General features: G+C 70.7%; 57 protein-coding genes, 1 pseudogene and 1 riboswitch (2 of these 59 only partly in view). Of the genes and pseudogenes, 24 read left to right on the forward strand and 34 right to left on the reverse strand.

The genetic code is table 11. The features are described from left to right. The 10 genes in view from LWP59_RS31705 to LWP59_RS31750 are tightly spaced (at most 43 nt apart) and all read right to left on the reverse strand, a layout consistent with a single transcriptional unit that may run on beyond the window. On the reverse strand, positions 1-117 hold the 5' portion of the coding sequence (locus LWP59_RS31705) for a methylaspartate mutase (RefSeq protein WP_186383162.1). 1170 nt of this gene lie to the left of the window's left edge; only the first 117 of its 1287 coding nucleotides appear in the window; it begins with the start codon at positions 115-117; its stop codon lies off the left edge, out of view. Next, the gene (locus tag LWP59_RS31710; RefSeq protein ID WP_144636516.1) at positions 114-578 is read right to left on the reverse strand and encodes a cobalamin B12-binding domain-containing protein; all 465 of its coding nucleotides are present in this window, start codon (positions 576-578) and stop codon (positions 114-116) included. The genes LWP59_RS31705 and LWP59_RS31710 overlap by 4 nt, the downstream gene beginning before the upstream one ends. A gap of 7 nt (positions 579-585) precedes the next feature. After that, positions 586-1827: a type III PLP-dependent enzyme domain-containing protein gene (locus LWP59_RS31715; protein WP_144636518.1), complete on the reverse strand. Its 1242-nt coding sequence runs from the start codon at positions 1825-1827 to the stop codon at positions 586-588. Further along, positions 1824-3350, reverse strand: coding sequence for an AMP-binding protein (locus tag LWP59_RS31720; RefSeq protein WP_325062720.1), 1527 nt, complete (start codon positions 3348-3350; stop codon positions 1824-1826). Before LWP59_RS31720 ends, LWP59_RS31715 begins: the two co-directional genes overlap by 4 nt. Next, a complete protein-coding gene (locus tag LWP59_RS31725) occupies positions 3347-4918 on the reverse strand; it encodes an amino acid adenylation domain-containing protein (RefSeq protein ID WP_144636671.1) in 1572 nt (523 codons plus the stop codon). Before LWP59_RS31725 ends, LWP59_RS31720 begins: the two co-directional genes overlap by 4 nt. After that, the gene (locus LWP59_RS31730; protein WP_144636522.1) at positions 4918-5823 is read right to left on the reverse strand and encodes a hypothetical protein; all 906 of its coding nucleotides are present in this window, start codon (positions 5821-5823) and stop codon (positions 4918-4920) included. Before LWP59_RS31730 ends, LWP59_RS31725 begins: the two co-directional genes overlap by 1 nt. Beyond that, positions 5820-6851, reverse strand: a complete 1032-nt coding sequence (locus LWP59_RS31735) for an acyl-CoA dehydrogenase family protein (RefSeq protein ID WP_144636524.1) — start codon at positions 6849-6851, stop codon at positions 5820-5822. Before LWP59_RS31735 ends, LWP59_RS31730 begins: the two co-directional genes overlap by 4 nt. A gap of 43 nt (positions 6852-6894) precedes the next feature. Next, a complete protein-coding gene (locus tag LWP59_RS31740; protein WP_229857783.1) occupies positions 6895-8049 on the reverse strand; it encodes an acyl-CoA dehydrogenase family protein in 1155 nt (384 codons plus the stop codon). A gap of 26 nt (positions 8050-8075) precedes the next feature. Next, positions 8076-8336 (reverse strand): phosphopantetheine-binding protein, encoded by a 261-nt coding sequence (locus LWP59_RS31745; RefSeq protein ID WP_144636526.1) that lies wholly within the window; start codon positions 8334-8336, stop codon positions 8076-8078. A 14-nt stretch (positions 8337-8350) separates the two neighbouring features. After that, positions 8351-9463 (reverse strand): acyl carrier protein, encoded by a 1113-nt coding sequence (locus LWP59_RS31750; protein WP_144636528.1) that lies wholly within the window; start codon positions 9461-9463, stop codon positions 8351-8353. 232 nt (positions 9464-9695) lie between these two features. On the opposite strand from LWP59_RS31750, the gene LWP59_RS31755 reads away from it, so the two are divergent. Both LWP59_RS31755 and LWP59_RS31760 read left to right on the forward strand, forming a co-directional pair. Beyond that, positions 9696-11090 carry a Dyp-type peroxidase gene (locus tag LWP59_RS31755; RefSeq protein WP_144636675.1) on the forward strand — a complete coding sequence of 465 codons (1395 nt, stop codon included), beginning with the start codon at positions 9696-9698 and terminating at the stop codon, positions 11088-11090. Positions 11091-11178: 88 nt separating this feature from the next. Next, the gene (locus tag LWP59_RS31760) at positions 11179-11964 is read left to right on the forward strand and encodes a DeoR/GlpR family DNA-binding transcription regulator (RefSeq protein WP_144636530.1); all 786 of its coding nucleotides are present in this window, start codon (positions 11179-11181) and stop codon (positions 11962-11964) included. A gap of 18 nt (positions 11965-11982) precedes the next feature. Here LWP59_RS31760 and LWP59_RS31765 read toward each other — a convergent pair whose 3' ends face one another. Next, positions 11983-13464, reverse strand: coding sequence for a cobyric acid synthase (locus tag LWP59_RS31765; protein ID WP_144636532.1), 1482 nt, complete (start codon positions 13462-13464; stop codon positions 11983-11985). Then, on the reverse strand, positions 13461-14354 hold the full coding sequence (locus tag LWP59_RS31770; protein WP_373299654.1) for a cobalamin biosynthesis protein: 894 nt from the start codon (positions 14352-14354) through the stop codon (positions 13461-13463). The genes LWP59_RS31765 and LWP59_RS31770 overlap by 4 nt, the downstream gene beginning before the upstream one ends. Positions 14355-14423: 69 nt before the next feature. Between LWP59_RS31770 and cobU the strand changes: the two genes are divergently transcribed. The 3 genes from cobU (at position 14424) to LWP59_RS31785 (ending at position 16924) form a co-directional block, all read left to right on the forward strand. Continuing rightward, positions 14424-15044 carry a bifunctional adenosylcobinamide kinase/adenosylcobinamide-phosphate guanylyltransferase gene (gene cobU, locus LWP59_RS31775; protein ID WP_144636536.1) on the forward strand — a complete coding sequence of 207 codons (621 nt, stop codon included), beginning with the start codon at positions 14424-14426 and terminating at the stop codon, positions 15042-15044. Further along, complete coding sequence (gene cobT, locus LWP59_RS31780) at positions 15041-16054, forward strand: nicotinate-nucleotide--dimethylbenzimidazole phosphoribosyltransferase (protein WP_144636538.1); 1014 nt, start codon at positions 15041-15043, stop codon at positions 16052-16054. Before cobU ends, cobT begins: the two co-directional genes overlap by 4 nt. A 138-nt stretch (positions 16055-16192) precedes the next feature. Beyond that, the gene (locus LWP59_RS31785; RefSeq protein WP_229857781.1) at positions 16193-16924 is read left to right on the forward strand and encodes an adenosylcobinamide-GDP ribazoletransferase; all 732 of its coding nucleotides are present in this window, start codon (positions 16193-16195) and stop codon (positions 16922-16924) included. Here the strand turns inward: LWP59_RS31785 and LWP59_RS31790 are convergent. Continuing rightward, positions 16916-17641 (reverse strand): FadR/GntR family transcriptional regulator, encoded by a 726-nt coding sequence (locus tag LWP59_RS31790; protein WP_144636540.1) that lies wholly within the window; start codon positions 17639-17641, stop codon positions 16916-16918. The genes LWP59_RS31785 and LWP59_RS31790 overlap by 9 nt on opposite strands. Before the next feature lie 64 nt (positions 17642-17705). On the opposite strand from LWP59_RS31790, the gene LWP59_RS31795 reads away from it, so the two are divergent. Next, positions 17706-18593: a proline iminopeptidase-family hydrolase gene (locus LWP59_RS31795; RefSeq protein ID WP_144636542.1), complete on the forward strand. Its 888-nt coding sequence runs from the start codon at positions 17706-17708 to the stop codon at positions 18591-18593. Further along, the gene (locus tag LWP59_RS31800) at positions 18590-19984 is read left to right on the forward strand and encodes an APC family permease (protein ID WP_144636544.1); all 1395 of its coding nucleotides are present in this window, start codon (positions 18590-18592) and stop codon (positions 19982-19984) included. The genes LWP59_RS31795 and LWP59_RS31800 overlap by 4 nt, the downstream gene beginning before the upstream one ends. Here LWP59_RS31800 and cobC read toward each other — a convergent pair. The 4 genes from cobC to LWP59_RS31820 are packed head-to-tail and all read right to left on the reverse strand — an operon-like array spanning position 19935 to position 24832. Continuing rightward, on the reverse strand, positions 19935-20954 hold the full coding sequence (gene cobC, locus LWP59_RS31805) for an Rv2231c family pyridoxal phosphate-dependent protein CobC (protein ID WP_144636546.1): 1020 nt from the start codon (positions 20952-20954) through the stop codon (positions 19935-19937). The two genes, LWP59_RS31800 and cobC, sit on opposite strands and share 50 nt — an antisense overlap. After that, positions 20947-22275: a cobyrinate a,c-diamide synthase gene (locus tag LWP59_RS31810; RefSeq protein WP_144636548.1), complete on the reverse strand. Its 1329-nt coding sequence runs from the start codon at positions 22273-22275 to the stop codon at positions 20947-20949. Before LWP59_RS31810 ends, cobC begins: the two co-directional genes overlap by 8 nt. Beyond that, entirely contained in the window at positions 22269-22883 is a 615-nt protein-coding gene (gene cobO, locus LWP59_RS31815; protein ID WP_144636550.1) for a cob(I)yrinic acid a,c-diamide adenosyltransferase, read from the reverse strand. Before cobO ends, LWP59_RS31810 begins: the two co-directional genes overlap by 7 nt. Then, positions 22883-24832 carry a putative cobaltochelatase gene (locus tag LWP59_RS31820; protein WP_144636552.1) on the reverse strand — a complete coding sequence of 650 codons (1950 nt, stop codon included), beginning with the start codon at positions 24830-24832 and terminating at the stop codon, positions 22883-22885. Before LWP59_RS31820 ends, cobO begins: the two co-directional genes overlap by 1 nt. Positions 24833-24916: 84 nt before the next feature. Next, a riboswitch (cobalamin riboswitch) is annotated at positions 24917-24982 on the reverse strand. A gap of 42 nt (positions 24983-25024) precedes the next feature. Between LWP59_RS31820 and cbiE the strand changes: the two genes are divergently transcribed. Genes cbiE through LWP59_RS31840 form a run of 4 tightly spaced genes read left to right on the forward strand, consistent with a single transcriptional unit; the run spans position 25025 to position 27648 of the window. Further along, positions 25025-26194 carry a precorrin-6y C5,15-methyltransferase (decarboxylating) subunit CbiE gene (gene cbiE, locus LWP59_RS31825; RefSeq protein WP_229857780.1) on the forward strand — a complete coding sequence of 390 codons (1170 nt, stop codon included), beginning with the start codon at positions 25025-25027 and terminating at the stop codon, positions 26192-26194. Further along, on the forward strand, positions 26191-26937 hold the full coding sequence (gene cobM, locus LWP59_RS31830) for a precorrin-4 C(11)-methyltransferase (RefSeq protein WP_144636679.1): 747 nt from the start codon (positions 26191-26193) through the stop codon (positions 26935-26937). The genes cbiE and cobM overlap by 4 nt, the downstream gene beginning before the upstream one ends. Positions 26938-26969: 32 nt before the next feature. After that, positions 26970-27251, forward strand: coding sequence for a type II toxin-antitoxin system Phd/YefM family antitoxin (locus tag LWP59_RS31835; RefSeq protein ID WP_144636554.1), 282 nt, complete (start codon positions 26970-26972; stop codon positions 27249-27251). Further along, complete coding sequence (locus LWP59_RS31840; protein WP_144636557.1) at positions 27244-27648, forward strand: type II toxin-antitoxin system VapC family toxin; 405 nt, start codon at positions 27244-27246, stop codon at positions 27646-27648. Before LWP59_RS31835 ends, LWP59_RS31840 begins: the two co-directional genes overlap by 8 nt. Here LWP59_RS31840 and LWP59_RS31845 read toward each other — a convergent pair. After that, positions 27645-28685, reverse strand: coding sequence for a cobalt-precorrin-5B (C(1))-methyltransferase (locus LWP59_RS31845; RefSeq protein WP_144636558.1), 1041 nt, complete (start codon positions 28683-28685; stop codon positions 27645-27647). The two genes, LWP59_RS31840 and LWP59_RS31845, sit on opposite strands and share 4 nt — an antisense overlap. A gap of 11 nt (positions 28686-28696) precedes the next feature. Between LWP59_RS31845 and LWP59_RS31850 the strand changes: the two genes are divergently transcribed. From LWP59_RS31850 to LWP59_RS31865, 4 genes are all read left to right on the forward strand, one after another. Next, positions 28697-29446, forward strand: coding sequence for a cobalt-precorrin-6A reductase (locus LWP59_RS31850; protein WP_144636560.1), 750 nt, complete (start codon positions 28697-28699; stop codon positions 29444-29446). Beyond that, a complete protein-coding gene (bluB, locus tag LWP59_RS31855; RefSeq protein WP_144636562.1) occupies positions 29443-30123 on the forward strand; it encodes a 5,6-dimethylbenzimidazole synthase in 681 nt (226 codons plus the stop codon). The genes LWP59_RS31850 and bluB overlap by 4 nt, the downstream gene beginning before the upstream one ends. 18 nt (positions 30124-30141) lie before the next feature. Next, positions 30142-33360, forward strand: coding sequence for an arabinosyltransferase domain-containing protein (locus tag LWP59_RS31860; RefSeq protein WP_373299629.1), 3219 nt, complete (start codon positions 30142-30144; stop codon positions 33358-33360). A gap of 97 nt (positions 33361-33457) precedes the next feature. After that, positions 33458-34831 carry an alkaline phosphatase PhoX gene (locus LWP59_RS31865; RefSeq protein ID WP_144636564.1) on the forward strand — a complete coding sequence of 458 codons (1374 nt, stop codon included), beginning with the start codon at positions 33458-33460 and terminating at the stop codon, positions 34829-34831. 284 nt (positions 34832-35115) lie between these two features. Here LWP59_RS31865 and LWP59_RS31870 read toward each other — a convergent pair whose 3' ends face one another. From LWP59_RS31870 to LWP59_RS31880, 3 genes are read right to left on the reverse strand one after another with little or no spacing between them, the layout of a single operon-like run. Then, positions 35116-36606: a precorrin-2 C(20)-methyltransferase gene (locus LWP59_RS31870; protein ID WP_144636566.1), complete on the reverse strand. Its 1491-nt coding sequence runs from the start codon at positions 36604-36606 to the stop codon at positions 35116-35118. After that, positions 36603-37226 carry a precorrin-8X methylmutase gene (locus tag LWP59_RS31875; protein ID WP_144636568.1) on the reverse strand — a complete coding sequence of 208 codons (624 nt, stop codon included), beginning with the start codon at positions 37224-37226 and terminating at the stop codon, positions 36603-36605. The genes LWP59_RS31870 and LWP59_RS31875 overlap by 4 nt, the downstream gene beginning before the upstream one ends. Beyond that, entirely contained in the window at positions 37223-38284 is a 1062-nt protein-coding gene (locus LWP59_RS31880) for a precorrin-3B synthase (RefSeq protein WP_144636570.1), read from the reverse strand. The genes LWP59_RS31875 and LWP59_RS31880 overlap by 4 nt, the downstream gene beginning before the upstream one ends. A 197-nt stretch (positions 38285-38481) precedes the next feature. Here LWP59_RS31880 and LWP59_RS31885 point away from each other — a divergent pair, with 197 nt between their 5' ends. Genes LWP59_RS31885 through cobN form a run of 4 tightly spaced genes read left to right on the forward strand, consistent with a single transcriptional unit; the run spans position 38482 to position 44081 of the window. Then, positions 38482-39405, forward strand: coding sequence for an ABC transporter ATP-binding protein (locus tag LWP59_RS31885; protein WP_229857805.1), 924 nt, complete (start codon positions 38482-38484; stop codon positions 39403-39405). Continuing rightward, entirely contained in the window at positions 39402-40253 is an 852-nt protein-coding gene (locus tag LWP59_RS31890) for an ABC transporter permease (RefSeq protein WP_144636574.1), read from the forward strand. Before LWP59_RS31885 ends, LWP59_RS31890 begins: the two co-directional genes overlap by 4 nt. Further along, positions 40250-40486 carry a helix-turn-helix transcriptional regulator gene (locus LWP59_RS31895; protein WP_144636576.1) on the forward strand — a complete coding sequence of 79 codons (237 nt, stop codon included), beginning with the start codon at positions 40250-40252 and terminating at the stop codon, positions 40484-40486. Before LWP59_RS31890 ends, LWP59_RS31895 begins: the two co-directional genes overlap by 4 nt. A gap of 52 nt (positions 40487-40538) precedes the next feature. Next, positions 40539-44081, forward strand: coding sequence for a cobaltochelatase subunit CobN (gene cobN / locus LWP59_RS31900; RefSeq protein ID WP_144636578.1), 3543 nt, complete (start codon positions 40539-40541; stop codon positions 44079-44081). An 18-nt stretch (positions 44082-44099) separates the two neighbouring features. Here the strand turns inward: cobN and LWP59_RS31905 are convergent, their stop codons facing one another. From LWP59_RS31905 to LWP59_RS31925, 5 genes and pseudogenes are all read right to left on the reverse strand, one after another. Beyond that, positions 44100-44474 carry a VOC family protein gene (locus LWP59_RS31905; protein WP_144636580.1) on the reverse strand — a complete coding sequence of 125 codons (375 nt, stop codon included), beginning with the start codon at positions 44472-44474 and terminating at the stop codon, positions 44100-44102. Between the two features lie 39 nt (positions 44475-44513). Further along, positions 44514-44853: pseudogene (locus LWP59_RS31910) on the reverse strand (sensor histidine kinase); the annotation flags it as partial. Between the two features lie 207 nt (positions 44854-45060). Continuing rightward, positions 45061-45741 (reverse strand): response regulator transcription factor, encoded by a 681-nt coding sequence (locus LWP59_RS31915; protein WP_144636582.1) that lies wholly within the window; start codon positions 45739-45741, stop codon positions 45061-45063. A gap of 14 nt (positions 45742-45755) precedes the next feature. After that, entirely contained in the window at positions 45756-45917 is a 162-nt protein-coding gene (locus tag LWP59_RS31920) for a hypothetical protein (RefSeq protein ID WP_186383165.1), read from the reverse strand. Between the two features lie 17 nt (positions 45918-45934). Next, on the reverse strand, positions 45935-46339 hold the full coding sequence (locus tag LWP59_RS31925) for a hypothetical protein (RefSeq protein WP_144636584.1): 405 nt from the start codon (positions 46337-46339) through the stop codon (positions 45935-45937). Positions 46340-46444: 105 nt separating this feature from the next. On the opposite strand from LWP59_RS31925, the gene LWP59_RS31930 reads away from it, so the two are divergent. After that, entirely contained in the window at positions 46445-47212 is a 768-nt protein-coding gene (locus LWP59_RS31930) for a LamB/YcsF family protein (RefSeq protein ID WP_186383164.1), read from the forward strand. Here the strand turns inward: LWP59_RS31930 and LWP59_RS31935 are convergent. Further along, entirely contained in the window at positions 47187-48422 is a 1236-nt protein-coding gene (locus LWP59_RS31935; RefSeq protein ID WP_144636588.1) for a cytochrome P450, read from the reverse strand. The two genes, LWP59_RS31930 and LWP59_RS31935, sit on opposite strands and share 26 nt — an antisense overlap. After that, positions 48422-49183: an alpha/beta fold hydrolase gene (locus LWP59_RS31940; RefSeq protein ID WP_144636590.1), complete on the reverse strand. Its 762-nt coding sequence runs from the start codon at positions 49181-49183 to the stop codon at positions 48422-48424. Before LWP59_RS31940 ends, LWP59_RS31935 begins: the two co-directional genes overlap by 1 nt. Before the next feature lie 77 nt (positions 49184-49260). On the opposite strand from LWP59_RS31940, the gene LWP59_RS31945 reads away from it, so the two are divergent. After that, positions 49261-49758: a pyridoxamine 5'-phosphate oxidase family protein gene (locus tag LWP59_RS31945; protein WP_144636592.1), complete on the forward strand. Its 498-nt coding sequence runs from the start codon at positions 49261-49263 to the stop codon at positions 49756-49758. A gap of 17 nt (positions 49759-49775) precedes the next feature. On the opposite strand, the gene LWP59_RS31950 is transcribed toward LWP59_RS31945, so the two are convergent. Genes LWP59_RS31950 through LWP59_RS31965 form a run of 4 tightly spaced genes read right to left on the reverse strand, consistent with a single transcriptional unit; the run spans position 49776 to position 52246 of the window. Continuing rightward, positions 49776-50009 carry a hypothetical protein gene (locus LWP59_RS31950; RefSeq protein ID WP_144636594.1) on the reverse strand — a complete coding sequence of 78 codons (234 nt, stop codon included), beginning with the start codon at positions 50007-50009 and terminating at the stop codon, positions 49776-49778. After that, a complete protein-coding gene (locus tag LWP59_RS31955) occupies positions 50006-50233 on the reverse strand; it encodes a non-oxidative hydroxyarylic acid decarboxylases subunit D (protein ID WP_144636596.1) in 228 nt (75 codons plus the stop codon). The genes LWP59_RS31950 and LWP59_RS31955 overlap by 4 nt, the downstream gene beginning before the upstream one ends. Positions 50234-50246: 13 nt before the next feature. Then, a complete protein-coding gene (locus tag LWP59_RS31960) occupies positions 50247-51671 on the reverse strand; it encodes a non-oxidative hydroxyarylic acid decarboxylases subunit C (RefSeq protein ID WP_144636598.1) in 1425 nt (474 codons plus the stop codon). An 8-nt stretch (positions 51672-51679) separates the two neighbouring features. Further along, entirely contained in the window at positions 51680-52246 is a 567-nt protein-coding gene (locus tag LWP59_RS31965) for a non-oxidative hydroxyarylic acid decarboxylases subunit B (protein ID WP_144636600.1), read from the reverse strand. A 59-nt stretch (positions 52247-52305) separates the two neighbouring features. Here LWP59_RS31965 and LWP59_RS31970 point away from each other — a divergent pair, with 59 nt between their 5' ends. Then, positions 52306-52710, forward strand: a complete 405-nt coding sequence (locus LWP59_RS31970) for a MarR family winged helix-turn-helix transcriptional regulator (protein ID WP_144636602.1) — start codon at positions 52306-52308, stop codon at positions 52708-52710. Positions 52711-52757: 47 nt separating this feature from the next. Here the strand turns inward: LWP59_RS31970 and LWP59_RS31975 are convergent, their stop codons facing one another. Next, positions 52758-53399, reverse strand: coding sequence for an FMN-dependent NADH-azoreductase (locus LWP59_RS31975; RefSeq protein WP_144636604.1), 642 nt, complete (start codon positions 53397-53399; stop codon positions 52758-52760). 82 nt (positions 53400-53481) lie between these two features. On the opposite strand from LWP59_RS31975, the gene LWP59_RS31980 reads away from it, so the two are divergent. Further along, positions 53482-53952, forward strand: a complete 471-nt coding sequence (locus LWP59_RS31980) for a MarR family winged helix-turn-helix transcriptional regulator (RefSeq protein WP_144636606.1) — start codon at positions 53482-53484, stop codon at positions 53950-53952. A gap of 4 nt (positions 53953-53956) precedes the next feature. Here LWP59_RS31980 and LWP59_RS31985 read toward each other — a convergent pair whose 3' ends face one another. After that, positions 53957-54205 (reverse strand): hypothetical protein, encoded by a 249-nt coding sequence (locus tag LWP59_RS31985; protein WP_373299628.1) that lies wholly within the window; start codon positions 54203-54205, stop codon positions 53957-53959. A 159-nt stretch (positions 54206-54364) separates the two neighbouring features. Here LWP59_RS31985 and LWP59_RS31990 point away from each other — a divergent pair, with 159 nt between their 5' ends. Then, positions 54365-54870: the start of a Tex family protein gene (locus tag LWP59_RS31990; RefSeq protein WP_229857778.1), read on the forward strand. It continues 1852 nt past the right edge of the window; only the first 506 of its 2358 coding nucleotides appear in the window; its start codon is at positions 54365-54367; its stop codon lies off the right edge, out of view.

Consider the following 54870-nt stretch of genomic DNA (forward strand, 5'->3'; position numbering starts at 1 on the left):
CCCGGCGCGCATCGCGGCAGGTTCGGCGAAGCCCATCCGGGGCTGGACGACCAGGTTGCCACGGTTCGCCTGCCGCCGTACGTACCGGCCGAAATCAGACTGGTCCGTGGTCATCATGGCCGTGCGCAGGGCACTGTGGTCGACGTGCGGGACATCCGGCCGGCTACCTCCTCGGCCATCCCCGCCAACAGTTCACGAAACACGGCCAAAGAGCGTTCGTCGTCCGCGAAGATCTCGTCGAAGCCCGCCGCCAGGAGCCGCACCGATCGTCCTTCCGCACCGGCCTGGTTCACACTGAGCTTTCCCCCAGCCACCACCCGCATCGGCTCATGCCGGGCATGTCGCCGCAGTCGTCCGATGAGGTTCAGGCAGTCCTGGTAGCCGTGACCGTTCACGCTGCTGATGACCACCAGCACGGGGCGATGCAGGCAACACTGCGACACCAGGAGATCCTCCGGTACGCACGGCCCCAGATTGACGACGTGGAACCCGTACTCCTCAATCAGCAGTTGCAGGAACACGAGATTCCATGTGTGTGCATCCGAAGGGGTGGAGCTCACGATCACCACACCCGGCATCTCCCTGTCACCCCTTTCCGATGGCGTTCTCGTAGACACGACGGTGTTCGAGTCGTGACACGGATACGACGGCACCGTCTCGTACGACGACTTCGGCCGGCGCGGGGCGGCTCAGAAACGCCAGCAGGCTCGCAGTCGGCCCGTAGGCACCAGCGTTCGGTATGGCGATGACGTCGCCGACCGACAGGTCCGGCACCTCCGCGCCTCTCGCCAAGATGTCACCCGGAGTGCATAGCGGACCTGCCAGACTGACCCTCTGCACTACCCGGTCCGCTTCAACGGCGACCTCGGCCGGCAGTAGCCTGCCGACCCCGGACAGCCCACCGAAAGTGTTGACCCCGCCGTCGAGCAGTACGAAACGACGCCCCCTGCTGGTCTTGACGCTTCGCACGCCGAGCAAGAGCGTTCCGCACTCGCCCACCAGATAGCGGCCCGACTCCACCGCAATCCGGACGCCGCCCGACCGCCATCGCGGAAGATGCCTGTCCAAAGTGTCTTCCAGTGCGGCGCGCAACCCCGGATACCGATGACGTGTACCGGCCCGCCCGTAGGGGCAGGCGAACCCACCGCCGATGTCGACCATGCGCACTGGCCGGCCTAGCTCCTTTTCGAGCCTGGCCGCCGCCGCGACGGCGTGGTCGAACTCGGCGACCAGGGCTTCCTCGCTCTCGGCGTTGCTCTGGGAAAAGAAGTGGAACCCGACGACATTGGTTCCGGGAACCCCCTCCAGCGTGGGTACGGCGCCCCGGAAACTCTCACTGTCCATCCCGAACTGGCTGGGCCTGCCTGTCATTCGGGCGCCCGAGACCCCGGGAACCACCGGCTCATTGATCCGCACCAGGCAGTCCGCGACGACTCCTGCCTCCCGCGCCGACGATCCGATGCACCTCAGGTCGGTGACCGACTCCGCGGAGAAGAGCCTGACCCCGGAACTCAACGCGAAGCGCAGTTCGTCCTCGGTCTTCGCGGGACCCGTGTAGAGAACGTCTGCCGGGTCGTGGCCGCCTTGCGACGAGGCGGCGAGCTCACCGGCCGAACTGACCTCGGCTCGGCATCTACGCTCACCCTCGACGAGGGAGCGGATGAGTTCCGGGTGCGGATTCGCCTTCACCGCATAAAAAGCTTCGACTCCGCTCGGGAGACTCTCGAACAGGTCCTCTCGCGCCGCGAGGACCTTGTCCAGGTCGTAGACATACAGGGGTGTCCGATACCGCCTGACCAACTCGCTGCGCTGGGTGGCCGTCGTCATCCGTTGCTCCGCTTCAACAGCATTGCCATTTCGTCGCGGGCATGCTTCCCGTTCGGGGTACGGGGAAGCTCGTCCACCACATGGCAGCTGGCCGGCACCTTCGCTGGTTCGAGACGATCCGCCAGCTCCTTGAGTACTCGGCTCGCAGAAAGCGCTGTCTCCGCGAAAATCGCCAGGTCGTGGTGTTCAGCCGGAGGCACGACCGCCGCCGCCTCGACGCCTGCGACGTCCATCGCCGCCTGCTCGATCTCGGTAGTGCTCATGCGGACGCCCTTGCGCTTGAAGACCTCGTCGCGCCGCCCTTCGAAGTACAGGTAGCCGTCCTCGTCGAGAGAGCCGTAGTCACCGGTGTGCAACTGGACTCGTCCAGTCCTGCCGTCTCGGCGAAACACTGTTCGGGTGGCTTCCGGGTTGCGCCAGTAACCGGCCATCACATGTGGTCCGGACACGACGATTTCGCCAACCCTTCCGGCCGGGAGCGGATTGCCGGCGGCGTCGCTGATCCACACCTCGGTGCCCGGGAGGGCGCGGCCGACCGAACCGAGGCGCTCGTTGTGTTCGTCCGGCGGCATGACGGTGATCCTCTTCGCCTCCGTCTGACCGTATTGCCGAACCACTCGCGCTCCGCGAAACCGCTCGGACAACTCCTGGATCATCGCCGGCGAGAGCGCGGCCCCCGTGTTGCTGAACATTCGGATTCGGGGAAGTCGTCCGGCCTCGCGTTTCGCGAGACGAAGAATCATGGCTGCGAAGGACGGCACGATCGGCACCACGGTGGTACCGGTTTCGCTCATCCGGCTGAGCAGAGTGAGGTCGGTCCCGCCACCGGCGAGCACGATCTCGCACCGGGCACAGCACGTCATGATCAGTTTGTACAACCCGTAGTCCCAGGAAAGCGGGAACCTGCAGAAGACGACATCCGCAGACCGATAGCCCAGCACCGAAGTCAGTGCGCAACAGCTGAAAACGATCTGCCGGTGCGGACAGACTACCGCTTTGGGGGTCCCGGTGCTGCCCGACGTATAAATGAGTACCGCCGGATCCGACGGGCAGTTCTCGTACTGCTCGACCTCCGGATCGGACGAGCAGAGGTCTTCGACTTCTGCCCATACATGGTCGACCTCGTGCACCAGCACCGAAGCGATCGACCGCAGTATCGAGGCCCACGGTACAGCGGTGATCACGATGGCCGGCTCGGCGTCGGCGACGATCATGCGAAGCTGAAAGGCCTTGGTCATCGGATCGAGCGGAACGAGCACGGCGCCGGCGCGCGACACGCCGAAGACCATGGCCGCGAACTCGCGGCAGGCAGGTAGCTGGATGAGCACGCGATCGCCAGGTCGTAGGCCTTGACGTCGTAACCAGGCTGCAAAAGCCACGCTATGTCTTGCCAGTTGCCGATAACTCCAACGGCCTGCCGAATCTCGCACCGCCGGCGATTCGGGCGCATCCTTCACCGCACCGTCCAACATGTGGTGCACGAGAGCACCCGTGGGTGAGTCCTGCCGCGCGGTGTGCATCATTCCCGACCCCCCGGGGAACTCGAAACCTCACGCCGGGAACCCGGATTGATTTTGGCCAGCAACGAACGACGATCGACCTTGCCGCTCGCGCTGAGCGGAAATTCCCGGAAGACGGTCACCGAGGAGGGCGCCATGTACTCCGGCAGGCGCTCGCGCAGCCTGCTGGTCAGCGCCACCGCGTCGAGGTCCCGCCCGGTACACGCCGCCACGACCTCGTCGTTGCCGGCAATGGAAACCACGAAGGCAACGGCATCCACCACACCGGCCTCGGACCGCAGTACCGACTCCACGTCCCCCAGTTCGACCCGGTAGCCGCGTATCTTCACCTGCTGGTCGGTCCGTCCCAAGTGCACAAGCCCGACGTCCGACAGGCGCACCCGGTCCCCGGTGCGGTACCACAGCCGATCGGACGGCTGAATCGGCTCCGAAACAACCCGCGGGGTTCCGCCCTCCCATTCGACGAAACGCCCGGCATTGTCGGCCGGGTCGAGGTAACCGGGAAAGCGCTGAACCCCCCGGACGCACAACTCGCCCTCCGTGTCCGGGAAACCTTGCTCGTTGAGCACCAGCCGCTCCAGGCCCGGATACAACTGACCGATCGGCAGGACCTCGCCGCCGGATCGCCCTTCCCGCAACGAGTGCGGGGACACCCGGTATTGGCTGCAGCTCAACGTCAGCTCGGTCGGTCCGTAGAGATTCTCGATGACGCTCGCCGGCGCGGCGGCCTGCCACGCACGCGCATGAGCCACCGTCAGTGGTTCGCCACAGAACAAGCTCCAGCGCAGCGCCGGCATCGAACTCGCGGACAGGGCGCGTAACCGCATCGCGAAGGACACCACCGACGGCACGGAGAACCAGTGTGTGAGCCCACGCGCGGCCACGAACCGCGCAGGAGCCAGCAGCTCCGCTCGGCTGGGCACGACGAGCGTCGCGCCCGCCCCCCAGGTCGCGAACAGGTCGAAGACCGACAGGTCGAAGGTGAGATCGAAGGTCTGCGACACCCGATCGCCCGGCATCAGGCCATAACGGTCTATGACGTAGGTGAGGAAGGCGGCGAGGTTCTGGTGGCGAATCGGCACTCCTTTCGGCCTGCCGGTCGACCCCGAGGTGAACAGGATGTAGCAGAGCCGATCCGGCTCGGACGAGCGCGCTCGTGGTCGCACCTGGCCGCGCAAGGAGTTGGGCGACGCCGGCAACGTAAGTGCTCTCGCAGACAGCTTCCGGACCGAGCAGTCCTCCTGGGCCAGGACGAAGTCCAGGCCGGCAGCGCCGGCGATCGCCGCGTTCCGCTCTTCTGGGAACCCGGGGTTCAGCGGTACCACGGCCGCCCCCAGCGAGGCGATCGCGAGGTACCCGGTGTACGCCAGCACCGATCGGCCGGCGAGCAGACCGATCCTCCGCGGCACAGCGCCGTTGTTGGCCTCCACGACGCGATCCGCCAACCGCTCGGCCCGAATGCGCAGCTGCTCATAGGTCAATACCTCGCCGGCCACTTCCAGAGCGGGTTCGGAGGCATACGCCCGCGCTGAGGTGGAAAACCACTCGTGCATCGTCGAACCGGTACCCATCACGTTCCCCCAGGATCGGGCGCGGCGAGGATGCGTCCGAGAGCCTGCTCCAGGAGACCTGGGCGAGGACGCCCGCGCCGGGCACTTTCGGTTGTCGTCCGGACGGCTCTCGGGAGGGCGCCCCACGCGCCGGCCGCTTCCGACGCGCCGTTCCCCGACATCGCCAGTCGATACCGTTGGTGGCGGCTCGCCGACCAGAGGTCCGGTGCCTGCCGCACCAGTAGACCGGGGTCGGTGCAGAACCGCCGGGACAGCACATCCAGGACAGTCGCAGGCTCCCGGCTCCACTCGGGATCGTCATTGCTCGTCGCCGGGACGGGCCCGGCCCGCTCGAGCCACCTGTAATGGGTGTGATCGGGCATGGTCGTCGCGTTACCCAAGGCGTGCCGCTCCCGGTGCAGCTGTTCGGTCGTCGGCCTCGTCAATGGGCTGATGGAAGCACGAAAGGCATCGTCTGTGAGCCAGCCGTCGTGGGGCGACTGTTCACCCCGCGCCGTCATCGCCGCGAAGTGGTCTGACACGTGCCAGTGCCCGCGCTCGTGCCGGTGCACCAGGAACCAGTGTGGCGCCTCGTCCCTGCCGGAGGAGGGCGACCACGGTAGGTGCCAGGTGTTACCGACAACGAGGACCCGGCCACGGCACTCGAGCTCCGCGTCGATGCCGGCCCGGGCGTTGTGCCAGTCCCTCGCGCCGCGATACGCCAGCACCGAGCCATCGCGACACGTATCGATTCGGTTGTAGTGGGAGAAGATCAGGACGTCCGACTTGGGGTCGGCCCCCACCCACAAGTGCACCGCGGACGCTAGTCGGCCGGCGACGTCCGGGTCCTCCACCTCGAGGTACGCGACCAGGTTGGCGGAATAGCAGGTCAGCAGATCGGTGCTGGTGAAGCCGGGTGCGTTCACGATTCGAGTTCTTTCAACAGGGCGGGAAGATGGTCCGCCACCACATCGAGCATGAGCTCCGTCGCGCCGCCGCCGATGCCGAACACGGCGGCCTCTGCCCGCATCTGTTGCACACCTCCGGACCGGAAACCATCGGCACCGTGGAACTGCGAGCACGCTGTCATCACCTGGTCGACCGTCGCGGCTGACGCCGCCTTGAGGAGGGCTCCCGCGACGGCGTCATGCTCAACCGCGATGCGCTCCCGCAACCGTTCCCAGAGCGCGTTCAGCCCGTGCAACTGCACGAGACATCCGGCAAGCCGCTGGCGAACCGCCGGATTCCGCGAGAGTGGAAGATCGTCGACCTGCCGGTCGTCGAGTCGCCGCACCGTCCGGGAGATGACCGTGTGACACAGGTGGATCGCCCAGGTAGCGGAGGCCAGCCGCTCGACCGTGATGTGTCGGGAGAACATGGCAAGACCGCGGCCGAAGCCCCCGAGGACCCATTCGGGTGCGATTTCGACTCCGTCGAAGGTCAGGTGCCCGAGGCCTGCACCTTCGAACAGTGTCGTGTCCACCGGGCTGACCGAAACGCCGGCGGCGGCCAGGGGTACGAGAAACCAGGTGAAGTTCGTGAAGTGCCGCCCAGGTCGATGTTTGGCCAGTACGAGTGCGTGGCGGGCGAAGAGCGCGGATGTCACCCAGCGCTTACGACCGCGGAGCACCAGTTTTTCCGTCCCCTCGAGTGCGACGGCGCTTTTCGCACCCACGAGATCCGATCCGGCTGTTTCATCGGTGGCCGCCACGGCCACAACTTCTTCACCAGCGAGACAAGCGTCCAGCACCTCTCTCGCGCACGGCGTGACGGCCGATTCGGCCAAGAGCGGAAGCGCCGTGGCAAGCTGAACAGAGAGGGCGAGGACGGGCCCCAGCCGGCCGTCCTGGCAGGCTCGCCCGATCAGACGTCTCAGTACGAGTGGGTCCAGATTGCCTCGGGGCGTCTCGCCATAAAGCTGACGGACCGCACCGGAGCTACTCAGCTCGGCCATCGTCCTGTCCATGTCCGGTGGGAGCCGGTCTCGCACGAACGAATCAGACAAAACCCACCTCCGGATCGAGCAAGGCGAGTCTCCCGTCGGCGAGGTGCAGCCGGTCATTGCTGAAGTTGAGCGCCGCCGAGCGGAGGTCGCGCAGTGAGCGCTCGAGGCCGGTGGGCGAGTCCTTCAGGTATCCGTGCTTCAACCCCACGACGTCGATCAGGTCTTCGATCACCCGGTAGCACTCCTCGGAAGCGGTGATCTTGAGTGAGTTGATCAACAGTTGGTACCGCGGACGCGAAAGGTCAGCGCCACCGTCCATTGCCCCCGAGACCGCTGCCGCCGTGTGGCGGGTCAGCGCATGGACGGTCTCCAGTCGCTGCCGCGCCCGTGACAATCTCGCCAGGAGCAGCTCCGATTCGAGGTTGAGTCGTCCACGCTCGGCAGGGGCGCGCAGCAAGCTGACGACTCGCGACATCGCCCCAGCCGCGGCACCCAACCAGGCGGCCGCCCAGCCCAGGTGTGCCAAGGGCGCGAAGCAGGTGACCGCGATCCTCCTGAACCCACCGTGTGCGCCGATGACCTGGCCGGCCGGGATGCGACCGGTCAACTGGAGCGCGACACTGTGGCTCGCGCGCATGCCGAGCGGGTTCCAGGCACCCGAAACCACAATGTCCAGTTGATCGCGATGGGCATAGACGAGCGAGACTTCGTGCTCGGACTGCGCCCGCGGACTCCGCACGCTCACCAGGAAACCGTCAGCGTGCGCGCCGCCTGTCACGATGGGTGCGAAGCGATCGAGAACCACGCTGTCGCCGTCATCGCCCAACTGTGACTCGGCGCTCAGCAGATGGCCGCCCTTGCCCGCTTCGGTAGTCACCGAAGCCAGGTACAACCCCTCGTCACCCAGCTGCGCCAGGAGATCGTCGCCGAAGGGCTGGGCGGCATGAGCGACGATGGCCGCGACCTGCTGACTGTGCATGGCAAAGATCATCGCCACGGAGAGGTCGACGCGGCCCAGCGCGACCGTCACCTCCAGCATGTCGTCCAGCGTTCCGCCAAGGCCACCGTGGTGCCTGGGCGCGAGCAGTCCGAGTAGTCCCTGCCTGCGAAGCTCCGTGAGCGCCGCCGTGGGGAACTCAGCTGCCGCGTCCATCTCCGCGGCGTGCTTCTGAACCACCTCGCAGACGTTGCCCACGCGGTCGTTCAAGCCGACTGCGGCAGGTGATGACACGATCACGTCCTGCCTGCCGCGGTAGATCCGTCACCGATGGCGGCAGACGTGGCCCGCCAAAGGCGGCCGGCGGTACTGAAGGTCTCCTCGGTCAGTACGTCTTCCGGCAACCGAATCGAGAAGGTGTCCTCCAGCGCGAACAGCAGCTCGATCGATTGCATCGAATCGAGCCCCAGTTCTCGAAGCGGGGCCTCCGCGGTCATCTCCTGCTCTCCCAGGAGCGGCAGGAAACGACGTAAAACGTCGACGAAGACGGCATCCATCCCTCTTCCTCTCGTCACACGGCCTGCCGGCGCGCGTCCCGCACCAGCTCGCACAGATCATCGACACGAACAAGCTTCTCGGGCAGCAGGCTTCCTGGCGGGAACTCGACGGCGAACACACGCTCCAACCGTTCGACGATTTCGATCATGCGCAGGGAGCTGAAGGCTGGGAGATTCGTCAGTTCACCCTGTTCCACGAGCTGTTCCGGGAGACCCAGGACCGTCGCGACGGTTGCCCGGACGCCCGCGTGAACGTCCGTGCCGTCGCTCACGGGCGACTCGGGCACGAAGACGCTGCCGTCCTCACCCAGCAGATTCCCCACTGCGGTGAACAACCCAGGCGGCTCCGGCCTGCCCTGGGCCACTCGCCGATACGCCAAGTACACCCTCGCGACCATTTTGCTCCATTCCTGGAGGTGCGTCCGCACCGCCGGAGAGACGTCTCCGCGAAATTCGCAGCGATAGCGGGTATGCAGGCGGCGAGATCGGTGCAGCAACCAGATCTCAAGGCTGAACCGATCTAAGGCCGTTTCCCGGTCCGGGTGCTCGGCATACGTCGACAAATACGAGCGCAGACTCTGCCGCGACATCTCGAACGACAACGGCGGCGGCGCCGGCAACGGTCGCGGTTCGAACCAGATCGCACTCAGATCGGGCAGCGTCCGGATCAGATCGACCACGGCGGATCGATCACGTTTGAACCGACACGGCTCAGCGGGTCCCCATATCGTTTCGTTTCGATAGCCATCGATGATCCAGACGCCGTCACCAGCCGGTTCCAGCAGGAAGCTGTGCTCGACGTGCTTCTGCCGGTAATAGGGCAACCACGGCAGGTACGCCGCGTCGGTGATCAGGTAAACGGGGACGTCGGAACCGAGGGCTTCGTGAGCGGACGCCGTATCGACGCGCTGAATCGAGGCGAGACCAAGCCTTTCGTCCGCCGCTTCCAGCTGCTGGCCCAGAGAAGGTTCGACAGTGGGCAACGAGTTCTGCCGTGAGCGCGGGTTGAAATGTAATTCCGCACCGAGCCGGTAAGGCGTGGCAGCGCCATGATAGTGACTCGCCAGGACCGCGAGATTGATCTGAAGACAATCGAAGAGCCCGGCATCGACCGACGATACGTCCATTTAGCTCCTTCCGGTCCGCCGGATGGATTCTTTGGAGATGTCAGGCAACCCCAGTGCTTCGTGGCACAGGTTGCACGAGCCCCGGCGGCTCAGCCAGGAGGCGCACTCAACCTTTTTGACAGGTGAGGCGGCCAAATTACGCCATTCGAGTGAACCTCCAGCACGAACGCATCTGCGGGGGCGCGCTTCGCCACTTAGAGGCGCAAGCAGGTTCATCGAGGAGGGGGCTCTCATGGCCGTTGACCTGTCCACCCCGCTGTCGTGGCGGGCCGCCACCGGCGACGCCGCCACGATGCTGGACGAGTTGCAGCCGAACATCGTGAAGGCACACGTGCGCGATCACCTGTCCGTGTTGTTCCTGGGCTTCGGCGACGCAGCCGAGGCGAAGGCGTTCCTCAAGGCGCTCGCCGGGCTGATGAAGTCGGCGAAGACCCACCTCCAAGAGATCGAGGCGTTCAAGGCGAGCACCGGTGGCGGGACGACGTACGTGGGCCTGGGGCTGACCGCGACGGGGTACGGGAAGCTGGGGATCGCTGCCACGCCTGGGGATCCGTCCTTCCAGGGCGGTGCGAAGAAGGCCGCCGAGAACCTGGTCGACCCGCCGGTCAGCGGCTGGGAGCCGCCGTACCAGGAGCCGATCGACGCGGTGGTGCTGATCGGCGACGCGAACGCGGCCGCCACGCGGGCGAAGCGGGCCGAGGTGCTGGCGCTACTGCCGCGGTCGGTGACCGTGCTGGGCGAGGAGACCGGGCGCGGGCTCGCGAACGAGAACGGCGACGGCATCGAGCATTTCGGATACGTCGACGGGCGCAGTCAGCCGCTTTTCCTCACCGAGGACGTGGAAACCGAGCGGGACACCACCGACGGAATCAATGAATGGGATCCCTCGACACCGCTGGCGCAGATCCTGGTCCCCGATTCCGCGGCGCCGGACCCGAACGTGCACTTCGGCAGCTACTTCGTTTTCCGGAAACTGGAACAGAATGTGCAGCTGTTCAAGCAGGCGGAACAGGATCTGGCCGAAGAACTGACGCTGAAGGGCGAGGACGCGGAACGCGCGGGCGCGATGCTCGTCGGCCGTTTCGAGGACGGTACCCCGCTCGTCGTGCAGAGCGCGGCCGGTTCGCATCATCCGGTGGAGAACGATTTCAGCTACGACAGCGACAAGCTCGGGCAGAAATGCCCCTTCCAGGCACACATCCGCAAGACGAACCCGCGGGGCTCGGGCGGCGCCGAACCCCCGGAACGCGAGCGGCTGCACCTGATGGCCCGGCGGGGCCAGACCTACGGCCGGCGGCTGGACGATCCCAGCGCCGACCTGCCGCCGGTGGTCCGCCCGACGAAGGACGTCGGACTGCTGTTCATGGCCTTCAACAGCGACCTGGCCAACCAGTTCGAGTTCACCCAGCGTCTGTGGGCGAACAACCCCGGCTTCCCCGTCACCCCGGACGGTTCGCGGCCCGGGCTCGACCCTGTCATCGGACAGGGCCAGCGGCCCGGCTCGAACTATTCGCGGGACTGGGGCCGGAACGGAGCGCAGCCGGTCGACGCGATCCCGCAGGCGGTCACGCTCAAGGGCGGCGAATACTTCTTCATGCCGTCGCTTGCCTTCCTGCGGAGTTTGTGAGTAAACGGCCAACCCGCCGGGCGATCCCCGGCGGGTTTCCCCGATCAGTCGATTTTCGTTCCGCCGGGAAAGCGGGTAGTAGTTAGGCGTGGATCGACACGAACGCCTGAACACGCTGCTGGAAATGGTCGGGCAGCGCACCAGGATTGACGTCGAAGAAACCGCGAGAGAACTTCAGGTCTCTCCCGCGACGATTCGGCGCGACCTCGACCACCTCGCGGGTCGACAATTGCTGACCCGCACTCGGGGCGGCGCCGTCACGAGCAATGTCGCCTACGATCTGCCGTTACGGCACAAAACGGCCAGCCACGCTCAGGAAAAGCAGCGGATAGGCGCGGCGGCGGCGCGGCTCGTGCAGCGCGGGATGATCGTCGGGGTCAGTGGCGGCACCACCGCGACGGAGGTCAGCCGCGCGCTGGCCACCCGCCCGGAGTTCAACGAGGGCGACGGCACGCCGGCGCTGACGGTGGTCACGAACGCACTCAACATCGCGCACGAGCTGGCGGTCCGGCAAAGCATCAAGATCGTGACCACCGGTGGCGTGGCGCGGACGCGGTCATTCGAGCTGACCGGGCCACTCGCGGCGCTGGTGCTGCAGGAGATCAGCCTCGACCTCGCGTTCATCGGGGTGGACGCGATCGACGTGGTGCGCGGCCTCTACGCCCACCACGAGGCGGAGGCGAGCGTCAACCGGCTGTTCGGATCCCGGGCGCAGGAGGTCGTGGCGGTCGCGGACAGCTCGAAGCTCGGCGGGTTCGCGTTCGCCCGGATCTGCGGGCCGCTGGACATCCACGTGCTGGTCACCGACAGCGGCGCCGACCCGGACCACGTGGCGGCGTTCGAGCGCAACGGGGTGCGCGTCGTGGTGGCGTGACCCCGGGGCGGTGGCACTTCAGCGGTCGGGGTGGGCCGGCTCCCCATTGGCCCGTGTCACCCCGGACTCGATGAGCCGCATGAGCGCCCGCGTGTCCAGATGCTCCTCGACGGCGTCCGCCAGGCGGTCCAGCATCGACTCCCGCAGGGCCGCGAAGCCGGGCGCACCTGGGCTCGGCGACCACGCCACCCCCGCCTGGGCCGCCGCTTCCGCCAGCCACGCGCGGCGGAACCCGTCGTTGTCGAGCGTCCCGTGCCAGGTCGTGCCCCAGACCGGGCCGGCACGCCACCCGTCGAGGAACGGTTCGGCCTCCCCCTGGGCGACGGCGCTGCCGTGATGGATCTCGTACGCCTCGACCTCGTGCCCCCGCCACGCCCCGACCGGCCGTCCGAGCACCTTCTCCGGTGAGAACGAAACGGTCGTCGGCAGCAGGCCGAGACCACGCACCGCTCCCGCACCGGACTCGACGTCGTCCCGGATCTCGCGCGCCAGCATCTGGTACCCACCACAGATCCCGAGCACCGGACGGCCCTCGCCGACGCGCCGTGAAAGCGCTTCCGCCAAGCCGCGGGACCGCAGCCAGCCCAGGTCGTCCACCGTCGCCCGGCTTCCCGGCAGGACGACGATGTCACTGGTGCGCACCACATCCGGTTCGGCCGTCAACTGCACCGTGACACCGGGTTCGGCCGCGAGAGCGTCCACATCGGTCGCATTCGACGCCCGCGGAAACCGGACCACGGCGACCTTCAGCGTTCCGCCGCGCTGTTCGCGGGTCCACCCGGCCGCGGCGAGCGCGTCCTCGGAGTCGATCCACACGCCGTCGAGCCACGGCAACACGCCCAGCACGGGCCGCCCGGTCAGCTCCTCGATGCGGTCGAGGCCCGGGCGCAGCAGACCCACGTCGCCGCGGAACTTGTTGACGATCCAGCCCGCGATCAGCGCCTGGTCTTCCTTGTCCAGCAACGCTTGCGTGCCGTACATCGCGGCCAGCACCCCGCCGCGATCGATGTCCCCGACGACGAGCACGGGCAGGTCGAACCGCCGCGCCAGCCCCATGTTCACGTAGTCGCCCGCGCGCAGGTTGATCTCCGCCGGGCTGCCCGCCCCTTCGCAGACGACCACGTCGAACCGCGTCCGCAGCTCGGCGAACGTGTCGAACGCGATCCGCGCGAGGCCCGCGCGACCGGTCGCGTACTCGCCCGCCTCGAGCGTCCCGAACGGCTTGCCCAGCGCGATCACGTGACTGCGGTGATCGCTGCCCGGCTTGAGCAGCACCGGGTTCATCGCGGCTTCCGGCTCGACACCGGCCGCGCGCGCCTGAAGCCATTGTGCACGCCCGATTTCGGCCCCGTCGGCACACACCATCGAGTTGTTGGACATGTTCTGCGCCTTGAACGGCGCGACCCGCACGCCCTGGCGGGCGAGCCACCGGCACACCCCCGCGGTCACCAGGCTCTTGCCCGCGTCGGAGGTCGTCCCGGCGATGAGCAGCCCGTTCATCGCGCCACCGCCGCGGCGAGCGCAGCCAGGCCGACGGCCTGGGACAACCTCACCGAGCGCCGCAGGTCGCCCGCCCCCGGCGCGGGCCCGTCGCCGAGCGTGCCGCGGTCCTCGGCGCGGCCGCCGTAGCTGTTCACGCCGCCGAGCCGGACGTCGAGTGCGCCCGCGAAAGCCGACTCGACCTGGCCGGCGTTGGGGCTGGGATGACGCGAACCGTCACGCCGCCACACCCGCCACGCCCGGCCCGGGCGGCCGCCGGCCAGCGGCGCGCAGCAAATCGCGGCGAGCGCGCCGAGCCGTGCGGGGAGCAGGTTGGCCAGGTCGTCGGCGCGGGCGGAGGCCCAGCCGAAACGTTCGTAGCGGGGCGAGTGGTGGCCGACCATCGCGTCGAGCGTGTTGAGCGCGCGGTAGCCCAGCAGGCCCGGGAGACCCGCGACCGCGCCCCAGAACAGTGGCGCGACGACGGCGTCGGAGGTGTTCTCGGCGATGGATTCGGTGGCGGCGCGGGCGAGCTCCTTGCTGTCGAGGTTCGTCGCGTCACGGCCGCACAGGTGCGACAGCCGTCGACGGGCGGCGGGCACGTCGTCCGCGTCGAGCAGCTCCGCCATCGCCGTCCCCTCACGCGCGAGCCCGCGGCCGCCGAGGACCGTCCAGGTGGCGAGCGCCGTGACCGCGAACCGGGCCGGCGGCCGGCGCCGGGTCGCGACCTGCGCGACCGCGCCCAGGCCGGCGGCCACGCCGGCGCAGGCCGCCGTGTACGCCGCGCCACGGGGCCGCGAGTCGGCCCAGACGCGGCGCTCCAGCGCGCCCGCCGCGCGCCCGAACAGGGCGACCGGGTGGCCGCGGCGAGGGTCGCCGAGCGCCCTGTCCAGGGCGTACCCGGCGACCATGCCCAGCCTGGTCGACGATCTTGCACACACCACGCACGCGACGGTAGCGCTTGCACGAGAATGCCGGGTATGACCAAGCTGACCCAGCGGCTCGCCGGCTCCCTCGAGGTCGCGGCCCGGCTGCTCCGCCGGTACGGGAGCGACCACGGCAAGGTGCTCGTCCTCGGCGGCGTGCGGTCGGGCAAGTCCCGGCACGCCGAACGGCTGATGAACCGGCATCCGGAGGTCGTCTACGTGGCGCCCGGCTACCCGGCGAGCGAGGACGACCCCGAGTGGGCCGCCCGGATCGCCCAGCACCAGGCCCGCCGCCCCGCGAACTGGCGCACGGTGGAGACCACGGACCTGGCGGCGACGGTGCGCAAGGCCTCCCGCCCGCTGCTCATCGACTGCCTCGGCACCTGGGTCAGCCGGGTGCTGGGCGAGGTCGGCGCCTGGGAGCAGACCGCGGGCTGGGAGCTGCGCCTGGACGAGCGGCTGGAGGACTTCCTCGCCGCCTGGGTGAGCGCGCACGTACCCATCGTGGCGGTCAGCAACGAGGTCGGCATGGGTGTGGTACCCGCGACGGTGTCCGGACGGCTCTTTCGTGATGTGCTGGGGGCACTGAACAACCGCGTCGCCGCGGATTCGGACAGCGTCCAGCTCGTGGTGGCCGGGCGCGTCCTGCGCTTGACCGAAAGGGCTCTCCTGTGATCGACGTTCCGCTTCCCGACCCCCGTGCCCACGCCGACGCGCTCGCCCGCCTCGACGGCCTGGTGAAGCCGGTGGGCGCGCTGGGCAGGCTGGAGGAGCTGGCCGCGTGGCTCAGCGCCGCGCACGGCACGGTGCCGCCCCGGCCGCTGGAGAACGTGCGCGTGGTCGTGTTCGCCGGAGACCACGGCGTCTCCGCGACGTCGGCATACCCGCGTGAGATCACCGCGGCGATGGTGCGGGTGTTCCTGGCGGGCAAGAGCGGGGTGAACGTGCTGGCGCGGCAGGTCGGCGCGCAGGTCCGGGTGCTGGACATCGCGGTGGACGACGACCTCGCCGACGTGCCGGCGGAGGTGCGCGAGCACAAGATCCGGCGCGGCTCCGGCTCGATCGATGTCGAGGACGCGCTGGCGCCGGGCGAGGCCGCGCGCGCCTTCGAGGCCGGGCGCGCGGTGGCCGACGCGGAGATCGCCTCGGGTGCGGACCTGCTGATCCCCGGCGACATGGGCATCGGCAACACCGCGGTCGCGGCCGCGCTGGTGGCCGCCGTGCTGGGCCTGCCCGCGGACGACGTCGTCGGCACGGGCACGGGTCTGGACGAGGCCGGGCGGGCGCGCAAGGTCGAGGTGGTCGCGAAGGCGCTGGCGCGCCCGCGAGGGTCGGGTCCGTTCGAGCTGCTGACAGCGCTGGGCAGCGCCTGCGCCGCGGCGACGGCCGGCTTCCTGGTGCAGGGCGCGGTCCGCGGTGTGCCGGTGTTGCTGGACGGCGTGTTCTCCGGGGCGGCAGCGCTGGTGGCGCGGGAGATCGCGCCGGACGCGGTGCGCTGGTGGCTGGCCGGGCACCGGTCGACGGAGCCGTCGCAAGCGTTTGCGCTCAAGGCGCTGGGGCTGTCCCCGGTCCTCGACCTGGGCCTGCGGCTCGGCGAGGGCAGCGGCGCGGTGCAGGCGGTGCCCACACTCCGCGCGGCGCAGGCGATCATCGCCGAGATGGGCCTGCTGGCCGACCTCGCGTGAGGCGCGGCGGGTGGAGTGCCGGTGACCACCGCGCGGGTGCACCCGTGCGTGCGGCGCGGCCGCGATGGCCGAGTGGGATCCCCGCCACGGCGCCGGGCCGGTGGCCGGGGCGCATCCCGTCATCCGGAGGTGACCACCATGCGTGACGCGTTGCGGATGGCGTTCGGGACGTTGACCGCCTTGCCGGTGCCGCCGCCGGGGAGGATCGACCGGCGGGTGGCCGGCGGGGCGATGCTGCTCGCGCCCCTCGCCGCGGTGCCGCTCGCCGCGGTGGCCGGACTCGTCGTCTACGGCGGCAAGGCGCTCGGCCTGCCCGCGCTCGCCGTCGCCGCGGTGGCGCTCGGCGCGGTGGCGCTCGGCAGCCGCGGGCTGCACCTCGACGGGCTCGCCGACACCGCCGACGGGCTCGGCGCCTCCTACGACCGCGGGCGCGCTCTGGAGATCATGCGCCGCGGCGACTCCGGGCCCACCGGGGTCGCCACGCTCGTCCTGGTGTTGATCGTCCAATGTGGAGCACTCGCCGGTGGTGGGGTCGCGACGGCGGTCATCGGCGTGCTCACCGGCCGCTGCGTGCTCTCGCTCTGCTGCGCGCGCGGCGTGCCGTCCGCACGCCCCGAAGGGCTGGGCGCCACCGTCGCCGGATCAGTGCCGATTCCCTTGGCGGCACTGGTTTTCGTGCTCGCCGCCGCGGCCTCGGCCGCCGCCCCGGGAATGGCGTGGTGGCGCGGCCCGGTAGCCGTCGCCGCGGGCTATGCCGTTGCCGGGCTGCTGCTGCGGCGCTGCACCCGGCGGCTCGGCGGCATCACCGGCGACGTGCTCGGCGCCTGCGTCGAAGCCGCCACCGCCGCCGCGCTGCTCGCCTCAGCCTGACGCCTTGTCGACCGCGTGCCGCAGCGCGTGCTCGGTGATCCGGAAGTGCTCCCCGGCGATCTGCGCCGCGGTGTCCGGGTCGCTGCCGGTGATCGCCTCGACCAGCGCGCGGTGCTGCGGCAGCGCCATCTCCCGCAGCGCGGGCGTGAACGGTTCATGGCTGATGCCCAGGCTCACCTGCGCCAGCAGCTGCCGGCTCAGGTCGGCGAGCAGCGGGTTGTGCGCGGCGGCGGCGACGCCGCGGTGCAGCTCGACGTCCGCCGACCGCGCGGTGACCCCGTCCGCCGCCTCCTCGTACCGCTTCAGCGCGCCCATGATCGCCGCGTCGTCCTCGAGGGTGTGCCGCTCGGCCGCGGTGCGCGCCACGAGCGACTCGATCAGCCGCCGCAGGTCGAACAGCTCCTCGAGCTGGTCCCAGTCCTTGCCGAGCAGGTCGCGCACGACCCCGGCCGTCCGCTCGCCCCAGTCCTGCCGCACGAACGACCCGCCGGTGCGCCCGCGCCGGATCTCGACGTAGCCGGCCTCCCGCAGGTCGGCGAGCGCGGCCCGGACGGTGACCCGGCTGACCGCGAGCATGTCGGCGAGGTCCCGTTCGGCGGGCAGCCGCTCGCCCGCCGAGTAGTCGCCGACGGCGATCGCGGCGATCAGCCGGTCCGCCACGGCCTTGGCCGCCGACACTGGCTGCACGGGTGTCGACAACTCGCGGTCTTCAGTCACCTGCTCATCGTAAATTCCCTCTTAAAGGTATCCTACCTGTACCTTTGGCCGGTACCCTTCGCCCATGAGCCCCCTGTCCACCGGCTTCGCCCCGTTCCGCCAGTACCGCACCTGGTACCGGGTCACCGGCGAGCTCGGCCGCGGCGTGCCGCTGATCGTCCTGCACGGCGGCCCCGGCTGCACGCACAACTACGTCCTCAGCCTCGCCGACCTCGCCGACGGCACCCGCGCCGTCGTCCACTACGACCAGCTCGGCTGCGGTGGGTCCACGCGCCTGCCGGACGCCGATCCGGGCTTCTGGACCGTCGAGCTGTTCCTCGCCGAGCTGGACAACCTGCTCGAGCACCTCGGCATCGCCGGTTCCTACGACGTGCTCGGCCAGTCGTGGGGCGGGATGCTCGCCGCCGAGCACGCGGTGCGCAGGCCCGCCGGGCTGCGCAAGCTGGTGATCGCCGACTCGCCCGCGTCGATGCACGACTGGAGCGTCGCCGCCGGGAAGCTGCGGGCCGAACTCCCCGCAGAGGTCAGGGAAGCCCTCGACCGCCACGAAGCCACCGGGGACTACGCCAACCCCGAGTACAAGGCGGCCTCGGACGTCTTCTACGCCCGGCACGTCTGCCGGATCCTGCCGAACCCGCCGGAGGTCCGGCGCACGCTCGAGGCGATGGAAGAGGACCCGACCGTCTACAACGCGATGAACGGGCCCAACGAGTTCCACGTCATCGGCTCGCTCAGGGACTGGACCGTCGTCGACCGGCTGCCCGCGATCGAGGTGCCGACGCTGGTGCTCAACGGCCGCTACGACGAGGCCACCGACGACTGCGTCCGGCCCTATGTGGATCAGATCGCCGGCGCGCGTCATGTTCGCTTCGAAAATTCCTCACACATGCCGCACGTGGAAGAGCGAGCAACCTACCTGGCGACCGTCCGCGCCTTCCTGGAGGAAGCATGAGCAGTCCCGACCTCAGCAGGTTCGGCTACGAGCAGGAGCTCCGCCGGACGATGACACTGCGCGACCTCGTCGTCTACGGCATGGTCTTCATGGTGCCGATCGCGCCGTTCTCGATCTTCGGCTCGGTGTTCAACGGCTCGTCCGGCATGGTGCCGCTCACCTACATCATCGGCTGGGTCGCGATGGTCTTCACCGCGATCAGCTACCGCGAGATGTCGCGCGCGTTCCCGATCGCGGGTTCGGTCTACGCGTACGCGGGCCGCGGGCTCAACCCGTCGGCCGGTTTCCTCGCCGGCTGGGCGATCCTGCTCGACTACCTCCTGGTGCCGACCCTGCTGTACGTCGTGGGCGCGCAGGCGATGGCCAACGTCGTGCCCGACGTGCCGCAGTGGGCGTGGATCGTGCTCTTCGTGCTGCTGAACACGATCATCAACCTGCGCGGCGTGGAGACCACGGCGACGGCGAACAAGGTGTTCCTGTACGCGCAGCTGCTCGTGCTGGTGGTCTTCGTGGTGCTCGCCGTGATCGGCATCAGCCGCGGCGACGGCGGCTCGCACTGGTCCGGCACGCCGTTCTTCAACTCGGCCGAGTTCTCGCCGTCGCTGGTGTTCGGCGCGTTGTCGATCGCGGTGCTGTCCTTCCTCGGCTTCGACGCGATCTCGACGATGTCCGAGGAGGTCAAGGGCGGCTCGCGGGTGATCGGCCGGGCGACCCTGATCACGCTGAGCCTGGTCGCGGTGCTGTTCATCGTCCAGACCTACCTCGCCGCGCTGCTGGTGCCGGGCAAGACGCAGTTCGACACCGACGACGCGGCCAACAACGCCTTCTACGACATCTCGAACCTGATCGGCGGGCGGGTGTTCGAGATCGTGATCGCACTCGCGGTGGCGATCGGCGCGGCGATCGCGAACTCGCTCGTGGCACAGGCCGCGACCTCGCGGCTGCTGTTCTCCATGGCACGCGACGGCCAGCTGCCGCGGTTCCTGCGCGACGTGCACCCGGTGCGCCGGGTGCCGCAGAAGGCGATCCTGCTGGTGGCGGGGATCAGCCTGGTGCTGGGCCTGTTCCTGGTAGGGCAGATCGCCCTGCTGTCGTCGCTGGTCAACTTCGGCGCGCTGTTCTCGTTCCTGGTACTGCACGTCTCCGTGGTGTCGCATTACCTGTTCCGCCGGCGCGACCGTCGCTTCGGGCTGCACCTGATCGTGCCGGTCATCGGGTTCGTGATCATCGGCTACGTACTGGTGAACGCCGACATCCACGCGAAGGTCGGCGGCCTGGTGTGGCTCGCGGTCGGCGTCGCGGTACTGGTGTTCTTCAAGGTCACCGGCCGCTCGGCGAAGCTCACCCTGGAAGAAGGGACGCCAGCGTCCGAAGAAAGCCCGTCGTCGTAGCCTCGTCCCGCACGGCGAGGCGCAGGTGGTCGCCGTCCAGCCCGGGAAACGTGTCGCCCCGGCGGACGGCGTACCCGGCTTCCCGCAACCGCAGGCGAAGCCGTTGCGCACCAGGGATTTTGACGAGCACGAACGGTGCCCGCGGCGTGCCGGGCACGGCCACCCCCAGCTCCCGCAACCCGGCGACGAGCCGTTCGCGGTCGCGTTCGGCGAGGACGGCGAGCTTGTCGGCCTCGTCGAGCGCGGCCGGCCGGCAGCAGGCGACGACCGCGCGCGCGGCGGGCGTCGACACCGACCACGGCGGTTGCACCGCTTGCAGCCGCCGCACGATGCCGGGTTCCGCCAGCAGGTAACCCGCCCGCAGTCCCGCGATGCCCCAGGTCTTGGTCAGGCTGCGGATCACGACGAGGCCTGGAAGCGCTTTCCCCGCCAGCGACTCCGGCTCGCCCGGTACCGCGTCGAGGAAGGCCTCGTCGACGACCAGGACGCGGCCCGGCCGCAGCAACGCCTCCAGCGTCGCGGCGGGATGCAGCACGGACGTCGGGTTCGTGGGGTTGCCGACGAACACGAGGTCGGCGTCGTCCGGCACCAGCGATGGGTCGAGGACGTAGTCGGGCTGCAGGACCACGCGTCGGGGCTCGTGCCCCGCCGCACGCAACGCGGCCTCCGGCTCGGTGAACTGCGGGTGCACCACGACGGCGTCACGACCGCGGAAAGCCGTTGCCAGCAAGGTGAACGCCTCCGCCGCACCGGCCGTCACGAGAACTTCGCCGGGCTGCCTGCCGTGCCTGGCCGCGACCGCTTCGGTGGCCTCCGTCGCGTCCGGGTAGGCCGCGAGTTCGGCGAGGCTCTCGGCCAGTTCGCGGCGCAGCCATTCAGGCGGCTCGGGCAGTCGCACGTTGACGGCGAGGTCGATCAGGCCCGCGCCCACCTCGCGGTCACCGTGATGGTGCAGGTCATAGTCACTCATGCGCGTGCACCGCGGCCGCGAAGCGCCGTGCCGGCCCGGGGTGCCCCGCCCAGTGGACGTGCAGGTAGGACGCGTGCAGGGTCGCCGTGGCGAACCCCTCGCCTTGCCCGTCCCACTCCCAGGCCGGCGTTTTCCCCTGCCGCGGACGGACTTCCGTGCGGTGGAACTCGTGCCCGGTGACCCGGCTGCCGGCCTCGCCGAGCAGGTGCGCCGACGGCGCGACCGCCTTGCGGTAGCCGAGCGACCCGCGTTTCGTCATGTGTGCCTCGGCGTCGAGCGCGCCCACCATCGGCTGGCCGTCGAGCTCCCGGCACAGGTACAGCAGCCCGGCGCACTCGGCGACCACCGGCATTCCACTGTGGACAGCACTGGCGATCTCCTCGCGCAGCGGGAGGTTCGCGGACAGCTCCTCGACGTGCACCTCGGGGAAGCCGCCGCCGAAGTAGAGTCCGGCGCACTCGTCCGGAAGTGTCTTGTCGCGCAACGGGTCCAGGTCCACCACGTCGATCCCGTGCGCGGCCAGCAGCTCGACGGTCTCGGTATAGCGGAAGGTGAACGCCTGCCCGGCCGCCGCCGCGACGACCTTGCGGGGGCCGTCCCAGGAAGCCGCGGGCGACCAGGGGGTGCCGGACAGCCGTGGCGCCCGCCGCGCCACCCGGACGACCGCGTCGAGGTCGACCCCCCGCCCGATCCACTCGGCCAGTTTCGGCAGCAGCCGCTGGGAGTCCGTGGCCCGTTCCGCGGCGGGGACGAGTCCGAGATGCCTGCTCGGCGCGTGGATGTCCTCGCTGCGGCGCAACGCGCCCAGCACCGGGATCCCGGTCGGCACGAGCGCCGCGCGGATCTCGTCCTCGTGCCGCTGCGAGCCGAGCTTGTTGAGGATCACCCCGGCCAGCTCCAGCCGCGGGTCGTACTTCGCGAAGCCCAGCACCGTCGCGGCGACACTGCGACTCGCGGCACTCGCGTCGACGACGAGCACCACCGGCGCGTCGAGCAGCCGCGCGACGTGCGCTGTCGAGGCGAAGCCCTCGGTGCCCAGCGCACCGTCGAACAGGCCCATCACGCCTTCGATGACCGCCAGCTCGCCCGCACCGTGCAGGAGCAGCGGGACGAGGAGGTCTTCGCTCTGCAGAAAGGGATCCAGGTTGCGCGGCGGCCTGCCGGTGGCGAGTGCGTGGTAGCTCGGGTCGATGAAGTCGGGGCCCACCTTGTGCCCGGAGACGTCCAGCCCGCGGGCCCGCAGCGCGGCCATCAGCCCGGCCGCGACCGTCGTCTTGCCGTGTCCCGAGCCCGGTGCCGCGATGACGACACGGGCTACCATTCGATCCCTCGCTGGCCCTTTTGCCCGGCGTCCATCGGGTGCTTGACCTTCGTCATCTCCACGACGAGGTCGGCGGCCTCGATCAGCGCGGGTGGCGCGTCCCGGCCGGTGATGACGACGTGCTGGCGCCCTGGCCGGTCGCGGATGGCGGCGACCACCTCGTCCACGTCGATCCAGCCCCACTTCAGGGGATAGGTGAACTCGTCGAGCACGTAGAAGTCGTGGCGTTCGTCGGCGAGGCGGCGCCGGATCTCCGCCCAGCCCTCCCGCGCGTTCGCCGCGTGGTCCTCCTCGGTACCGGCCTTGCGCGACCAGCTCCAGCCCTCGCCCATCTTGTGCCACTCGACGGGACCGCCCTGCCCGGTCTGGTCGTGCAGCTCGCCGAGGGCGCGGAAAGCGCTCTCTTCGCCCACCCGCCACTTCGCCGACTTGACGAACTGGAACACGCCGATGGACCAGCCCTGGTTCCAGGCGCGCAGCGCCATCCCGAAGGCGGCGGTGGACTTGCCCTTCATCGCACCGGTGTGCACGGCGAAGATCGGGCGGTTGCGGCGCTGGCGCGTGGTGAGCCCGTCCGCCGGGACTGCCTCCGGTTTGCCCTGTGGCATCAGGCAGCCCTCCCTAGCCGTGACTTCACCGCACCCGCAAGGGAATCCGCCGCGACCTCGCCCAGCGGCACGTGCTCGCCGCCGAGGTGCTCGGCCAGCTCGGCAGCCAGACCGAGCCGCATCCGCCCGGTCTCGCAGTCCATCACGACCGACGTGACCTCGGTGAGCAGTCCGGCCGCGGCCTGGGACCGGCGCACCGCGTCCGGACCGCTCGTGGCCCGGCCGTCGGTCACCACGACGAGCAGCGGCCGCCGCCGCGGGTCCCGCAGCTGTTCGATCCGCAGCACCCTGGCCGCTTCGAGCAGCCCCTCGGCGAGCGGTGTCCGGCCGCCGGTCGGTAGTGCGTCGAGACGGGTGGCGGCGGCCTCGACGCTGATCGTCGGCGGCAGCGCCAGCTCGGCCGCACCGGCGCGGAACGTGACCAGCCCGACCTTGTCGCGGCGCTGGTAGGCGTCCAGCAGCAGCGACAGCACCGCTGCCTTCACCTCCCGCATCCGCGCTTTCGCGCCCATCGAGCCGGACGCGTCCACGCAGAACAGCACCAGGTTGCCCTCGTTGCCTTCGCGCCGGGCGTACCGCAGATCTCCCTTGCGCAGCACCAGTCCCGGCCCGGACCGGCCGCGACCGGACTGGTGCGGCGCCGCGGCCTGCAGCGTCGCCACCAGATGCGGCTTTCCGGCACGCACGCTCGGTGGCTGCACGCCGACGGTCCGGCCCGACTCGGTGACCGCCCTCGACCGGCGGCCGCGCTCGCCTTCGCCGACCCCCGCGACCCGGAACACCCGCGCGCGGAACGGCGTGCCCGCGCCGGTCCGCTGCTCGCCCGGCTCGCCGGCCCCACCGGCGGGTTGCTCGCCGCCGTCGCCCGCCTCCCCCGAGGACGGCTCGGACGGCGCGTCCGAACCCGAGCCCGGGCCGTCGTCGTCCGGCTCGGGCGGCTCCGGCGGTTCGGCGTCGCGCAGGGCCTGCTCCAGCTGCTCTTCGTCGATGCCCGGCGCGTCGAAGGGGTTGCGGCGGCGGCGGTGTGGCAACGCCAGCCGCGCGGCGACCCGGATGTCCTCGGTGGACACTTCGGCGCGGCCGGACCAGGCCGCGTGCGCGACGGCCGTGCGTGCGGTGACGATGTCCGCCCGCATCCCGTCCACGTCGAAGGACGCGCACACCTCGGCGATCTGCCGCAGCGCGTCGTCGGCCAGCCCGACCGACGGCAGAAGTTGTTGCGCCGCCTCGATTTCGGCCGCCAGCGCCGCGTCCTCGGAGTCGTACTTCGAGGCGAACGCGTCGGGGTCCGCCTCGTAGGCGAGGCGGCGGCGGACGACCTCGGCCCGCTGCTCCGGATCCCGGCTGGAGGCGACCTCGACGGTGAGCCCGAACCGGTCGAGCAGCTGCGGCCGCAGCTCGCCCTCCTCCGGGTTCATCGTGCCGATCAGCACGAACCGCGCCGCGTGCGACACCGAGACGCCTTCGCGCTCGACGGTCGCGCGGCCCATCGCCGCGGCGTCGAGCAGGGTGTCGACGAGGTGGTCGTGCAGCAGGTTCACCTCGTCCACGTACAGCAGCCCGCGATGGGCCGCGGCGAGCAGACCGGGCTGGTAGTCGGTGACGCCTTCGGCGAGCGCGCGCTCGAGGTTCAGCGAGCCGATGACCCGGTCCTCGGCCGCGCCGACCGGCAGCTCGACCAGCCGCGCCGGCCTGCGGATCGCGGGGCCGGCGTGCGGGCCGTCGGGGCAGGCGGGGTCGGGACGGGCCGGGTCGCAGGAGAAGCGGCAGCCCTCGACGACCTCCACCTCGGGCAGCAGCCCGGCGAGCGCGCGGACCATCGTGGACTTCGCGGTGCCCTTCTCGCCGCGGACGAGGACGCCGCCGATCGCGGGCGAGATCGCGGAGAGCACGAGTGCCAGCCGGAGATCCTGCATACCGACGACGGCGGTGAAGGGATACGGCCGCATGCGACTCCTCGGCTTCAGAGCGGGTGTCCACGCCCACTGGATCTGGCCACGCGCCCCGGCAGGGGTCACGCAACGGGCGCCGAAGCTCTGGCTGCCGATCCGCGAGGACCGGTCACAGTGGCGGGACCGCCCCGGATTCGCACCGGGTTCCACGACGACCGTCCCCGGCATCATCGCATACGGTTCGGGATCGTGACGATTGTCGTTGTGGGCGTCGGCGCCGACGGCTGGGCCGGACTCGGCGAACCGGCCAGAGCCGAGCTGACCAGCTGTGACGTGCTGTTCGGCAGTGCGCGGCAGCTGGCGCTCATCCCACTGGGGACGCCGAAGAAGACGTGGCCGAGCCCACTGCTGCCCGCGCTCGGCGAGCTGTTGGCGGGGCACGAGGGCAACCGCTTCGGCGTCCTCGCGAGCGGTGATCCGCTGTTGTCGGGCATCGGCACGACGCTGATGAAGCGGTTCGGCGACGTGCGGATCGTGCCGGCGGTGTCCTCGGTCACACTCGCCCGCGCGCGGCTCGGCTGGGCCGCCGAGGAGACCGAGGTGGTGAGCGTCGTCGGCCGGAACGTGCACCGGGTGGCCCGCGTGCTGACGCCGGGCGCGCGGCTGCTGGTGCTCAGCTCAGACGCGTCGAGCCCGGCCGTGATCGCGGAACTGCTGACGGCGCACGGCTTCGGTGACAGCGCGCTGACCGTGTTCGAGCAGCTCGGTTCGCCCGCCGAGCGCCGGGTCGAAGGTGTCGCGCGGACGTGGTCGGCGGAGGTCGATCCGCTCAACATCGTGGCGATCGAATGCGTGGGCGGTCCCGGGCTGGCCACGGTGCCGGGCCTGCCGGACGACGCGTTCGAGCACGACGGCCAGCTCACCAAGCGGGACCTGCGCGCGCTCGCCCTCGCGCGGCTCGCGCCGTTGCCCGGCCGGTTGCTGTGGGACGTCGGCGCGGGCGCGGGCAGCGTCGCGATCGAGTGGTCGCGGGCGCATCCGTCCAACCGCGCGATCGCCGTGGAACGCGACGCCGAGCGGGTCGCGCGCATCGGCCGCAACGCGGAACGCCTTGGGGTGCCTGATCTTCGCGTGGTCAGGGGTGCCGCGCCGGAGGCGCTGGACGGCCTTCCCGCACCGGACGCGGTGTTCCTCGGCGGCGGGCTGTCGGCGTGGCGCCGCTGCTTCGACGCGCTCGCGCCCGGCGGCCGGCTCGTCGCACACGCCGTCACCCTCGAATCGGAACAGGCGCTCGCACAGGCCTACCGGGAATGCGGCGGCGACCTCACCCGCGTCGCTCTCGAACACGCGGCCCCGCTCGGCGGGTTCACCGGCTGGACGCCGGCCCGCACCGTCACCCAATGGAGCATCAGCAGATGACCGTGCACTTCATCGGCGCCGGCCCGGGCGCCGCCGACCTGATCACCGTGCGGGGGCGCGACCTGCTCGCGCGCTGCCAGGTGTGTCTGTACCCGGGCAGCCTCACCCCGCCCGACCTGCTCGAACACTGCCCGCCGGGGGCGCGGTTCGTCGACACGGCGGAGCTGAACCTGGACCAGATCACCGCGGAGCTCGTCGCGGCCCACGAGGCGGGGCACGACGTGGCGCGGCTGTGCTCGGGCGACCCGTCGATCTACAGCGCGGTGGCGGAGCAGATGCGCCGGCTGGACGCGGCGGGCGTGCCCTACGCCGTGGTGCCGGGCGTCCCGGCGTTCGCGGCGGCGGCCGCCGTACTGGGGCGGGAGCTGACCGTGCCGACGGTCGGGCAGAGCCTGGTGATCACGCGCGTCCAGGCCCGCTCGACGGCCATGCCCGCGGGCGAGACCCTGGCCGCGTTCGCCGCGACGGGCACGACGCTGGCCGTGCACCTGGCGATCAACCGGGTGGAGCAGGTGGTCGAGGAGCTGCTGCCGCACTACGGCGCCGGCTGCCCGACGGCCGTCGTGGCACGCGCGAGCCAGCCGGCGGAGCAGGTCCTGCGCGGGCCACTGGGTGACCTGGCGATGCGGGTCCGCGCCGCGGGCATCACCCGCGCGGCGGTGATCTTCGTGGGCCCCGTCCTGGCGGCGGAGGTATTCCCGGACAGCTTCCTCTACTCGGCGGCGCGGGAGCGACAGGTGTAGCCCCGTGTGACACGCCGGGCTACACTGGGCTCGTGGACGACGTGATCAGCCAGCGGGAGCTGCGCAACAACTCGGCTGCTGTGATGGATGCCGTCGAGAACGGCGAGACCTTCCGCATCACGCGCAACGGGGTCGAGGTGGCCGAACTGCGTCCGATCACCCGCCGACGCAAGCTGTCCGCGGAGGAACTCGTGACACGCCACCGACGACTGGCGCACGTCGACGCTGCGGCGATGCGGGCGGACGCGGATGCCTTCTTCGGCACCGAAGACCGGGTCGGCGAAGACGATCCATGGAGCAGGCCCCGTGGCTGACCCGACCGAGTCCGGCGTGCTGGACACCTGCGCCTACCTCGATCTCCCTCGGCTGAAGCCCGAGGATCTGCCCCGGGTCCCGGAGCTGACCTCGATCACGCTCGCGGAGCTGCACCAGGGTGCGGCCTTCGCGCAGGACAACGCCGTCCGTGCGGCGCGGACCGAACAGCTGGGCGCCGCACTGGCCGAGTTCGACCCCCTGCCGTTCGGCGACGAAGCCGCCGCGCGCTACGGCTCCCTGGTCGCCCTCACACTCGCCGCCGGCCGGAACCCCCGGCCTCGCCGAATGGACCTGCTGATCGCGGCGATCGCCTCCGCCCGCGGTCTTCCGCTCTACACGCGCAACGCGAACGACTTCAAGGGCCTCGAAAGCCTGCTGACCGTCGTCCCGGTCTAAGCCCGCCCCACGACGTTGCCCGCGCGGTCGATCACCACGACGTCCACCTCGATCGGGGCGGGGCGCAGGACCTCGACCGCCGTCGCGAGGGCGCGGGACGCCACCAGGTCGCCCAGCGGGATGCCCGCCGCCTGGGCGAGTTCCAGCGCGTGCAGGGCCGTGTTCGCCGAGCGGATCTCCTCGGCTATCGGCGGGGCCAGTGACGCGAGCAGCCGCAGGTCGACCTGTGACCGCTTCGAGTGCAGGTCCAGGTGCCCCGCCGCGAGCTTCGAGAACTTCGCGAACCCGCCGGCGAGCGTCAGCCGCGGCACCGGATGCCGCCGCAGGTACTTCAGCACCGCGCCCGCGAAGTCCCCCATGTCCAGCAACGCGACTTCGGGCAGCCCGTACAACGAAGCCACCACCCGCTCGGACGTGCTCCCCGTCGCCCCCGCCACGTGCTGGTAGCCCATCGCCCTGGCCACGTCCACGCCCCGGCGGATGCTGTCGATCCACGCCGAGCAGGAGTACGGCACCACGACACCTGTCGTGCCGAGGACCGACAGGCCGCCGAGGATGCCCAATCGCGGGTTCCACGTCTGGCGCGCCAGCTCCTCCCCGTCGGGGATCGAGATCTCGACCACCACGTCGCCGGTCCCGCCGCACGAAGCGGCCACCCGCTCGACCGCGTCGGTCATCAGCCGCCGCGGCACGGGGTTGATCGCCGGTTCGCCCACGGCCAGTGGCAACCCGGGCAACGTCACGGTGCCGACGCCTTCGCCCGCCCGGAACGTCACCCCGCTGCCCGGCTCCCCGTGGGACACCGTCGAGAGGATCAGCGCGCCGTGCGTGACGTCGGGGTCGTCGCCCGCGTCCTTGATCACGCCCGCCGTCGCGGAGTCCGCGGCGAGCGTCTCCGTCGCGAGCGCGAACGTCGGCCGCCGGTCCTTGGGCAGCCGCACCTCGACCGGATCGGGGAACTCACCGGTGAGCAGCGCGGTGTACGCGGCGGTCGTCGCCGCGGTCGCGCACGCCCCGGTCGTCCACCCGTACCGCATGAACAGGGAGTATGGCTGGTGTGCAGACCGTTCTCGTCCTCGGAGGCACCGCGGAGGCCCGTGCGCTGGCCGCCGAGCTCACCGAACGCGGTATTCGTGTCGTCTCGTCCCTCGCGGGCCGCGTCGCGAACCCACGCCTGCCGGTCGGCGAAGTACGCGTCGGCGGCTTCGGCGGACCCGACGGCCTCGCCCGCTACCTCACCGAGAACGACATCGCCGCAGTGGTGGACGCCACGCATCCCTTCGCCGAACGGATCGGCGCGTCTGCCGCGAAAGGGACTTCCACGGCGAAAGTGCCGCTGCTGCGCTTGCAGCGGAAAGGCTGGCAGGCCGGCCCCGGCGACGACTGGCACTGGGTCGGCACACTCGAAGAAGCAGCGACGAAGATCACACAACTCGGCGAGCGCATCTTCCTGACCAGCGGCCGCCAGGGGCTCGCCGCCTTCGCGCACTGCACCCGGCAGTGGTTCCTCGCCCGCTGCGTGGATCCGCCGGAACCGCCGCTCCCGCCCAGGATCGAGGTCCTCCTCGACCGCGGCCCCTACGACGTCGCAGGCGAGACCGGGCTCCTGCGCGAGCACCGGATCGACGTGCTCGTCACCAAGGACAGCGGCGGCGGCATGACCGCCGCGAAACTGGTCGCCGCACGCGAACTCGGCATACCGGTCGTCGTCGTGCGCCGTCCCGCGCGACCTGTCACCCGGACGGTCGAGGACGTGGCCGCCGCCGCGGACTGGGTGTCGGCGATGCTGAAGGCATGACGCAAGCCTTCTACGACGTCCTGCTGCGCCGCCGTGACGTGCGCGCGGAGTTCACCGGCGAGCCGATCCCGGACGACGTCCTGGCCCGGGTGCTGGAAGCCGCGCACGCCGCGCCCAGCGTCGGTCTCACCCAGCCGTGGGATTTCGTGCTCGTGTCCGGCACCGCGACCCGGGCCGCGTTCCGGGAGCACGTGCTGACCGAAAGAGCGGTGTTCGCGCAAAGCCTCCCCGAGGGCCGGAACGCGACGTTCGACCGGATCAAGATCGAAGGGATCCTCGAGTCGAGCCTTGGCATCGTGGTCACCTACGACCCGGCGCGCGGCGCGCCCGACGTGCTCGGCAGGCATGCGATCGCCGACGCCGGGCTGTACTCGGTGTGCCTGGCCATCCAGAACCTCTGGCTCGCCGCGACCGCGGAAAACCTGGGCGTGGGCTGGGTGAGCTTCTACCGCGAGGAGTTCCTGAGCGAACTGCTCGGCATCCCGGCGGGCATCCGCCCGGTCGCCTGGCTGTGCGTGGGACCGGTCAGCCGATTGCACGAAACGCCGGATTTGGAGCGGCACGGCTGGCGCCGGCGCCGCCCGGTGGCGGCCGCAACCCATCTCGAACGCTTCGGCGAACAGGGCGGCGTGCATAATTCTTGCCCGACAGAACCCGAAGAAACCTCGACTCAGTAGGGCGATAGCGTTCGTTCAATGTGGATGGCCAGCAGGACGCCGACAGCCACCTCCGAAGAGGTGACCGATCCGGAGCAGCCACGCCCGGACACCACACCCGCCGCCGGGTCCGCCACGGTGCTGTGGCGCTGGCTGTCGGTCGTGCTCGGGCTGTTCGCCGCCCTCTGCGCGATCGCGTACCCGTTCATGCCGGTCACGCAGGACACCGCGCAGATCACCTGGCCGGTCGGCAGCGACACCCGGCCGGTCAACGCTCCGCTCACCGGGTACTGGGCGCAGGACATGCAGGTCGACCTGCCGTGCGCGACCATCCAGGAGATCAACGGGCGGCTGCCGGGCGGCGCGCTGCTGTTCTCCACGGTGCCGGGCGCGCGCACCGGGAACGGCGCGGGCGTGTTCCTGCGGGTCGAGAAGGGCGTGCTGACGGCGTTCAACCGCGGCGAGCAGGTCGCCCGGCAGCCGTTGCCCGCCACCGGCTGCGACGTCCGGTTCAGCTCCACCGCCACGCACACCACGCTCAAGATCGGCGGCACCTCGGTCTACGACTCCGGCGGTGACGTCCGCCCGCGCGTCGTCGGGATCTACACCGACATCACCTCGGCCAAGGACCCCATCGCCGGGCTGAACGTGGCGATCACCCCGGACACCCGCTACCAGTCCTCGCCGACCGGCCTGAAGGTCGGCATCGGCGTGTTCGGCGTGCTCTCGCTCATCGGCTGCCTGATCGCGGTGAACCGGCTCGACCGCGGCGGCGCCCGCCGCGCGCCCCGCTGGGCGCCGATCGGCTGGTGGAAGCTCACGCCGCGGGACTTCACGGTCATCGGCGTGCTCGGGGCCTGGGTGTTCATCGGGCCGGTGACCTCCGACGACGGCTACATCCTGACCATGGCCAGAGTCGCCGACCAGGTCGGCTACCTGACCAACTACCAGCGCTGGTTCGGCGTCGCCGAGGCGCCGTTCGGCTGGAACGACCACATCTACGAGCTGATGTCGACGGTCTCCACGGTGCCGCCGTGGATCCGGCTCCCGTCGTTCCTGATCGCCGTCATCTGCTGGCTGCTGATCAGCCGCGAGGTCATGCCCCGGCTGGGCAACCAGGTCCGCCAGAGCCCGGCCGCGAGCTGGGCGGCGGCCATGGTGTTCCTGGTGTGGTGGCTGCCGTTCAACAACGGCGTGCGCCCCGAGCCGTGGGCCGCGCTGGGCTCGCTGCTCGCGCTCTGCGCGGTCGAGCGGACGCTGGTCACCCGGCGCCTGCTGCCGCTGTGCCTCGGCCTACTGGCCGCCGCGTTCGCCCTCGCCGCGACCCCGACCGCGCTGATCGCCGTGGCGCCGTTCCTGGTCGCCGCGCGCCCGCTGTTCCAGATGCTGCGCACCAGGGCCCGCGAGGCGGGCTGGGCGTCGGTGCTCGCGCCGATCGCGGGCGCCGGGTTCATCGTGCTCGTCGTCGTGTTCGCCGACCAGACCTTCGCCACCGTGCTGGAGGCGACCCGGCTGCGCGGCAACGTCGGCCCCAACGAGCCCTGGTACAACGAGCTGTCCCGGTACGAGCTGCTGTTCGCCAACAGCGCCGACGGGTCGATGACGCGCCGGTTCCCGGTGCTGCTGCTCATGCTGTGCACCGGCGCCTGCCTGGTCGTGCTGCTGCGCCGCGGCCGGATCCAGGGCGCCGCGCTCGGCCCGAGCCGCAGGCTCATCGGCACCACCGCGCTGTTCTTCCTGCTGCTGGCGCTGACCCCGACCAAGTGGACGCACCACTTCGGCGCGTTCGCCGCGGTGGGCTCGGCGATGGCCGCGCTGACCGCGCTCGCGACCAGTTCGACCGTGCTGCGGTCCAAGCGCAACCGGGCGGCGTTCCTCGCCGGGCTGCTGGTGGTGGCCGCGCTCGCCGCGACGGGACCGAACGCGTACTGGTTCGTCTCGGGCCTCGGCGTGCCGTGGTTCGACAAGGCGCCGTCCATCCACGGCTTCCACCTGTCCACCCTGCTGCTGCTCGCCGCGGCCGTCGCGGCGGTGATCGCGTTCGTGGAGAACGTGAAGGCGCAGCGGCCGGGCCTGTTGCCGCCGCCGACCCATGAACGAAGGCTGCGTGCGCTGAAGCTCGGCTCGATGTCGCTCGTCGTGGTCTGCGGCATGGTGGTGGCGTTCGAGTTCGCCAGCATGGGCAAGGCGATCCAGAAGCAGTGGGACAGCTACAGCCTGGGCGCGGCGAACGTCGAGCACCTGTTCACCACCAGCTGCAACCTGTCCGACCACGTGATGGTCGAGCAGGACCCCGTCTCCAGCGTGCTCAAGCCCGTCGCGGCGCAGACCGTGCCGCCCCAGCGGCAGCAGACCAACTCCGGGCTCCCGCCCACCGACGAGGACAACGGCAAGACCCAGGCCGGTTTCCACTCCACCGCGCAGGGCAGCGACGACCCCTTGAGCGGGCCGCCGCACGGGTTCACCACGAGCACGGTCCCGATGTGGAGCAGCTACCACGAGAACCCGGGCACGCCGACCGGCCGCCTGCGCACCGACTGGTACGCGCTGCCGGACAACCACGCCAACGCGCAGGTGGCCGTCGCGGTCGCGGCGAAGTCGGGCAAGGCGACGAGCGTGTCGCTGGAGTTCGGCACCGAGACCCCCGAGGGCGTCAAGATCGTCAAGTCCGAGCAGGTGCTCGCGCCGGGCGTGGGCACCACCTCGGGCTCGGGTTCCAGCAGCGACACCGGCAAGTGGGCCGACGACCGCGTCCAGATCGGGGACCTGCCCAAGGACGTGACGCTGGTCCGCGTGGCCGCGAAGGACGACGACGTGACCGAGGACGGCTGGGTCGCGGTCAGCGCCCCGCGCGTCCCGACGTTCACCTCGCTCACCCAGCGCGTCGGCAACGCCCCGGTGTACATGGACTGGCCTGCCGCGTTCGTCTACCCGTGCATGAACCCGGTGGTCTCGCACGACGGGATCTCCGAGGTGCCGCAGTACCGCATCACCGCCGGCACCCTGGCGCCGGAGGCGGACTGGGCGAACAACGTGGGCGGCGGGCCGAACGGCTGGCTCGAGGAGGTCGCCAGCGAGCCGGAGGTGCCGAGCTACCTGGAGGGCGACCCCGGGCAGTCGTGGGGTCAGCTGATGCAGATCGAGCCGTACACCGAGGGCACGACGCCGCATGTCGAGCACGGTCAGAAGACCGTGTGGGGCTGGTGGTCACCCGGCCCCGGGCCGCAGCAGCCGAACGGGTCCACGCCCACTCGCTGACAACCGTTCGTCCACTGTTGGGCTGAATGTCCCGTCCTGGTCTCCGTGGCCGGTTTGGCTCTCCTGGTCGCGTTTTACCGGACCAGGGAGGTCGGACATGGCTCTCACCCGACGGGATCTGCTGCGCACGGGCGCGCTGGGGATCGTGGTCGCCGGCAGTGTGGAGGCGATAGCCGCGCCTGTCGCTGCCGCCCAGACCCGGCGCCCGGCGGGCTACGGTGCCCTCGTGGACGACCCGGCAGGCCTGCTCGCGCTGCCGAAGGGGTTCTCCTACCGGGTGGTCGCGCAGGCGGGGGTCACGACGCTGGAAAGCGGTCAGCCGACGCCCAGCGACGCCGACGGGACGGCGTGCTTCCGTGACGGGCGCGGGTTCGTGCTGGTGAACAACCACGAGATCGGGGGCGGCGAGCCCTATGGGGTGCCGGCACTGCCGGGGCTCAGCTACGACCCGGGCGCCGCGGGCGGGACCACGAACATCCTCGTCGACCACTCGGGCAAGCGGCTGCGCGAGTACGTGAGCCTCGCCGGTACGCACAACAACTGCGCGGGCGGGCACACGCCGTGGAACACCTGGCTGACGTGTGAGGAGACCGAGCAGCGCGCGGGCGGGGTGTTCCAGCAGGACCACGGTTACGTGTTCGAGGTGGACCCGTTCGACCGGGCGGCGAACCGGAACCCGGTCGCGCTGAGGTTCCTGGGCCGCTACTCGCACGAGGCCGTCGCGGTGGACCCGGACGACTCGACGATCTACCTCACCGAGGACGCGAGCGGGCCCAACGGCCTGTACTTCCGCTGGACGCCGCCGCGCGGTTTCCGCGGGCGGAAGGGCGCGCTGCGGCACCTGCAGCTGACCGAGGGCGACAACGCCGGACGGTTGCAGGCGATGAGCTGTTTCAAGGGTGGCAGGCAGATCGCGGACCTGTCGGAGGCCACCCAGCCGGGCACGAGGTACCGGGTCAAGTGGGTCGACGTGCCCGACCGGCAGGCCGCGGAGGTCTCGGTGCGCAGCCAGTTCGCGCCGGGCGAGGTCACGCACAGCCGGAAGCTCGAAGGGGCGTACTGGGGTGACGGCGGGGCGTACTTCGTGGCCAGCTACGCCCGCGCGGACGACGGCAGTGTGCACGAGCACGACGGGCAGGTGTGGTTCTACGACCCGCGGTCGGAGACGGTGGAGCTGAAGACGATCTTCGGCGTGAACCCGGACCCCGACGCGGACACCAACTACGACGGCCCGGACAACATCACGGTTTCCCCGTACGGCGGGCTGATCCTGGCCGAGGACGGGGAGGGCCTGTCACACCTGGTGGGCGTGACCGATCGCGGCCAGGCGTACCCGATGGCGCGCAACGAGCTGAACAACAGCGAGTTCACGGGCCCGACGTTCAGCCACGACGGGCGTTTCCTGTTCGCGAACATCCAGACGCCGGGGTACGTCTTCGCGATCACCGGGCCGTGGGAGGAATGCCGGTAGTCGGGGGGTCGGACTCGACCACCTGCATGAGGTGAGGCAGGGGCTTTTCCTGGCTCATCTTCGAGCCTGCCCGTCCGGCGAGGACTCTCTTGATCTTTTCCCCCTGCGCGCAGCGCGGGGGCGCGCTGCGCGGGGGGTCGCGGGTGGCTGGGAACGCCCGTCCCACCCCGATCGCGGAGTGTTCAGGACGCGGGGATCGGGGTTAGGGAGCGGGCTGGGCGCGGGCATTCTTGGCTGCCGTTGCCGGGTTCGCCTTCGCGGGGTGGCCGGGCGTTGCCTGGCCGCTAATAGCTCCTTGGTGTCCACACCTGGCCATTGGTCACCCTGGTCCGCGACGAGCCTACGATCAAAAGACACCGCATGTCCACAGTAGACACGTCCAGCTCGCCCAGGGTGGTCACCCGCACGGCCTCCTCCTCACCGCCGACGTCCCTTGCCACCACCACGGGCGTCGCCGGCGCGCGGTGGCGTAGCAGTACCTCCCGTGCCTGCGCCAGCTGCGTCGTCCGAGTGCGCGAAGCCGGGTTGTAGATCGCGAGCACCAGGTCCGCCGCGCCGGCCGCGTCCAGCCGCTTTTCGATGATCTCCCAAGGCTTCAGGCGATCCGACAACGACAGGACGCAATAATCGTGCCCCAGTGGCGCGCCCACTCGCGACGCCGCGGCCTGCGCCGCCGTCACGCCGGGCAGCACGCGCACCGAGACCGCGTCCTCCTGCAGCGACGCCTGTTCCAGCACGGCCGAAGCCATCGCGAACACACCGGGATCACCGGACGAAACCACGGCCACCCGCGCCCCGCCCTGCGCCAGGGTAAGCGCTTCCCGGGCACGGTCGGCCTCCACGCGGTTGCCCGACGCGTGCCGCTGCTGCCCGGCGCGCTGCGGGACCTTCGCCAGGTACGGACCATAGCCCACCAGGTGATCCGCCGACTCCAACGCCTCCGCGGCCTCGGGCGTCAGCCACTGTGGACCGGCCGGACCAAGCCCGACGACCACGACTTCACCACCGACCGCGGGCGCCGACGCATCCACCGAGGCACCCGACTTGCGCGAGGCGTAAGCAGGACTGGGCACGAGTGCGAGCGAGAAGTACGGCACCGACTCGGGATCGACCTCCGCGAACGGCTCTACCCGCTGAGTTTGCCACGTCGCGCGCTCCACGTAGTACGCGTCCTCGAGCTTCCCGGACTCAGCCAGCGCCTCGCGCACGGAACCGAAGGTACGCCCCAGCTTCAGCACCGCCGCGGCTTCGGTATCCGCCAACCGCCGCGCGAGCTCGGGTGCGGGCAGGGTGCCCGGCAACACCGTCAGCACCTCGTCCCGCTGCACCAACGGGCGCCCCAGCACCGCCGAAGCGGCGCTCACCGACGTCACGCCCGGCACGGCTTCCGCCTCGTACCGGTCGCACAGCCGTTCGTGCATGTACATGTACGAGCCGTAGAAGAACGGGTCGCCTTCGCACAGCAGCACGACATCGCGTCCCGCGTCGAGATGCTCGGCGAGGCGTTTGGCGCTCAGCTCGTAGAACTCGGCGATCGCGCCCTCGTACCCGCCCGGGTGATCCGTGGTCTCCGTGGTCACCGGATAGACCAGCCGCTCCTCCAGCTGCCCCTCCCGCAGGTACGGCTCGGCGACCGAACGCGCGATGCTCCGGCCGTGCCGCGCACTGTGGTACGCGATCACCTGTGCCTCGCCGATGAGCCGCGCGGCCTTGACCGTCAGCAGCTCGGGGTCGCCCGGACCGAGCCCCACACCCCACAGCTTCCCGGTGCTCATTCGACCTCACTCGCCAACGCGTTCACCGCGGCGACCGCCATCGCGCTGCCGCCACGCCTGCCGTGCACCACGAGGTACGGCGCCGGGGCCCGCTTCGCGAGCTCTACTTTGGACTCCGCCGCGCCCACGAACCCCACGGGCACCCCGATGATCGCCGCCGGCACGCCCGCGCCCTCCTCGATCATCTCCAGCAGCCGGAACAACGCGGTGGGCGCGTTGCCGATCGCGACGACCGAACCGGCCAGCCGGTCCCGCCACAGCTCCAGCGCGGCGGCCGACCGCGTGGTGCCCATGCGCTCGGCGAGGCCGGGCACCTGGGGGTCGGACAGGGTGCACACGACGTCGTTGTCCGCGGGCAGCCGTCGCCGGGTGACGCCGCTGGCGATCATCTGCGCGTCGCACAGCACGGGCGCCCCCGCCCGCAACGCGGCACGGGCGGACTCGACGAGCTCCAACGAGTACGCGAGGTCGTCCACCAGATCGACCATGCCGCAGGAGTGGATCATGCGAACCGCGACGGGCTCCAGGTCCTCCGGCAGGATCGCGACGTCGGCCTCGTCGCGGATCGTCGCGAACGAGTGACGGTAGATCTCCGCCCCGTCCTTCAGATAGTCGATCACCGGTTTCCCTTCTGTCCCAGCACATCCACCAACGCCTCGACGGGCACCCAGGCCCCTTCGACGAGATATCCCCCGTCCGCGGCGACGACGTCCAGCGCGTCCCGCGGCTTACCGCACCGCCGCTCACATCCCGAGAAGTGCGCCCGCGCGGTCACCCCTCGCGCGTCGGCCCGCACGTCCGCGCGTGACTTCGCACACCCCGGCCGTCCGATGCACGCGCCGACGCCGGTGTCACTCGACAACGCCGCCAGCTCCGGCCGGTACTCCGGCACCACGACACTGCGCCACGGCGTCACCACGACGTCGCCCCGGAACGACCTCAACTGCTCCGCGCTCAGCTGTCCGAACAGCGGCGCCACGCAGATCCCGCGGCCACCGTCGTCGCGGGCGAACGGCCCCACCGAGACCGGTCGCCGTGGCCTCGTCACCTCGGAAAACCCGGACAGCTCGCGCATCCGCCATGCGGTGCCCCGGACCTCCAGGAACCGCGACGCCTCCCGCACCAGCGCCTCGACAGCGTCGGCGATGGGCACTCGCGACCCGGGCGCGCCCGCACGCAACAGCACGCCCGTGCGGTCGTCCAGCGCCTGCCAGCACAGGTCGGCGTCCTCGGCGGCGACGTCGCCGCGGCCGTCGTCGAGGGCGAAGAGGAACCGGCCCGGCAGCCCGGCCAGCTCCGGCGCGGCGCACACCGCCGCGTCCAGCTCGGCGACCAGCGGCCGCACGTCCACCACCCCGCCGACGAGTCCACTGAGCGGCGACGCGAGGAAGTTGCGCACTCGCTCGTGTGCGGGTGCGGGCAGCAGGCCCGCGTCGGACAGCCGTCCCACCAGCTCGCCCGTGTCCCGCGAAAGCCCACGCAGCTGCACGTTCCCCCGCGACGTCAGATGCGCCGAGCCGTCGCCCAGCTCCTCCGCGCAGCCCGCCAGCACGTCCAGCTGCGCCGCGGTGACCCGGCCGCCCGGCAACCGCACCCTGGCCAGCGCGCCGTCGGCGGCGTCGTGGGTCGCGAACACGCCGGGGCACGCGTCCGGACGAGCGCGCGCGGAGATGGACATGGCCCCAACTGTAAACGCCGGTTCACCACGCAGTGGAAAGCAGCACTTGGATCAGATGTAGTACACCTGCTACATTTCATCGCAGGATTTCAACAATGGGGAGAACAGCTATGACAGTCGTCAACGGGGCGCGGGGGGTCGTGCACCCGGTGAGACCCGCGGCGGACAACGCCGTCCTCGACGTGCGTGACCTGCGGATGCGCTACGGCAGCACCGACGTGCTCAAGGGGGTGGGCTTCACCGCCCGGCGCGGTGAGGTCGTGGCACTGCTGGGCCCGAACGGCGCGGGCAAGACCACCACGATCGAAATCCTGGAGGGGTTCCGCATGCGCTCGGCCGGGGAGGTCCAGGTGCTGGGAGTGGACCCCGCCCACGGGGACGAGGCGTGGCGGGCCCGGCTCGGCGTGGTCCTGCAGTCCTGGCGTGACCACGCGAAGTGGCGCGTCCGCGAGCTGCTGCAGCACCTCGGCTCGTACTACCGCGACTACTCGACCGACCACGTCCAGCGGCCTTGGGACGTGGACGAGCTGATCACGGCCGTCGGGCTGACCGAGCACGCGCACAAGCGGGCGGGCTCCCTCTCCGGCGGTCAGCGACGGCGGCTGGACGTGGCGATCGGCATCGTCGGGCGGCCGGAGCTGCTGTTCCTCGACGAGCCGACCGCCGGTTTCGACCCGGAGGCCCGCCGCGAGTTCCACGACCTGGTGCACCGGCTCTCCGACGACGACGACACCACGATCCTGCTCACCACGCACGATCTCGACGAGGCGGAGAAGCTGGCGGACCGGATCCTGATCCTGGCAGGCGGTTCGATCATCGCCGACGGCTCCGCCGACGAGCTGTCGCGCCGGATGGCCACCGGGGCCGAGGTCAAGTGGACCCGCGACGGCCAGCGCTTCGTGCACTCGACCGTCGAGGCGACGAGGTTCGTACACGAGTTGTTCCTGCAGTACGGCGAGGAGATCGCCGACCTCGAGGTGCGCCGCGCGAGCCTCGAAGACACGTACATGGCGATGGTCCGGGAATTCGAGGACCACATGCCAGGCACGCGGCGCAGGAGCTGGCCACAGGAGGACCGATCGGGCGCGGGTGTCCCGCAGGACATCAGGGGGTCGAAATGAGCGTGCTCGTCAACGCCGGCCGGGCCGGCTTCGTCCGGGGCCGCATCGAGCTCCGGCAGACCTTCACCAACAGCCAGGACCTGTGGTCCTACCTGTTCCCCGCCGTCCTGCTGACCGTCGTGATGAGTTTCATGCGGGGCTCCAGCGTGCCGGGTATGAACTTCTCCCTCAGCTCGCTGACGCTGCCCGGCGTGCTCGGCATGAACATCGCCTTCGGCGGCCTGGTCAACCTGGCCCAGCAGCTGGTGACCGAGCGCGAGGACGGCACACTGCTGCGGGCCAAGGCGGTCCCCAACGGGATGCTCGGCTACCTGGTCGGCAAGATCGTCCAGGTCTCCGGGATGTCGCTGATCGGCTGCGTGCTCGTGCTGATCCCCGGGCTCTTCGTGGCCAAGGGGCTCGACCTGGGCGCCGGCTCCTGGCTGGCCCTGCTCGGGGTGGTCGTGCTGGGGCTGGTCGCGACCATGCCGCTCGGCGCGATCATCGGCTCGCTGATGTCCAGCCCGCGCAGCATGGGCCTGGTGATGCTGCCCATCATGGGGCTCATCGGCATCTCCGGGATCTTCTACCCGATCACCAGCCTGCCGAGCTGGGTGCAGGGCATCGGGCAGCTGTTCCCGGTCTACTGGCTGGGGCTGGGCATGCGCTCGGCGCTGCTGCCGGACACGCTGTCCGCGATCGAGATCGGGCACTCGTGGCGGCACCTGGAAACCGTCGGCGTGCTCGGCCTGTGGACGGTGGCCGGCCTGGTACTGGCGCCGATCGTGTTGCGTAGGATGGCGCGTCGCGAGTCCGGCTCGACCGTGGCCGCTCGCCGGGAGAAGGCCTTGCAGCGGATGCCGCGATGAGCGCTGAGACGATCTACAACCGGATCGCGATGCTGCGCGCGGAACGGGGTATCTCACGGCGCCAGCTGGCCGAGGCGCTGGGCGTGCACTACCAGACGATCGGCTACCTCGAACGCGGCGAGTACAGCCCGAGCCTCTACCTGGCGTTGAAGATCGCACAGTACTTCGAGGTCGGCGTGGAGGTGATTTTCTCCACTGACCCGTTCCCCCGGCTCGGCGAGCGATCGGCTTGACGCGGGGCCGCCCGCCCCCGGAGAGTGAGGGGCGAGAACTAGGAGGCCCCGCGTGATCCTGCTGCTGTCCACTTCGGACACCGACCTGCTCAGTGCCAGGGCGAGCTCCGCCGGGTACCGGCTGGCGAACCCGGCGCGGCTCGACCTCGGCGAGCTGCCCGCGCTGCTCGACGGCGTGCGGATCGTGGTGGTGCGCATCCTCGGGTCGGCGCGGACGTGGTCCGACGGCCTGGCCGCGGTCCGCGCGAGCGGCGCGCACGTCGTGGTGCTGGGCGGCGAGCAGGCCCCCGACGCGGAGCTGATGGAGCTGTCCACCGTGCCGGCGGGGATCGCCACCGAGGCACACGCCTACCTGGCGCAGGGCGGCCCCGAGAACCTCACCCAGCTGCACCGGTTCCTCTCCGACACCCTGCTGCTGACCGGCGACGGCTTCGAGCCGCCCGCGCCGCAGCCGATGTGGGGCGTGCTCGAACGGCAGCCGCGGCGTACCGAGGGCCCGGTGGTAGCGATCCTGTACTACCGGGCGCACCACCTCTCGGGCAACACGGCGTTCGTCGAGGAGCTGGCGCGGGCGGTCGAGGACGCGGGCGGCCAGGCCCTGCCCATCCACTGCGCGTCGCTGCGCACGCGTGAACCGGCGATGATGGTGGAGCTGGGCAGGGCGGACGCCTTGCTGGTCACCGTGCTCGCGGCCGGTGGCACCCGGCCGTCGGCGGTCGGCGCGGGTGGCGACGACGAGGCGTGGGACGTGGCGGAGCTGGCCGCGCTCGACATCCCGATCCTGCAGGCGCTCTGCCTCACCAGCGACCACGAGACCTGGCAGGGCAGCAACGAGGGTCTGTCCCCTTTGGACGCCGGGAACCAGATGGCGGTCCCGGAGTTCGACGGGCGGATCATCACGGTTCCGTTCTCCTTCAAGGAGCTCGACGAGGACGGCCTGCCGCACTACGTGCCCGACACCGAGCGCGCCGCCCGTGTCGCACGCATCGCGCTGGCGCACGCGCGGCTGCGCCACACCCCGCCCGCCGAGCGGCGGATCGCGCTGATGCTCTCCGCGTACCCGACGAAGCACTCGCGGGTCGGTAATGCGGTCGGCCTGGACACGCCCGCGTCCGCGGTGAAGCTGCTGCGCCGGATGATCGAGCAGGGCTACGACCTCGGCCCGGAACCGTTCCCCGGCATCGAGTCCGGCGACGGCGACGAGCTGATCCACGCGCTCATCGCGGCGGGCGGGCAGGATCCCGAGTGGCTGACCGAGGAACAGCTTGCGGGCAACCCGATCCGAGTCCCCGCCGATCGCTACCGCGAGTGGTTCGCGGCACTTCCCGAACAGCTGCGCGCGGAGATGGAGCAGCACTGGGGCCCACCGCCCGGCGAGCTGTACGTCGACGGTGGGGACATCGTGCTGGCGTCGCTGCAGGCGGGCAACGTCGTGCTGATGATCCAGCCGCCACGGGGGTTCGGCGAGAACCCGGTCGCGATCTACCACAACCCGGACCTGCCGCCGAGCCACCACTACCTGGCGGCCTACCGCTGGCTGGAGGCGGAGTTCGGCGCGCACGCGGTGGTGCACCTGGGCAAGCACGGCTCGCTGGAATGGCTGCCGGGCAAGACCGCCGGCCTGTCGGCGTCCTGCGCACCGGACGCGGTGCTGGGCAACCTGCCGCTGATCTACCCGTTCCTGATCAACGACCCCGGCGAGGGCGCGCAGGCGAAGCGGCGTGCGCACGCCACGATCGTCGACCACCTCATCCCGCCGATGGCCCGCGCGGAGAGCTACGGCGACCTGGCGCGGCTGGAGCAGCTGCTCGACGAGCACGCGAACATCTCGGCGATGGACCCGGCGAAACTGCCCGCGATCCGCGCCCAGATCTGGACCCTGATCCAGGCCGCCAAGCTCGACCACGACCTCGGCATCGCGGAACGCCCGCACGACGTGGAGTTCGACGACTTCCTGCTGCACATCGACGGCTGGCTGTGTGAGGTCAAGGACGCGCAGATCCGGGACGGGCTGCACATCCTCGGCGAGGCGCCGACCGGCGAGGCACGGGTGAACCTGGTGCTCGCGATGCTTCGGGCGCAGCAGATGTGGGGCGGGCAGGCCGGTGCGGTCCAGGGGCTGCGTTCCGCGCTGGGCCTGAAGGAGGACGCCCCGCTGTCCGATGTGGACGCGGTCGAGCGGACGGCGAGGCAGCTCGTGCTGGACATGGAGGCCGCGGACTGGTCGGTCGACGCGATCACCGTCGAGGAGCCGGTGGCGAGCGTGCTGCGGTTCGCGGCGACGGAGATCGTGCCACGGCTGGCGGGCACGACCGGTGAGATCGACGCGGTCCTGCACGCGCTCGACGGCGGGTACATCCCGGCCGGGCCGAGCGGTTCTCCGTTGCGGGGCCTGGTGAACGTGCTGCCGACGGGCCGCAACTTCTACACGGTCGACCCGAAGGCGATCCCGAGCCGGCTCGCCTGGGAGACCGGCCAGGCGCTGGCGGACTCGCTGCTGCGGCGGTACCGGGAGGACACCGGGGACTGGCCGCAGTCGGTCGGCCTGTCGGTCTGGGGCACGTCGGCGATGCGCACGTCGGGCGACGACGCGGCGGAAGTGCTGGCGCTGCTGGGCGTGCAGCCGGTGTGGGACGAGGCGTCCCGGCGGGTCACCGGTCTCGAGCCGGTCCCGCTCGCCGAGCTGGGCAGGCCGCGGATCGACGTGACCGTGCGGATCAGCGGGTTCTTCCGGGACGCGTTCCCGCACGTGATCGACCTGCTCGACGACGCCGTGCGGCTCGTGGCAGCGTTGGCCGAACCCGTTGAGAGCAACTACGTCCGGGCCCACTTCCTGTCCGATATGGACACTCACGGTGACGAACGCCGTGCCACGACCCGGATCTTCGGCTCGAAGCCGGGCGCCTACGGTGCGGGGCTGCTGCCGCTGATGGACTCCGGCAACTGGCGCGACGACGCGGACCTGGCGGAGGTGTACGCGACGTGGGGCGGCTACGCCTACGGGCGGTCGCTGGACGGGAAGCCCGCGCGGGAGGACATGGAGAGCTCGTACCGGCGGATCGTCGTCGCGGCGAAGAACACCGACACGCGCGAGCACGACATCGCCGACTCCGACGACTACTTCCAGTACCACGGCGGCATGATCGCCTTCACCCGCGCGCTGACGGGCCAGGCGCCGGCGTCGTACATCGGCGACTCGACGAGCCCGGACGCGGTCCGCACGCGCTCGCTGCACGAGGAGACGGCGCGGGTGTTCCGGGCCCGGGTCGTCAACCCGCGCTGGCTCGCCGCGATGCGCAAGCACGGGTACAAGGGCGCCTTCGAGCTCGCCGCGACGGTCGACTACCTGTTCGGCTTCGACGCGACGGCCGGCGTGGTGGACGACTGGATGTATGAGAAGCTGTCCGAGTCGTACGTGCTGGACCAGCAGAACCAGGAGTTCCTGGCGAAGTCCAACCCGTGGGCGCTGCGCGGGATCGTCGAGCGGCTGACGGAGGCCGCGGACCGTGGCCTGTGGGCCGAGCCGGACCCGGAGCTGCTGGCGCAGCTGCGCGAGGTCTACCTCCGCACGGAGGGCGACCTGGAGGGGTCGTGACGATTTCCGGCCGCGAGCCTAGGTCCTGATCCACAGGCAGAACGGGTGCCCCGCCGGGTCGAGGTACACGCGGACGTCGTCCTGCGGCTGGTACTTCGCGAGGACGCCGCCGGCGGCCTCGACGACCTCGCTCGCGGCGGCGAGGTCGTCGACCTCGATGTCGAGGTGCAGTTGCATCTGCTGCTCGTCCCGGCCTGCGGGCCACGCCGGCGGCGCGTGCTCGCTCTCCAGCTGGAACGACAGCCCGGCGCTGCCGTCGGCCGGGCGCAGTGTCACCCACTCCGGCTCGTAGCTGCCGACCGGCCAGCCCAGGATCTTCCGGTAGAAGTCGGCCAGGCCCCGGGGATCGGGGGTCCCGAGGACCGTGGAGGTCAGCTTGAACGTCGGCGTCACCCCCCGAGCGTAAACGCTGCCCGGCCCGCCGGGCGGAGATCACCGCCGGGCCGACGGCACCGCGATCGTGAACGCCGCACCACCCTCGGGCGCCGGGCCCGCGGTGATCGTGCCGCCCATCCGGGTCACCAGGCCGTGCGCCAGCGCCAGCCCGACCCCCCGAGCCGACCGGCCGCCGCCCCCGGTACTTCGCGTTCAGCGCGCCGCGCTCGAAGGCCATCGCGTAGTCCTCCGGCGCGAGACCCGGACCGCCGTCGCGGACCTGCAGGACGCCGGAATCGTTGAGCGACAACGTCAATGGCGCCCGCGCGGGGGTCACCCGCAACGCGTTCTCCGCCAGCCCGTCCAGCACCTGCCGCAACCGCCGGGCGTCCACCACCGCGACGTCCGCCGTGCGGCGCAGTGGCCGCGCCAGCAGGCGCCCGAGCAGGAGCGCGGCCACCGCGGCCGGTCCCACGGACCTCGACGAGGTCCGCCTGCCCGGACACCGTGCGGGTGGCCGAAATCGACTGCCCCGCGCCGATCCCCTTCGCCCCGGCGACCGCGAGACACACCGTGGTGATCCGGAAGGCGAGCGACCGGCGCATCACGCCCCGTCCGCCGCGTACCCGACGCCGCGAACCGTCCTGATAGGACTAGCCGGTCCGAGTTTCGCCCGCAGCTGGGCGATGTGCACGTCCACCGTCCGCGTCCCGGCCGACGCCGAGTAGCCCCACACCGCGCTGAGCAGCTGGCCGCGCTCGAACACCCGCCCGGGCTGCCGCAGCAGCTGCGCGAGCAGCTCGAACTCGGTCGACGTCAACGCGACCTCCTGCACACCGGCCCACACCCGGCGCTGCGTGACGTCCAGCCGGACCTCCCCGGCGGTGAACACCTCGGCCCGCGCGCCCGGGCCCCGGCGGAGCACGGTGCGTACCCGTGCCGCCAGTTCCCGCGGGGAGAACGGCTTCGTCACGTAGTCGTCGGCACCGAGCTCGAGCCCGAGCAGCCGGTCGACCTCGTCGTCGCGAGCCGTCACGAACAGCACCGGCGTCCAGTCACCGGCGGCGCGCATGGTCCGGCAGACCTCTGCACCGTCCATCCCGGACAGTCCGATGTCGAGCACCACCGCCACCGGCCGCAATCGCCGGACGGCGGCGAGCGCGGCGTCCCCGTCGGACTCGCGGTGCACGGCGAACCCGTCCCGCCGCAGGTAGAGCGCGATGAGCTCGGCGATCGCGGTCTCGTCCTCGACGACGAGTACCAGACCGCGGCCGGGTGCGGACATCGGGTCTCCCGGGCTCACGGCGAGCCGTCGCCCGCCATCTCCGAATCGATCGCGTCCAGCGTAGTCCGGATCTGGCTCAGTTCGTCCTGCGGTCGCGGCGCGGACGGGCTGCTCGTGGCGTGGTCGCGGCAGCCGGTGCAGCCGAGCGCCAGCGCGAGCAGCGCGGCAGCGGTCACGACACTCCTGCGCACGGTCACTTCGCCTCGCAGTGCGAGTTCCTGAAGTTCGTCAGCCGGTCCTGGATGGACTCGAGGTCGTCCACCCGCCCGGCCCGCCGGTCGGCCCGCCGCGCCAGCTGGTCGGCGAGCTGCGGGTGCCCCTTCGCGCGCTGGCCGTCCGCGCGCGCCCGCAGCCACGCGACCGAACCGGTGGTGTTCGCGTCGCCGTTGATCCGCGTGGTCAGCTTGGCGGTGCGATCGGCAAGGCGGGGCAGCAGGTCGGCGCACAGGTACTGCGACTCCTCGGGACTGAGTGTCACCTGGCCGTAGCCGGGTGTCGTAGGCTCGGGGGTCTGAGCGGACGCGACGGGGACGCTGACGGCGAGCACGGCGGCGGTCCCGCAGCCCACGACCGCGACCCGGCGAAGGGAGACGAGCATGATTCCTCCTCGTTCGGTTGGTGCCATCCACCGTCTCGCGCGCGGGTTCGAGGACGATCGGTGCCGTGTTCGGGGTTTGCAAGGATCAGGGAAGGCGAGAAGTTGATCGACTTGAACAGTGACCTCGGCGAGGGCTTCGGCATCTGGCCGCTGACCCACGACGACGCCCTGCTGGACATCGTGACCAGCGCGAACGTGGCATGCGGCTTCCACGCGGGCGACCCGAGCGTGCTGCGCAAGGTGACCACGCGCGCCGCCGAGCGGGGCATCGCCGTGGGCGCGCAGGTCGCCTACCGCGACCTCCCCGGGTTCGGCCGCCGGTTCATCGACGTCGATCCCGCCGAACTGGTCAACGACGTGATCTACCAGATCGCCGCGCTCGACGGCTTCGCCCGCGTCGCCGGCACGCGGGTGAGCTACGTGAAGCCGCATGGCGCGCTGTACAACGCGATCGTGCAGCACGCCGAGCAGGCCGCCGCCGTCGTCGAGGCCGTGCGGACCTACGACGCGAGCCTGCCGGTGCTGGGCCTGCCGGGTTCGGAATGGTTGCGCCAGGCCGAAGCCGCGGGCCTGCGGCCCATCCGGGAGGCCTTCGCCGACCGCGCCTACACCCCTGAGGGCACGCTTGTTTCGCGGCGACAGCCCGGTTCCGTCATCCACGACGCCGACGAGGTCGTGCGCCGGGTCGTGCGAATGGCCACCGAGGGCACGGTGACCGCGATCGACGGAAGCGTGGTCCAGGTCGAACCGGAGTCGGTGTGCGTGCACGGCGACACCCCTGGCGCGGTCGAGATCGCGCGCGGGGTCCGCGAGGCGCTGGTGGCGGCCGGCGTGTCGCTGAGCCCGTTCACCAGCACAGCGGAAGATGCGTGATGCCGTTGATGAAGTTCGACGTCAGGTGCCGCACCTCGCCGTCAAGGCGCACCTCCGGCAGCTGAGCGAGGAACTCGCGGAAGAAGACCCGCAGCTGCAGCCTGCCGAAGTGCGCGCCGAGGCACAGGTGCGGCCCCTGGCCGAACGCGAGGTGGTCGTTCGGTTCGCGGGTGACGTCGAACCTGTGCGGCTCCGGGAAGGCCCGCTCGTCGAAGTGGGCGGACGCGAAGTAGACAACCACCTTGTCGCCCGCGCGGATGCGCTGCCCGGACAGCTCGGTGTCCTGGCTCGCCGTCCGGCGGAACGTCAGCACCGGCGCGTGCCAGCGCAGCATTTCCTCGATCGCGCCGGGCAGCAGCGCCGGATCCGCCCGCAGCCGCCGGTACTCGGCGGGATGCTCCAGGAGCGCGAGCACCCCGCCCGGCAGGGCGCTGCGGACGGTGTCGTTGCCCGCGATGACGACGAGGAAGAAGAACATCTGCAGCTCGGCGTCGTCGAGGGCGCGCCCGTCGACCTCGGCCCGCACGAGCGCGGTCATCAGGTCGTCGGCCGGGTTCGCCCGCTTCTCGGCGGCGAGCTCCTGCGCGTAGCCGAACATGTCCGCGAGCATCGCGGGCGAGCGCGGGTTGACCGGCCTGCCGCGGGCGTCGCGGACGATCTCCGCGTGCTCGGGGTCCTGGTAGCCGATCACCCGGTTCGTCCACTTCAGCAGCAGGCCGCGGTCCGCGGGCGGGACGCCGAGCAGGTCCGCGAGGTTGAGCAGCGGGAAGTCGTCGGTCACCTGCGCCGGCAGGTCGCAGTGCCCGCGCGGCACGACGTTCCCGAGCAGCTGCCGGGCGCGCTCGGCGATCTGCTCGGCGAAGCGTTCCAGCCGTCGCCGGGTGAACACGGCCGAGACGATCCGCCGCAGCCGGTTGTGCTCCGGCGCGTCCATGTTGAGGATCATCCGGCGGATGAACGCGAGGTCGTCCGGCTCCGGGTCGCGGATCTGCGTGGCGCCCAGCCAGGAGGAGTAGACCTCCGGGGTGCGCAGCACGTGCCGGACGTCGGCGTACCGGGTCACCGCCCAGTAGCCGGGGCCCGCCGGCCAGTCGAGGACCTCGTGTTCCTCTTGCCAGGCAACGGGTTCCTCGTCGCGCAGGCGACGGAACTCGGCATGCGGCAGGCCCCGCGCGAACACCCTCGGGTCGAAGACGTCCGCGGCTGTCATCAGTGCTGGTCCAGGAACACTTCGATCGCGTTGGCCAGCGTCACGGGCACCTCGTCGGCCGCGTAGTGCCCGGCGTCGGGAAGCACCTCCAGCTCGAGCTTCGGGTACCAGCGCACGAAGGTGTCCAGCATGGCCTGCTCGCCCAGCGCCGGGTCATGCTCGCCGACGAATACCTTGACCGGCACCTCGGCCCCGGCGATGCGGTCGGAGAAGTCGGTGTGCGCCCAGGCTTCCAGGTACTCGGCGAACGCCTGCTTGTCGGAGTTCTCCTCCGAGTGCAGCACCATCCCGTCGAGCCAGGCGTCGGGATGCCGCCCGCCCGTGGTGAAGTCGATGATCGCCTTGCGGTTCGCGGAGTCCTCGGCCGCGCCGGAGAACAGCTTCCAGCCGTCCTCGTCGAACTGCACCCCGCTCGCGGGCACGGGCGACACGCCGACGAGGGCACGCACGCGGTCCGGCGCGTCGGCGTACACCCACTGCATGATGCTGCCGCCCATCGAGTGGCCGACGAGCGAGAACCGCTGCGCGCCCAGCTGGTCGGCGAGCGCGAGGACGTCGGACGCGGCCTCGGCGATGGTGTGCTCGCCGGGCTCGTCCTGGCGCGCGCCGTAGCCGCGATATTCGGTGAAGACGTAACTGAAGCGTTCGTCGTCGAGGTGCGGGATCAGGTTGTCCCACGCCTTCGCGGAACCGAACCATCCGTGCAGCACGAGGACCACGTGCTCGCCGGTGCCGACGCGTTCGAAAACCGAGCTGGTCACTACGCCTCCTCATCGAGTGCGGCTCCGAGCTTGGCACATCCCGATGAGTTCCGCACCGTGCGCGAGTCCGCCCAGGTATGGAGACTCGACTGGACACCCGGTACAGCGCGGACGACGCGACGGCCATCCCGTGGGCGCAGGCACGCAAGGTGCTGACCGAGGCGGAGGTGTCGTGGCTGACCACGATCCGCCCCGACGGCCGCCCGCACGTGACGACCCTGCTCGCCGTTTGGCTCGACGACTCCGCGTACTTCTGCACCGGCGCCGAAGAGCGCAAGGGCCGCAACCTCGCCGAGAACCCCCACGTCGCCTTGACAACCGGCTGCAACCGGCTGCACGAAGGCCTCGACGTCGTGCTGGAAGGCGACGCCGTCCGCGTCCGCGACACGGCGAAGCTGCGCCGCATCGCGGAAGCCTACGAAGCGAAGTACGGCAGCGAGTGGCGCTTCACCGTGAGCGACGACGGCGCCTTCCTCAACACCTACGGCGACGAGGCACTGGTGTACGAGATCGCGCCGGTGACCGCCTTCGGCTTCGGGAAGGGCCTGTACAGCCAGACCCGCTGGCGGTTCTGAGCCTTTGCGGACGCTCCCTACCCGCCCTTGACCGTGCCGTGGTGCTCGAACGGCCACTGGTGCACCGGCCTGGCCAGCAGCTCCGCCGGCGGCTCCGGCAGCTTCTCCACGCCACGGGCGATCACCACGATCCGCTCCTCGCCGCCGAGGTAGATGTCGGCATCGCGGTCCAGGGTGTCCTCCACCCAGCGCAGCAGCTCCTCGCGGCGGCCCGGCGTCGCGCGGACCTCCCACATCAGCGTGTCGCTCATCGGCCCGCTCGCAGCGGCGGGACGGCCGGGACCTCCGGCGCGTGGTCGATTTCGGCCTGGGTCATCCGGAACTCCTCGGGGTAGCGCGCACGCTCGGTGCGTCGTGCGGGTTCGGTACTACGCCAGGTGTACAGGCACAACTGGCACTGGTGCACCTCCCACACGCCGGGGACGGGCGAATCGGCCAGCTTGGCCAGGACTTCGTGGCCACAACGGGGACACATCGGACTTTCCTCCTCAGCGGTCGGCGAGCATGCCCCGCAGCCTGGTCAGCCAGGCGTCCGCCTCGGGCAGGTCCCGCACGGGCTGGCTGTAGTGGCCGCGGTTGTCGGGGGCGACGGGCGTGGTCGCGTCGATGATCAGCTTGTTGGTGATCCCGGCGGGCTGTGAACCGGGATCGAGCTCCAGCACGGGCAGGTTGGGGATGTTCACCAGGTCCCCGGCGGCGTTGACCTTCGTGGACAGCGCCCACATCACCTGCGGCAGGTTGAACGGGTCCACGTCCTCGTCCACCATGATCACCAGCTTCAGGTAGCCGAGCCCGTGCGGCGTGGTCATCGCGCGCATGCCGACGGCCTTGGCGAACCCGCCGTAGCGTTTCTTCGTCGAGATGATCGCCAGCAGCCCGTGGGTGTACATCGCGTTGACCGCCTGCACCTCGGGGAACTCCGCCTTGAGCTGCTGCTGGATCGGCACGCAGGTGCTGGCGCCGATGAGGTAGTCGACCTCGGTCCACGGCATGCCGAGGTACAGCGTCTCGAAGACGGGGTTGCTGCGGAAGGAGATCCGGTCGATCCGCACGACGGTCATGTTCCGCCCGCCCGAGTAGTGCCCGGTGAACTCCCCGAACGGCCCCTCGATCTCGCGCTTGCGGCCCTCGATCACGCCCTCCAGCACGACCTCCGACCCCCACGGCACGTCGAGCCCGGTCAGCGGGGCGGTCGCGACCGGCGCGGGCGCGCCGCGCAGGGCGCCCGCCATCTCGTACTCGCTCTGGTCATAGGCCATCGGCGTGGCCGCGACGATCGAGATCACCGGCTCGTTCCCGAGCGTGATCGCGACCGGCAGGTCCTCGCCCGCCTGCTCGGCCTTGTTCAGGTGCAACGCGATGTCGTGCATCGGCACCGGCTGCAGACCCAGCTTCGCCCGGCCCTTGACCTCCATCCGGTACACGCCCACGTTCTGCTTGCCGAAGTCGCCCGGGTCCTCGGGGTCCCGCGAGACCACCGCCGCCTTGTCGAGGTAGAACCCGCCGTCGCCGTCGTTCAGCCGGAACAGCGGCAGCACCTTGAACAGGTCCACGTCCTCGCCTTCGAGCACGTTCTCCGCCCACGGCGGGTTCTCCCGCCGCTCGACCGGCACCGGGAACGTCTCCCAGCGGCGGATGAACTCCGTGACCTGCTCCCGGACGGGCGTCTCGCTGGGCAGACCGAGCGCGAGCGCGTGGTTGGCCCAGGAGCCGTGCACGTTCAGCGCGACACGCGCATCGGTGAACCCGGTGATGTTGTCGAAGTACAGCGCGGGCGCCTTGTCGCCGAGGCGCGCGGCGGCGTTCGCGGCCGCGCCGAGGTCGGGTTCGGGGTCGACCTGCTCCGGGATCCGCAGCAGCTGCCCGTCCTTCTCCAGTGTGTCCAAAAAGGACCGCAAATCGTCGTGGACCATGGTTCCTCCTATCGGTCCAGGCCGGACCAGCGCCGCGCCCGTGGTGCGGGCAGGTCGAACTGGTCCAGCACGCGGGCGACGAGGTGGTCGAGCACGTCGTCCACGGACTCCGGGTGGTTGTAGAAGGCGGGCATCGGCGGCACGAGCACCACGCCCATCCGCGCCAGCGCGAGCATGTTCTCCAGGTGGATCTCGCTCAGCGGCGTCTCGCGCGGGACCAGCACGAGCTTGCGGCGCTCCTTGAGCACGACGTCGGCGGCGCGGCCGACCAGCCCGTCGGCGTAGCCCGCGCGGATCCCGGCGAGCGACTTCATGCTGCACGGGATCACGATCATCCCGTCGGTGCGGAACGAACCGGAGGAGATCGACGCGGCCTGGTCGCCCGCGCCGTGCACGACGTCGGCGAGCTTGCCGACCTCCCGGGCGCTGTACGGCGTTTCGAGCTCGATGGTGGTGCGCGCCCAGCGACTGAGCACCAGGTGCGTCTCCACGTCGTCCAGCTCGCGCAGCGCCTCGAGCAGGCGCACGCCCAGCGGCGCCCCGGTCGCTCCCGTCATCCCCACGATGAGCCGCACGGCGCCCTCCTCGCTTTAGTTCGTATACGAACCTTTCGTGTTCACACTACCATCGGCCCATGGCCCGGGTCGACGAAGCGGTGTTCCATCTCATGCGACGCGTACTTCAGGAACACGGCGCGCGCTGGCAGGCGAAACTGCCGAACCTGACGAAGCCGCAGTACGCGGTGCTGATCGTGATCGACGAGGGCGAGGAGGTCGACCAGGTCACGGCAGGCCAGCAGGCGGCGATCGACAAGGCGACGCTGGCCGGGCTGATGTCGCGGCTGGAGCAGCGCGGGCTGATCACGCGCACGGTCGGCGAAGATCGCAGGCGGCGCATCGTGCGGCTCACCGACGCCGGCCGCGAGGCCCTGCGGGAGGCGAAAGCCGTCGCCGACGTGGTGAACGGCTCGATGCTGCGACGCCTGGACCAAGAAGAAAGCACCCGGCTACGGGAGCTGCTCGCGAAGCTGGCGAACTGAAGGAGGGCCTCCCGGACGATGCCGGGAGGCCCTCCTTCGCGAATGGATCAGGCCATCGCCCTGGCCCAGAGCCCGTCGATCTCGCGCTCCGCCGCCGCGAGGCTCTCCTCGGCCAGCGGGATCAGCGACTCCATCGCGGGGTTGGACGCGGCGAGCGTCAGCTCCGCGGTGATGAACCGCGGCTCGAGACCGGTCATGGCCAGCCCGTGCGGCAGCCACTGTTCGGCGTGGTCCCACCCCTCGCGCGGAGTGCCCTCGCCGTACCCGCCACCGCGGGCGGCCAGCACCAGGAACTCACGGCCGCCGAGCAGGCCCGTTCCCGTCGCGGGGTCGAAGGCCAGCCCGGGGACGATCAGGTGGTCGACCCAGGACTTCACGCTGCTCGGCGGGCCGTAGTTGTAGAGCGGCAGGCCCAGCAGGAGGACGTCGGCCCGCTTGATCTCGTTCACCAGCTCCTCGCTGACCGCCCAGGACTCCGCCTGCGCCGGGGTGTGCTCGTCGGGCGCGACCAGGCGCGCCAGCCCGCCGAACGCGTCGAGGTGTGGCAGCGGCTCTGCGGCGAGGTCCCGGTAGGTCACCGTGCCGTCGGGGTGCGCGGCCCGCCAGGCCGCGGCCACCCGCGCGGTGAGCTTGCGGGTCACCGACTGCTCACCCTGGATGCTCGAGTCGATGTGCAGGAGATGAGGCATGTCTTTGACCATTCGTAGATGACTTGTGTAGGACAAATCATTGATACCACGCCGACCGCTGGTTCGCACGTAGACTGTGGCCATGGCCTCCCTGCCGGTCGCCAACCAGCCGCCCCACCGCTCGGGCGCGCTGCTCGACCACCTCGCCCGGCGGATCCGCCTGCGCTCGGAGTCCGTGCTGGCGCCGATGGGGCTGCGCCCGCGGCACCTGCTCGCGCTGACCCTGCTGCGCGACCTCGGCGGCAGCAGCCAGCAGGCGCTGGCCCAGACGCTGGAGATGGACAGCACGAACATCGTCGGCCTGCTCAACGACCTGGAAGGCGACAACCTGGTCGAGCGCCGGCGCTCACCCGAGGACCGCCGCCGGCATGTCGTGGAGCTCACAGATGTCGGCGCGAAGAGGCTCGCGAAGGCCGAGTTCGCGCTCGCGGCCGTCGAAGACGAGGTACTGGCGGCCCTCGACAACGAGCAACGTGAACAGCTCTACGCACTGCTGCACCAGGCGAGCAACTGCCCGCCACCGACGTGCTCCGAAATCGTCGAGTCCTGCTGAGCCGCTAACTCCAGAGCCGCAGTTCGTGCCCCTGCCACAGCAGCGCCTGGTGCAGCGCCTGGACCAGCCGCTCGTCGTCCTCGTCGGAAGGGTCGTCCCCGAAGGGCACCCAGCGCTCGCACACCTGCTCGCCGTCCTCGGAGCCGGTGAGTAGAATTCCGGGGTAGGAAAAGGAAACGGGCGTGCCGCCGGCGTCGACGGTGACGTGCCTCAGCTGCACCTCCACGTGTACCGCCCGTTCGGACATGTGCACCTACCGAGTGTCGCGCGGGCGTCGATACCCCACAGTCGCGCCACACCGGCTTTTGGTTACTGGACGGTCGCTTCGTTTTGGGCAACCCTGTCCGGACGGGTCGTCTTGTGCGCAGGCACAATGCAGGCCGGACTTTCGACCAGGGAGTGGATCAGGAACGTGACAGGCAGCTTGCCGAGTGCCGTGCAGTCGATCGAGCAGAGGATCGCCGAGGAGCTCGGCGTGCGCGAGGGGCAGGTCAAGGCGGCCGTCGATCTCCTCGACGGCGGCTCGACGGTGCCGTTCATCGCGCGGTACCGGAAGGAAGTGACCGGCACGCTCGACGACGCGCAGCTGCGCACGCTCGAAGAGCGGTTGCGGTACCTGCGGGAGCTGGACGAGCGGCGGGACGCCGTGCTCGACTCGATCCGGACCCAGGGCAAGCTGACGCCCGAGCTGGAGGAGCAGATCCGGCTCGCCGACACGAAGGCCCGGCTGGAGGACATCTACCTGCCCTACAAGCCGAAACGACGTACGAAGGCGCAGATCGCCCGCGAGGCGGGCCTCGAGCCGCTGGCCGACGGCCTGCTGAACGACCCGACCACCGACCCGCACGCCGCGGCCGCGGTGTTCGTCGACGCCGAGAAGGGCGTGGCCGACGCGCAGGCGGCACTCGACGGCGCCCG

This window comes from Amycolatopsis acidiphila (assembly GCF_021391495.1).
Classification (GTDB): domain Bacteria; phylum Actinomycetota; class Actinomycetes; order Mycobacteriales; family Pseudonocardiaceae; genus Amycolatopsis_E; species Amycolatopsis_E acidiphila.

Excerpts from the sequence above, each read along its gene's own strand:
- LWP59_RS31845 (WP_144636558.1), bottom strand. The coding sequence starts at position 28,685 with ATGCGGTACGGGTGGACGACCGGGGCGTGCGCGACCGCGGCGACGACC.
- LWP59_RS31850 (WP_144636560.1), top strand. The coding sequence starts at position 28,697 with ATGGCTGGTGTGCAGACCGTTCTCGTCCTCGGAGGCACCGCGGAGGCC.
- LWP59_RS31735 (WP_144636524.1), bottom strand. The coding sequence starts at position 6,851 with ATGGCCGAGCTGAGTAGCTCCGGTGCGGTCCGTCAGCTTTATGGCGAG.
- cobO (WP_144636550.1), bottom strand. The coding sequence starts at position 22,883 with ATGCCACAGGGCAAACCGGAGGCAGTCCCGGCGGACGGGCTCACCACG.
- LWP59_RS31950 (WP_144636594.1), bottom strand. The coding sequence starts at position 50,009 with ATGAGCGACACGCTGATGTGGGAGGTCCGCGCGACGCCGGGCCGCCGC.
- LWP59_RS31915 (WP_144636582.1), bottom strand. The coding sequence starts at position 45,741 with ATGTCCGCACCCGGCCGCGGTCTGGTACTCGTCGTCGAGGACGAGACC.
- LWP59_RS31885 (WP_229857805.1), top strand. The coding sequence starts at position 38,482 with ATGCGCTACGGCAGCACCGACGTGCTCAAGGGGGTGGGCTTCACCGCC.
- cobM (WP_144636679.1), top strand. The coding sequence starts at position 26,191 with ATGACCGTGCACTTCATCGGCGCCGGCCCGGGCGCCGCCGACCTGATC.
- LWP59_RS31820 (WP_144636552.1), bottom strand. The coding sequence starts at position 24,832 with ATGCGGCCGTATCCCTTCACCGCCGTCGTCGGTATGCAGGATCTCCGG.
- LWP59_RS31745 (WP_144636526.1), bottom strand. The coding sequence starts at position 8,336 with ATGGATGCCGTCTTCGTCGACGTTTTACGTCGTTTCCTGCCGCTCCTG.
- cobC (WP_144636546.1), bottom strand. The coding sequence starts at position 20,954 with ATGAGTGACTATGACCTGCACCATCACGGTGACCGCGAGGTGGGCGCG.
- LWP59_RS31890 (WP_144636574.1), top strand. The coding sequence starts at position 39,402 with ATGAGCGTGCTCGTCAACGCCGGCCGGGCCGGCTTCGTCCGGGGCCGC.
- LWP59_RS31945 (WP_144636592.1), top strand. The coding sequence starts at position 49,261 with ATGGAGACTCGACTGGACACCCGGTACAGCGCGGACGACGCGACGGCC.
- LWP59_RS31935 (WP_144636588.1), bottom strand. The coding sequence starts at position 48,422 with ATGACAGCCGCGGACGTCTTCGACCCGAGGGTGTTCGCGCGGGGCCTG.
- LWP59_RS31750 (WP_144636528.1), bottom strand. The coding sequence starts at position 9,463 with ATGGACGTATCGTCGGTCGATGCCGGGCTCTTCGATTGTCTTCAGATC.
- LWP59_RS31860 (WP_373299629.1), top strand. The coding sequence starts at position 30,142 with ATGTGGATGGCCAGCAGGACGCCGACAGCCACCTCCGAAGAGGTGACC.
- LWP59_RS31980 (WP_144636606.1), top strand. The coding sequence starts at position 53,482 with ATGGCCTCCCTGCCGGTCGCCAACCAGCCGCCCCACCGCTCGGGCGCG.
- LWP59_RS31720 (WP_325062720.1), bottom strand. The coding sequence starts at position 3,350 with ATGATGCACACCGCGCGGCAGGACTCACCCACGGGTGCTCTCGTGCAC.
- LWP59_RS31880 (WP_144636570.1), bottom strand. The coding sequence starts at position 38,284 with ATGTCCATCTCCGCGCGCGCTCGTCCGGACGCGTGCCCCGGCGTGTTC.
- LWP59_RS31755 (WP_144636675.1), top strand. The coding sequence starts at position 9,696 with ATGGCCGTTGACCTGTCCACCCCGCTGTCGTGGCGGGCCGCCACCGGC.
- LWP59_RS31865 (WP_144636564.1), top strand. The coding sequence starts at position 33,458 with ATGGCTCTCACCCGACGGGATCTGCTGCGCACGGGCGCGCTGGGGATC.
- bluB (WP_144636562.1), top strand. The coding sequence starts at position 29,443 with ATGACGCAAGCCTTCTACGACGTCCTGCTGCGCCGCCGTGACGTGCGC.
- LWP59_RS31895 (WP_144636576.1), top strand. The coding sequence starts at position 40,250 with ATGAGCGCTGAGACGATCTACAACCGGATCGCGATGCTGCGCGCGGAA.
- LWP59_RS31795 (WP_144636542.1), top strand. The coding sequence starts at position 17,706 with ATGAGCCCCCTGTCCACCGGCTTCGCCCCGTTCCGCCAGTACCGCACC.
- LWP59_RS31870 (WP_144636566.1), bottom strand. The coding sequence starts at position 36,606 with ATGAGCACCGGGAAGCTGTGGGGTGTGGGGCTCGGTCCGGGCGACCCC.
- LWP59_RS31960 (WP_144636598.1), bottom strand. The coding sequence starts at position 51,671 with ATGGTCCACGACGATTTGCGGTCCTTTTTGGACACACTGGAGAAGGAC.
- cobU (WP_144636536.1), top strand. The coding sequence starts at position 14,424 with ATGACCAAGCTGACCCAGCGGCTCGCCGGCTCCCTCGAGGTCGCGGCC.
- LWP59_RS31765 (WP_144636532.1), bottom strand. The coding sequence starts at position 13,464 with ATGAACGGGCTGCTCATCGCCGGGACGACCTCCGACGCGGGCAAGAGC.
- LWP59_RS31800 (WP_144636544.1), top strand. The coding sequence starts at position 18,590 with ATGAGCAGTCCCGACCTCAGCAGGTTCGGCTACGAGCAGGAGCTCCGC.
- LWP59_RS31725 (WP_144636671.1), bottom strand. The coding sequence starts at position 4,918 with ATGGGTACCGGTTCGACGATGCACGAGTGGTTTTCCACCTCAGCGCGG.
- LWP59_RS31770 (WP_373299654.1), bottom strand. The coding sequence starts at position 14,354 with ATGGTCGCCGGGTACGCCCTGGACAGGGCGCTCGGCGACCCTCGCCGC.
- LWP59_RS31970 (WP_144636602.1), top strand. The coding sequence starts at position 52,306 with ATGGCCCGGGTCGACGAAGCGGTGTTCCATCTCATGCGACGCGTACTT.
- LWP59_RS31925 (WP_144636584.1), bottom strand. The coding sequence starts at position 46,339 with ATGCTCGTCTCCCTTCGCCGGGTCGCGGTCGTGGGCTGCGGGACCGCC.
- LWP59_RS31715 (WP_144636518.1), bottom strand. The coding sequence starts at position 1,827 with ATGACGACGGCCACCCAGCGCAGCGAGTTGGTCAGGCGGTATCGGACA.
- LWP59_RS31785 (WP_229857781.1), top strand. The coding sequence starts at position 16,193 with ATGCGTGACGCGTTGCGGATGGCGTTCGGGACGTTGACCGCCTTGCCG.
- LWP59_RS31710 (WP_144636516.1), bottom strand. The coding sequence starts at position 578 with ATGCCGGGTGTGGTGATCGTGAGCTCCACCCCTTCGGATGCACACACA.
- LWP59_RS31955 (WP_144636596.1), bottom strand. The coding sequence starts at position 50,233 with ATGTGTCCCCGTTGTGGCCACGAAGTCCTGGCCAAGCTGGCCGATTCG.
- LWP59_RS31975 (WP_144636604.1), bottom strand. The coding sequence starts at position 53,399 with ATGCCTCATCTCCTGCACATCGACTCGAGCATCCAGGGTGAGCAGTCG.
- LWP59_RS31810 (WP_144636548.1), bottom strand. The coding sequence starts at position 22,275 with ATGGTAGCCCGTGTCGTCATCGCGGCACCGGGCTCGGGACACGGCAAG.